At 64.0% G+C, this 55,856-nt stretch carries 55 protein-coding genes, 3 tRNA genes and 1 pseudogene (2 of these 59 cut by a window edge); 19 read left to right on the top strand and 40 right to left on the bottom strand.

Going from position 1 to position 55,856, the window contains the following annotated elements; all coding sequences use genetic code 11:
- The 22 genes from mtnK to ABIB78_RS15970 form a co-directional block, all read right to left on the bottom strand.
- A protein-coding gene (gene mtnK, locus ABIB78_RS15865) for an S-methyl-5-thioribose kinase (RefSeq protein WP_429026019.1) crosses the window boundary here: on the bottom strand, positions 1–1,092 show its 5' portion. It extends 213 nt beyond the left edge of the window; the window shows 1,092 of its 1,305 coding nt (coding positions 1–1,092); the start codon lies at positions 1,090–1,092; its stop codon lies beyond the left edge, outside the window.
- 76 nt (positions 1,093–1,168) lie between these two features.
- Entirely contained in the window at positions 1,169–1,468 is a 300-nt protein-coding gene (locus ABIB78_RS15870; RefSeq protein WP_429026020.1) for a DUF1467 family protein, read from the bottom strand.
- Between the two features lie 6 nt (positions 1,469–1,474).
- Positions 1,475–1,879: a methylmalonyl-CoA epimerase gene (gene mce, locus ABIB78_RS15875; protein WP_429026021.1), complete on the bottom strand. Its 405-nt coding sequence runs from the start codon at positions 1,877–1,879 to the stop codon at positions 1,475–1,477.
- Positions 1,880–1,921: 42 nt separating this feature from the next.
- Positions 1,922–3,592 (bottom strand): ribonuclease J, encoded by a 1,671-nt coding sequence (locus ABIB78_RS15880; RefSeq protein ID WP_429026024.1) that lies wholly within the window; start codon positions 3,590–3,592, stop codon positions 1,922–1,924.
- Positions 3,592–4,398, bottom strand: a complete 807-nt coding sequence (locus ABIB78_RS15885; protein WP_429026027.1) for a biotin--[acetyl-CoA-carboxylase] ligase — start codon at positions 4,396–4,398, stop codon at positions 3,592–3,594. Before ABIB78_RS15885 ends, ABIB78_RS15880 begins: the two co-directional genes overlap by 1 nt.
- A gap of 61 nt (positions 4,399–4,459) precedes the next feature.
- Complete coding sequence (gene nuoN, locus ABIB78_RS15890) at positions 4,460–5,896, bottom strand: NADH-quinone oxidoreductase subunit NuoN (RefSeq protein WP_429026029.1); 1,437 nt, start codon at positions 5,894–5,896, stop codon at positions 4,460–4,462.
- A gap of 10 nt (positions 5,897–5,906) precedes the next feature.
- Entirely contained in the window at positions 5,907–7,421 is a 1,515-nt protein-coding gene (locus ABIB78_RS15895; protein ID WP_429026030.1) for an NADH-quinone oxidoreductase subunit M, read from the bottom strand.
- On the bottom strand, positions 7,422–9,494 hold the full coding sequence (nuoL, locus tag ABIB78_RS15900; RefSeq protein ID WP_429026032.1) for an NADH-quinone oxidoreductase subunit L: 2,073 nt from the start codon (positions 9,492–9,494) through the stop codon (positions 7,422–7,424).
- Between the two features lie 65 nt (positions 9,495–9,559).
- Positions 9,560–9,868: an NADH-quinone oxidoreductase subunit NuoK gene (gene nuoK / locus ABIB78_RS15905; protein ID WP_016841823.1), complete on the bottom strand. Its 309-nt coding sequence runs from the start codon at positions 9,866–9,868 to the stop codon at positions 9,560–9,562.
- Positions 9,865–10,503, bottom strand: coding sequence for an NADH-quinone oxidoreductase subunit J (locus ABIB78_RS15910; RefSeq protein WP_429026034.1), 639 nt, complete (start codon positions 10,501–10,503; stop codon positions 9,865–9,867). The genes nuoK and ABIB78_RS15910 overlap by 4 nt, the downstream gene beginning before the upstream one ends.
- Positions 10,504–10,512: 9 nt before the next feature.
- Complete coding sequence (gene nuoI / locus ABIB78_RS15915; RefSeq protein ID WP_215606483.1) at positions 10,513–11,007, bottom strand: NADH-quinone oxidoreductase subunit NuoI; 495 nt, start codon at positions 11,005–11,007, stop codon at positions 10,513–10,515.
- A 7-nt stretch (positions 11,008–11,014) separates the two neighbouring features.
- Positions 11,015–12,085, bottom strand: coding sequence for an NADH-quinone oxidoreductase subunit NuoH (gene nuoH, locus ABIB78_RS15920; protein WP_429026037.1), 1,071 nt, complete (start codon positions 12,083–12,085; stop codon positions 11,015–11,017).
- 10 nt (positions 12,086–12,095) lie between these two features.
- Complete coding sequence (gene nuoG / locus ABIB78_RS15925; protein ID WP_429026038.1) at positions 12,096–14,171, bottom strand: NADH-quinone oxidoreductase subunit NuoG; 2,076 nt, start codon at positions 14,169–14,171, stop codon at positions 12,096–12,098.
- 7 nt (positions 14,172–14,178) lie between these two features.
- Positions 14,179–14,667 (bottom strand): hypothetical protein, encoded by a 489-nt coding sequence (locus tag ABIB78_RS15930; protein WP_429026041.1) that lies wholly within the window; start codon positions 14,665–14,667, stop codon positions 14,179–14,181.
- An 8-nt stretch (positions 14,668–14,675) separates the two neighbouring features.
- The gene (nuoF, locus tag ABIB78_RS15935; RefSeq protein WP_429026043.1) at positions 14,676–16,001 is read right to left on the bottom strand and encodes an NADH-quinone oxidoreductase subunit NuoF; all 1,326 of its coding nucleotides are present in this window, start codon (positions 15,999–16,001) and stop codon (positions 14,676–14,678) included.
- Between the two features lie 19 nt (positions 16,002–16,020).
- Entirely contained in the window at positions 16,021–16,233 is a 213-nt protein-coding gene (locus ABIB78_RS15940; RefSeq protein WP_429026046.1) for a hypothetical protein, read from the bottom strand.
- The gene (gene nuoE / locus ABIB78_RS15945) at positions 16,233–16,844 is read right to left on the bottom strand and encodes an NADH-quinone oxidoreductase subunit NuoE (protein ID WP_429026049.1); all 612 of its coding nucleotides are present in this window, start codon (positions 16,842–16,844) and stop codon (positions 16,233–16,235) included. The genes ABIB78_RS15940 and nuoE overlap by 1 nt, the downstream gene beginning before the upstream one ends.
- 41 nt (positions 16,845–16,885) lie before the next feature.
- Entirely contained in the window at positions 16,886–18,076 is a 1,191-nt protein-coding gene (locus ABIB78_RS15950) for an NADH-quinone oxidoreductase subunit D (RefSeq protein ID WP_429026052.1), read from the bottom strand.
- Between the two features lie 2 nt (positions 18,077–18,078).
- A complete protein-coding gene (locus ABIB78_RS15955; RefSeq protein WP_429026055.1) occupies positions 18,079–18,696 on the bottom strand; it encodes an NADH-quinone oxidoreductase subunit C in 618 nt (205 codons plus the stop codon).
- Positions 18,697–18,706: 10 nt separating this feature from the next.
- A complete protein-coding gene (locus tag ABIB78_RS15960; RefSeq protein WP_429026057.1) occupies positions 18,707–19,312 on the bottom strand; it encodes a NuoB/complex I 20 kDa subunit family protein in 606 nt (201 codons plus the stop codon).
- Complete coding sequence (locus tag ABIB78_RS15965) at positions 19,303–19,668, bottom strand: NADH-quinone oxidoreductase subunit A (RefSeq protein WP_018271860.1); 366 nt, start codon at positions 19,666–19,668, stop codon at positions 19,303–19,305. The genes ABIB78_RS15960 and ABIB78_RS15965 overlap by 10 nt, the downstream gene beginning before the upstream one ends.
- 215 nt (positions 19,669–19,883) lie before the next feature.
- The gene (locus ABIB78_RS15970; RefSeq protein WP_429026059.1) at positions 19,884–20,399 is read right to left on the bottom strand and encodes a MarR family winged helix-turn-helix transcriptional regulator; all 516 of its coding nucleotides are present in this window, start codon (positions 20,397–20,399) and stop codon (positions 19,884–19,886) included.
- A gap of 151 nt (positions 20,400–20,550) precedes the next feature.
- Between ABIB78_RS15970 and ABIB78_RS15975 the strand changes: the two are divergent.
- Positions 20,551–21,740: pseudogene (locus ABIB78_RS15975) on the top strand (Rieske 2Fe-2S domain-containing protein).
- Positions 21,741–21,794: 54 nt separating this feature from the next.
- Positions 21,795–23,081: a spinster family MFS transporter gene (locus tag ABIB78_RS15980; RefSeq protein ID WP_429026061.1), complete on the top strand. Its 1,287-nt coding sequence runs from the start codon at positions 21,795–21,797 to the stop codon at positions 23,079–23,081.
- On the opposite strand, the gene ABIB78_RS15985 is transcribed toward ABIB78_RS15980, so the two are convergent.
- Both ABIB78_RS15985 and ABIB78_RS15990 read right to left on the bottom strand, forming a co-directional pair.
- Entirely contained in the window at positions 23,078–23,896 is an 819-nt protein-coding gene (locus ABIB78_RS15985) for an alpha/beta fold hydrolase (RefSeq protein WP_429026064.1), read from the bottom strand. The two genes, ABIB78_RS15980 and ABIB78_RS15985, sit on opposite strands and share 4 nt — an antisense overlap.
- A 119-nt stretch (positions 23,897–24,015) precedes the next feature.
- Positions 24,016–24,972, bottom strand: a complete 957-nt coding sequence (locus ABIB78_RS15990; protein ID WP_429026163.1) for a TRAP transporter substrate-binding protein — start codon at positions 24,970–24,972, stop codon at positions 24,016–24,018.
- A gap of 256 nt (positions 24,973–25,228) precedes the next feature.
- Here ABIB78_RS15990 and ABIB78_RS15995 point away from each other — a divergent pair, with 256 nt between their 5' ends.
- The 7 genes from ABIB78_RS15995 to ABIB78_RS16025 all read left to right on the top strand — a co-directional run bounded on the left by ABIB78_RS15995 (position 25,229) and on the right by ABIB78_RS16025 (position 30,504).
- Positions 25,229–25,432 carry a hypothetical protein gene (locus ABIB78_RS15995; RefSeq protein ID WP_429026066.1) on the top strand — a complete coding sequence of 68 codons (204 nt, stop codon included), beginning with the start codon at positions 25,229–25,231 and terminating at the stop codon, positions 25,430–25,432.
- 260 nt (positions 25,433–25,692) lie between these two features.
- Positions 25,693–26,268: a hypothetical protein gene (locus ABIB78_RS16000; RefSeq protein ID WP_429026067.1), complete on the top strand. Its 576-nt coding sequence runs from the start codon at positions 25,693–25,695 to the stop codon at positions 26,266–26,268.
- 1 nt (position 26,269) lies between these two features.
- Positions 26,270–27,895: a hypothetical protein gene (locus ABIB78_RS16005; RefSeq protein WP_429026069.1), complete on the top strand. Its 1,626-nt coding sequence runs from the start codon at positions 26,270–26,272 to the stop codon at positions 27,893–27,895.
- Complete coding sequence (locus tag ABIB78_RS16010) at positions 27,888–28,532, top strand: hypothetical protein (RefSeq protein WP_429026071.1); 645 nt, start codon at positions 27,888–27,890, stop codon at positions 28,530–28,532. The genes ABIB78_RS16005 and ABIB78_RS16010 overlap by 8 nt, the downstream gene beginning before the upstream one ends.
- 98 nt (positions 28,533–28,630) lie before the next feature.
- Complete coding sequence (locus ABIB78_RS16015) at positions 28,631–28,831, top strand: hypothetical protein (RefSeq protein ID WP_429026074.1); 201 nt, start codon at positions 28,631–28,633, stop codon at positions 28,829–28,831.
- Between the two features lie 38 nt (positions 28,832–28,869).
- Positions 28,870–29,037, top strand: a complete 168-nt coding sequence (locus tag ABIB78_RS16020) for a hypothetical protein (RefSeq protein WP_429026076.1) — start codon at positions 28,870–28,872, stop codon at positions 29,035–29,037.
- A 165-nt stretch (positions 29,038–29,202) separates the two neighbouring features.
- On the top strand, positions 29,203–30,504 hold the full coding sequence (locus ABIB78_RS16025; protein ID WP_429026077.1) for a hypothetical protein: 1,302 nt from the start codon (positions 29,203–29,205) through the stop codon (positions 30,502–30,504).
- An 81-nt stretch (positions 30,505–30,585) separates the two neighbouring features.
- On the opposite strand, the gene ABIB78_RS16030 is transcribed toward ABIB78_RS16025, so the two are convergent.
- Positions 30,586–31,464 carry a class I SAM-dependent methyltransferase gene (locus ABIB78_RS16030; protein WP_429026080.1) on the bottom strand — a complete coding sequence of 293 codons (879 nt, stop codon included), beginning with the start codon at positions 31,462–31,464 and terminating at the stop codon, positions 30,586–30,588.
- Between the two features lie 584 nt (positions 31,465–32,048).
- A tRNA-Asp gene (locus tag ABIB78_RS16035) sits at positions 32,049–32,125 on the bottom strand.
- 306 nt (positions 32,126–32,431) lie between these two features.
- Between ABIB78_RS16035 and ABIB78_RS16040 the strand changes: the two genes are divergently transcribed.
- Complete coding sequence (locus ABIB78_RS16040; RefSeq protein WP_429026165.1) at positions 32,432–32,755, top strand: HU family DNA-binding protein; 324 nt, start codon at positions 32,432–32,434, stop codon at positions 32,753–32,755.
- A 159-nt stretch (positions 32,756–32,914) separates the two neighbouring features.
- Positions 32,915–34,171 (top strand): peptidase T, encoded by a 1,257-nt coding sequence (pepT, locus tag ABIB78_RS16045; protein WP_429026083.1) that lies wholly within the window; start codon positions 32,915–32,917, stop codon positions 34,169–34,171.
- Here pepT and ABIB78_RS16050 read toward each other — a convergent pair whose 3' ends face one another.
- The 3 genes from ABIB78_RS16050 to ABIB78_RS16060 form a co-directional block, all read right to left on the bottom strand.
- Positions 34,172–35,023 (bottom strand): methyltransferase domain-containing protein, encoded by an 852-nt coding sequence (locus tag ABIB78_RS16050; RefSeq protein WP_429026086.1) that lies wholly within the window; start codon positions 35,021–35,023, stop codon positions 34,172–34,174.
- 115 nt (positions 35,024–35,138) lie between these two features.
- A complete protein-coding gene (locus ABIB78_RS16055; protein WP_429026088.1) occupies positions 35,139–35,444 on the bottom strand; it encodes a YciI family protein in 306 nt (101 codons plus the stop codon).
- Positions 35,445–35,466: 22 nt separating this feature from the next.
- Positions 35,467–35,748, bottom strand: coding sequence for a hypothetical protein (locus ABIB78_RS16060; RefSeq protein ID WP_429026089.1), 282 nt, complete (start codon positions 35,746–35,748; stop codon positions 35,467–35,469).
- A 249-nt stretch (positions 35,749–35,997) separates the two neighbouring features.
- On the opposite strand from ABIB78_RS16060, the gene ABIB78_RS16065 reads away from it, so the two are divergent.
- A complete protein-coding gene (locus ABIB78_RS16065) occupies positions 35,998–36,246 on the top strand; it encodes a PRC-barrel domain containing protein (protein WP_429026090.1) in 249 nt (82 codons plus the stop codon).
- A gap of 101 nt (positions 36,247–36,347) precedes the next feature.
- Here the strand turns inward: ABIB78_RS16065 and ABIB78_RS16070 are convergent.
- A tRNA-Val gene (locus ABIB78_RS16070) sits at positions 36,348–36,424 on the bottom strand.
- Between the two features lie 57 nt (positions 36,425–36,481).
- Complete coding sequence (locus ABIB78_RS16075) at positions 36,482–36,886, bottom strand: GFA family protein (protein ID WP_429026091.1); 405 nt, start codon at positions 36,884–36,886, stop codon at positions 36,482–36,484.
- Positions 36,887–37,082: 196 nt separating this feature from the next.
- Here ABIB78_RS16075 and ABIB78_RS16080 point away from each other — a divergent pair, with 196 nt between their 5' ends.
- The gene (locus ABIB78_RS16080) at positions 37,083–37,751 is read left to right on the top strand and encodes a GntR family transcriptional regulator (protein ID WP_429026092.1); all 669 of its coding nucleotides are present in this window, start codon (positions 37,083–37,085) and stop codon (positions 37,749–37,751) included.
- Position 37,752: 1 nt separating this feature from the next.
- Positions 37,753–38,964 carry an MFS transporter gene (locus tag ABIB78_RS16085; RefSeq protein WP_429026095.1) on the top strand — a complete coding sequence of 404 codons (1,212 nt, stop codon included), beginning with the start codon at positions 37,753–37,755 and terminating at the stop codon, positions 38,962–38,964.
- Positions 38,965–39,055: 91 nt separating this feature from the next.
- Here the strand turns inward: ABIB78_RS16085 and lon are convergent, their stop codons facing one another.
- From lon to ABIB78_RS16110, 5 genes are all read right to left on the bottom strand, one after another.
- Positions 39,056–41,485, bottom strand: coding sequence for an endopeptidase La (gene lon, locus ABIB78_RS16090; protein ID WP_429026096.1), 2,430 nt, complete (start codon positions 41,483–41,485; stop codon positions 39,056–39,058).
- Positions 41,486–41,807: 322 nt separating this feature from the next.
- A complete protein-coding gene (gene clpX, locus ABIB78_RS16095) occupies positions 41,808–43,082 on the bottom strand; it encodes an ATP-dependent Clp protease ATP-binding subunit ClpX (protein ID WP_429026098.1) in 1,275 nt (424 codons plus the stop codon).
- A gap of 454 nt (positions 43,083–43,536) precedes the next feature.
- The gene (locus tag ABIB78_RS16100) at positions 43,537–44,172 is read right to left on the bottom strand and encodes an ATP-dependent Clp protease proteolytic subunit (RefSeq protein WP_429026099.1); all 636 of its coding nucleotides are present in this window, start codon (positions 44,170–44,172) and stop codon (positions 43,537–43,539) included.
- Between the two features lie 231 nt (positions 44,173–44,403).
- On the bottom strand, positions 44,404–45,765 hold the full coding sequence (gene tig, locus ABIB78_RS16105; protein WP_429026102.1) for a trigger factor: 1,362 nt from the start codon (positions 45,763–45,765) through the stop codon (positions 44,404–44,406).
- Positions 45,766–45,930: 165 nt separating this feature from the next.
- Positions 45,931–46,015, bottom strand: a tRNA-Leu gene (locus tag ABIB78_RS16110).
- 135 nt (positions 46,016–46,150) lie between these two features.
- Between ABIB78_RS16110 and ABIB78_RS16115 the strand changes: the two genes are divergently transcribed.
- From ABIB78_RS16115 to ABIB78_RS16125, 3 genes are all read left to right on the top strand, one after another.
- A complete protein-coding gene (locus ABIB78_RS16115) occupies positions 46,151–47,518 on the top strand; it encodes a multicopper oxidase family protein (protein WP_429026167.1) in 1,368 nt (455 codons plus the stop codon).
- Between the two features lie 26 nt (positions 47,519–47,544).
- Complete coding sequence (locus ABIB78_RS16120) at positions 47,545–48,630, top strand: enolase C-terminal domain-like protein (RefSeq protein ID WP_429026103.1); 1,086 nt, start codon at positions 47,545–47,547, stop codon at positions 48,628–48,630.
- 186 nt (positions 48,631–48,816) lie between these two features.
- A complete protein-coding gene (locus ABIB78_RS16125) occupies positions 48,817–49,527 on the top strand; it encodes a hypothetical protein (RefSeq protein ID WP_429026104.1) in 711 nt (236 codons plus the stop codon).
- Positions 49,528–49,554: 27 nt separating this feature from the next.
- On the opposite strand, the gene ABIB78_RS16130 is transcribed toward ABIB78_RS16125, so the two are convergent.
- The 4 genes from ABIB78_RS16130 to ABIB78_RS16145 all read right to left on the bottom strand — a co-directional run bounded on the left by ABIB78_RS16130 (position 49,555) and on the right by ABIB78_RS16145 (position 54,460).
- Positions 49,555–50,391 carry a tetratricopeptide repeat protein gene (locus tag ABIB78_RS16130; protein WP_429026106.1) on the bottom strand — a complete coding sequence of 279 codons (837 nt, stop codon included), beginning with the start codon at positions 50,389–50,391 and terminating at the stop codon, positions 49,555–49,557.
- Positions 50,392–50,755: 364 nt separating this feature from the next.
- Positions 50,756–52,351 carry a B12-binding domain-containing radical SAM protein gene (locus ABIB78_RS16135; protein ID WP_429026108.1) on the bottom strand — a complete coding sequence of 532 codons (1,596 nt, stop codon included), beginning with the start codon at positions 52,349–52,351 and terminating at the stop codon, positions 50,756–50,758.
- Positions 52,352–52,521: 170 nt separating this feature from the next.
- Positions 52,522–52,986 carry a GNAT family N-acetyltransferase gene (locus ABIB78_RS16140; protein WP_429026110.1) on the bottom strand — a complete coding sequence of 155 codons (465 nt, stop codon included), beginning with the start codon at positions 52,984–52,986 and terminating at the stop codon, positions 52,522–52,524.
- Positions 52,961–54,460: an NAD(P)H-hydrate dehydratase gene (locus tag ABIB78_RS16145; protein WP_429026112.1), complete on the bottom strand. Its 1,500-nt coding sequence runs from the start codon at positions 54,458–54,460 to the stop codon at positions 52,961–52,963. The genes ABIB78_RS16140 and ABIB78_RS16145 overlap by 26 nt, the downstream gene beginning before the upstream one ends.
- 354 nt (positions 54,461–54,814) lie before the next feature.
- On the opposite strand from ABIB78_RS16145, the gene ABIB78_RS16150 reads away from it, so the two are divergent.
- Both ABIB78_RS16150 and glnA read left to right on the top strand, forming a co-directional pair.
- The gene (locus tag ABIB78_RS16150) at positions 54,815–55,153 is read left to right on the top strand and encodes a P-II family nitrogen regulator (RefSeq protein WP_011441447.1); all 339 of its coding nucleotides are present in this window, start codon (positions 54,815–54,817) and stop codon (positions 55,151–55,153) included.
- 151 nt (positions 55,154–55,304) lie between these two features.
- Positions 55,305–55,856: the 5' end (the start) of a type I glutamate--ammonia ligase gene (glnA, locus tag ABIB78_RS16155; protein WP_429026118.1), read on the top strand. The gene runs 858 nt beyond the window's last position; the window shows 552 of its 1,410 coding nt (coding positions 1–552); it begins with the start codon at positions 55,305–55,307; its stop codon lies off the right edge, out of view.

A 55,856-nucleotide genomic window follows, 5' to 3' on the forward strand; every position in this document is an offset into this window, starting at 1 on the left:
AAAACCCACCGTGTCCCGAAACAGCCGTGCCATATAGGCCTGCCGTTCCGCCTCCAGCCGCGCCGCACCCGCCTCGCCCGTGAACAGCGATGCCGGATAACCATCGCCCCTCGCCTCGCTGCGCCACAGCGCGAGAAACTTGCGCGAGAACTCGGTCCAGACGCCCTCGATGGTTTCCAGCAACCAGCCCTCGAACGACGCGCGCTCGCCCGGCGTACGCTCGTGGCCGGCGGAGGCCAGATAGGCCATCAGGAGGTTGCCGATGACCGCGCCGATATCGAAGCCCATCGGGCCGTAGAAGGCGAATTCGGGGTCGATCACCTTGGTCTCGCGTTCGGTGACCATGATCGATCCGGTGTGCAGATCGCCGTGCAGCAGCGCCTCCGGGCACGCCATGAATTTCAGCTTGAGCCTGGAGATCGCGACATGGAGATCGAGGTCCTCGCGGAAGGCCGCCGCGGTGGCATCGAGAAACGGCGCGGTCCAGCGGTTCTGCTCGGCGATGCGGTAGGGATCGGTGAAGATCAGATCCTCGGTAATCTTGCAGAGCGCATGGTTGCCGGCGAAATCGGCGATCCCCTGCTTCTTCTCCGCGGCCGACAGCGCCAGATCGGACGTGAAGAACAACGTCTGTGCCAGGAAGGTCGAGATATCCTCGACAAAGCGCGGATAACGCGTGGCGCCGATCTGCCCCTTGCGCATGATGATGTGCGGCTCGAGCAACTCCATCGCGGTGAGCGCGAGCGGCTCGTCATGGTGCAGCACCGCCGGCACGAGCTTCGCGGCCAGCCGCGCCTGATGCACCAGCGCCAGATGCTCGTAATGTGCCCGCGACAGCGGCAGCGGCCAGCTCTCGCCGACCAGCCGAACATAGGGCAGCGCTTGCTTGACGGCGATGCCGCCGCTGCTGCCCTTGACGATGAAGACCAGGTTGAGATTGCCGTCGCCGACCTCGCTGATCGACCAGTCGGCCGGCATGCCGCCGAGTTGCGTGACGATGGCGGGAAGGCTCGTGAGATAGTCGCGCAGACCGGCTTCCCGCAGGATTCGATAAGCGCTCTGCCCAGAGGCTGGTTGTGCCTGCAGGTTCATTGTCGTCTCCTCCGTCTAGTCCCGAGGTGAGGTTGGTCCTCACTCCCGCCGTGGGCCGATTCCGGCCTCCTTTACGTCAATTGTGAAACTCCGGCATCCCCATCAGTTTCGACAGCCGCTCGACCGAGAGATAGCCGGCGTAGTAGGCCCACATCCCGATCGCGAAGATCACGGCGGACAGCAGCGTGGTCCACAGCAGCTTGCGGCCCATCCGCGCCAGGATCGGCGCACCGGGATCGGTGCCGGGCGCACCGACGCCGTCCTCATGCTGGCTGCGTATGCCGAACGGCAGCGTCAGGAACAGCACGAGCCACCAAAGCACGAAGTAGATCGCAAGCCCGGTGGAGATCTGGTACGCCGAGATCTGAAAGGTCATGTGGCCTCAGGCCTGTTCGATCTCGACCAAGGCGCCGGAAAAGTCCTTGGGGTGGAAGAACAGCACCGGCTTGCCATGCGCGCCGATCTTCGGCTGGCCATCGCCCAGCACCCGCGCGCCCTCGGCGATCATGCGGTCGCGGGCCGCGATGATGTCCGGCACGTCGTAGCAGACATGGTGGATGCCGCCGTCGGCATTGCGCTCCACGAATTTCGCGATCGGCGAGGCCTCGCTGAGCGGCTCGATGAACTCGATCTTGGTGTTCGGCAGCGTCACGAACACGGTGATGACGCCGTGGTCCGGCAGCGGCACGGCGTCGGAAATCTCGGCATTGAAGGCGGTGCCGTAGATCTTCGCGGCTTGCTTGGCGTCCTTGACCGCGATGGCGACGTGATTGAGCCGGCCCAGCATATCTCTCTCCCTTTGTCGTTGCGCACGCCTCGAAGGCGCGCGTCAAACCGTCAGAACGTGCACGACGCAGATCGGCTTCTTGCCCCATTGCTCGTTCAGCGCCGCCCGCACAGCGCGGCGCACCGATTCCGCCAGCGCGTCCGGATCGCGCCGCCGCGGCCGCGGCAGGCCCTCGATCGTCGATACCACCACATCGAACACGATGTCGTCGAGCAATTCGCCCGCTGCATTGTTCTCGGGCATGCCCACGAGATCAACCTCGGGCTCGTCGACCATTTCACCCTGCCCGGTCATGGCGATGGCGACGAAGGCGCAGCCGGCAAAGCCCATCCGCCGCCGCTCCACCACAGCGCGCGACTTGGAGTCCTCCAGGATGGTTCCGTCCTTGTAGAGCCGGCCCGCCGGCACTTCGCCGATGATGCCGGGCTCGCCGGGCCCGAGCTTGACGAGGTCGCCATTGCGGCAGGTCAGGACCTTGGGGACGCCCGCGGCGCGGGCCAGCTTGGCGTGCTCGGCGAGATGCAGCGCCTCGCCATGGACGGGGATCAGCAGCTGCGGCCGCACCCAGGAGATCATGTCGCGCAGCTCGTCGCGGCGCGGATGCCCGGAGACGTGCACCAGGTGCTCGCGGTCGGTGATGATTTCCACGCCCTGCGTCACCAGCCCGTTGATGATGCCGCCGACCGCCTTCTCGTTGCCGGGAATAGTGCGCGAGGAGAAGATCACGGTGTCGCCCTTGTTCAGGGTCACCTGTGGGTGGTCGTTATTGGCGATCCGCGCCAGCGCGGCGCGGGGTTCGCCCTGGCTGCCGGTGCATAATGCCAGCACCTTGTCGGCCGGGAAATGGCCGTAATAGTCGGTGCTGCGGAACTTGTGCGAGCCGTCGAGATAGCCACATTCGCGCGCGACCTGGACCACCCGCTCCATGGCACGGCCGACCACGACCACCTCGCGATCGGCGGCGTTCGCGGCGTCCGCCACCGCCCTCACGCGGGCGACATTGGAGGCGAAGGTCGTCACCGCGACCCGGCCCTTGGCCGCCTTGACCAGCTTCTTGATGGTGGCGGCGACCTCGGTTTCCGAGGGCGAACGGCCGTCGCGCACCGCGTTGGTGGAGTCGCCGACCAGCGCCAGCACGCCTTCGTCGCCGAGTTCGCGCAGCCGCCGCTCGTCGGTCGGCTGGCCGATGATCGGGGTCGGGTCAATCTTCCAGTCGCCGGTGTGCAGCACGGTGCCGACTTCAGTCTTAATCGCCAGCGCGTGCGATTCCGGAATCGAATGCGCGACCGGGATGAACTCGACATTGAACGGGCCGATATCGACCCGCCCGCCCGACGGGACCACCGTGATCGGGATCTTGGGCGGATTGCGCTCTGCGGCGCATTTGGCCTCGAACAGCGCCGCGCTGAACTGCGTCGCGTAGATCTTGCAGCCGAGCTTTGGCCAGAGGTCGATGATCGCGCCGAAATGGTCCTCATGGGCGTGCGTCAGCACAAGGCCCATCAGGTTGTTGCGCTCCTTCTCGAGGAAGCGGACATCCGGCATGATCAGGTCGATACCCGGCAGATGCTCCTCGTCGCCAAAGGAGACGCCGAGATCGACCGCGAGGAACGACCGCTGGTGGCGGTTGCCGAGTCCATAGACCGACAGGTTCATGCCGATCTCGCCGACGCCGCCGAGCGGTGCAAAGGTGAGTTCGTCCGGACGCGCCATCAGTTGGCCCTCACTGAGGCCGCGGTGCCGAAATAGACCTCGCCGGCCGTCACGGGCAGCCTCTCGCCGCTCGCGGAGCGGACGATCAGGCAGCCGGTGTCGTCGATGGTGTCGAAGGTGCCTTCAAGTGTCGCAGTCCCGGTCTGGACCGCAACCCTCTCGCCGAGCCCGGCCGCGCGCTCAAGCCACAACCTGCGGACCTCCGGAAAGCCGCGACCGTCGTCCCAGATGCCCCGGAACTCGACCCAGGCGTCCGACAACGCGGCAAACAGCTCCTCCGCACCGATCTGGATGCCAAGCGCAGCGAGCGATACCGCCGGCGTCGGCGTTCCCTCGGGCGCGGCGATGACGTTGGTGCCGATGCCGACGACAACCGCCAGCCGGTGACCGACCGACTCGGCCTCCAGCAGGATGCCCGAGAGCTTCTTGCCGTTGGCCAGCACGTCGTTCGGCCATTTCAGGGTGAATTTCGGGCTGTCCGGCCCGAGCCGCAGCGCCGCCTCGATGCTGACTTTCTGCAGCGCGGCTTCGAGCGACAGCCCGGCGGCAAAGCCGAGCGTCGCGGCGACCGCCGGCTGAACCTCCGTTACCTCGAGGATGCTGCTGGCGAGATTGCCGCGCGGCGCGACCCAGACCCGCTGCCGCCGCCCGCGGCCCGCGGTCTGCTCCGGCGTCACGAACCACATTGGCCCGCGCTCGCCCTCGCGGGCGCGCAGCATCGCCTCGGCATTGGTCGAGCCGATCTGATCGAAGGCGGCGAGCTTGTAGCCCGCCGACAGGGCCCGGGGTCCGAGCGCGAATGTCATTTTGAAGCTTTGCCCATGATCATCTCCGAAAACCGGTCTCCTCGTTTCGGGATCATGCGCATCAGAATAGCGATTTCGCCGCCGCCGTGGCCACACTCACCAGCGGGCCCGGATAGGCGAAGTAGAAGATGTTGAAGATGCCTGCGACCGCCAGCACGGTGCGCAGCTCGACGCGGACCGGATCGAGCTTGCCGAGCGGCTGGTCGAAATACATCACCTTGACGATCGACAGATAGTAGAACGCACCCACCACGCTGGTCAGCACACCGATCACCGCGAGCGTGAACAGGTTGGCCTTGATCGCGGCGACGAACACGTACCATTTGCCGAAGAACCCGGCCAACGGCGGCACGCCGGCCAGCGAGAACAGCAGCATCGCGAAGATGAAGGCGAGCAGCGGGTTGGTGCGGGACAGGCCGGCGAAATCGCTGATCTGCTCCAGCGCCTGGCCGTTCCGCTTCATGGCGAGGATGATCGAGAAGGAGCCGAGCGTCATCGCGACATAGATCGCGATGTAGATCAAGACGCCCTGCGCACCCTCAACGGTGCCGGAGGCAAGGCCGACCAGCGCAAAGCCCATGTGGCCGATCGAGGAATAGGCCATCAGCCGCTTGATATTGGTCTGGCCGATCGCGGCGAACGAGCCCAGCGCCATCGAGGCGATCGCCACGAACACCAGGATCTGCTGCCACTGGGTCATGATGCCCGGGAACGCGGTCAGCGTCGCGCGGGTGAACACGGCGAGCGCCGCGACCTTCGGGGCGGAGGCGAAGAACGCGGTCACCGGCGTCGGCGCGCCCTCATAGACGTCGGGCGTCCACATGTGGAACGGCACCGCCGAGACCTTGAAGCAGAGGCCGGCGAGCAGGAACACCTGGCCGAACACGATGCCGATGCTGCCCGTGGTCGCAGCCGCCGCGATGCCGGCGAAGCTGACTGTGCCGGTGAAGCCGTAGATCAGCGAGGCGCCGTAGAGCAGCATCCCCGACGACAGCGCGCCGAGCACGAAATACTTCAGGCCGGCTTCGCTCGACTTGGCATTGTCGCGCTGGCTGGCAGCGACGACATAGAGCGCAAGGCTCATCAGCTCGAGGCCGAGATAGAGCGAGATCAGGTCGCCGGCCGAGATCAGCACCATCATGCCGAGCGTCGACAACAGCACCAGGATCGAGAACTCGAAGTTACGGCTCGACGGCTGAGACAGGTACTCGGTCGACAGGATCAGCGTTGCCGCCGAGGCGATCAAGGCGAGGATCTTCAGGAAGCGGGCGAAATCATCGACGATGAAGCTGCCGCCGAAGGTCACAAGCTTGCCGGCCGGCAGCCAGAGCTCCATCACGCCGGTCAGGACCAGCAGACACACCGCGAGCGCCGTGATGAGCCGCGTCGTCCCCTGCCCGCGAAAAGCTCCGATCATCAACAGCACCATGGCGCCGACCGCGAGCACCAGCTCGGGCAGCACCGGCTGCAACTGATAACCTGCACTGGAGAAGCTCATGGCGGCGGCCTTACTGAACGGTCAGCGCGGCTGCCTTCACGGCAGTCACGGCGGTGTTGTAATTGTTGACGAGCTGCTGGACCGATGCTGCCGACATGTCGAGCACCGGCTTCGGATAGACACCGAACAGGATGGTCAGTGCAATCAGCGGGAACAGCGTCACGCATTCACGGAAGGTGAGATCCTTGATCGACATCAAGGACGGCTTGACCAGCGCGCCGAACACCACCTTGCGGTAGAGCCAGAGCGCGTAGCAGGCCGACAGGATCACGCCGGTCGTGGCGAAGAACGCCGTCGGCAGCGAGATCTTGAAGGTACCGAGCAGCGTCATGAATTCGCCGACGAAGCCGGAGGTGCCGGGCAGACCGACATTGGCCATGGTGAAGACCATGAAGGTCAGTGCATAGAGCGGCATCCGGTTCACGAGGCCGCCATAGGCCGCAATCTCGCGGGTGTGCATGCGGTCGTAGACGATGCCGACGCAAAGGAACAGCGCGCCGGACACGATGCCGTGCGAGATCATCTGGAACATGCCGCCGGCGACGCCCTGGGTGGTCACCGCGAAGATGCCCATGGTGACGAAGCCCATATGCGCGACCGACGAGTAAGCGATCAGCTTCTTCATGTCCTCCTGCATCATTGCCACCAGCGAGGTGTAGATGATGGCGATGACGGACAGCGTGAACACGAACGGCGCGAAGTCGTGCGAGGCCAGCGGGAACATCGGCAGCGAGAAGCGCAGGAAGCCGTAGCCGCCCATCTTCAGAAGGATCGCGGCCAGGATCACCGAGCCCGCCGTCGGCGCCTCGACGTGCGCGTCAGGCAGCCAGGTGTGCACCGGCCACATCGGCATCTTCACCGCGAACGAGGCGAAGAAGGCGAGCCACGCCCAGGTCTGCATCGAGCGCGGCACCGCGGTGTGCATCAGGGTCGGGATGTCGGTGGTGCCGGCGTTCCAGTACAGCGCCATGATGGCGAGCAGCATCAGGACCGAGCCGAGGAAGGTGTAGAGGAAGAACTTGAACGACGCGTAGACCCGGCGCGGTCCGCCCCAGACGCCGATGATCAGGAACATCGGGATCAGGCCGCCCTCGAAGAACAGGTAGAACAGCACGAGGTCGAGCGCCGAGAAGGTGCCGACCATCAGCGTTTCCAGGATCAGGAACGCCATCATGTATTCGCCGACGCGCTGCGTCACCGACTTCCAGCTCGCGATGATGCAGAGCGGCATGATCGCGGTGGTCAGGATGATCAGCGGCAGCGAGATGCCGTCGATGCCCATGTGATAGGTGATGCCGGTGGCGAGCCAGGACGTCTTCTCGACGAACTGGAAGTCGGTCTGCGCGGGATCGAAACGCGCCACCAGGATCAGCGAGATCGCGAAGGTGATCAGCGTGGTCCACAGCGCGATCCAGCGTGCCGTCCGGCTCGCGGCCTCGTCGCCGCCCCGCGCCAGCAGGTAGACCAGAATCGCGCCGACCGCCGGCAGGAAGGTCGTGACCGAAAGGATGGGCCAGGTTGTCATTTACTGGCCTCCCAAGCCGAACATGAACCAGGTGATCAATCCGGCCGCCCCGATCAGCATCGCGAAAGCGTAGTGATAGAGGTAGCCGGTCTGCAATTTCACGACGTTGCGGGTGATGTCGAGCACCCGGGCCGAAACGCCGTCGGGACCCAAGCCGTCGATGATGAAGCCGTCGCCCTTCTTCCACAGCGTAGTGCCGAGCCACTTCGCCGGCCGCACGAAGATCCAGTCGTACAGCTCGTCGAAGTACCATTTGTTGAGCAGGAACTGGTACAGCATCGGCTGCTGGTTCGCGAGCTCGACCGGCAGATACGGCCTGCGGATGTAGAACAGATAGGAGACGAACAGGCCGAGCGCCATCATCACGGTAGGCAGCGGCGCAAGCCAGCTTGGCATATGCTCCATGTCCTCGAGGATGTGCGGGTTCATCTTGACGGACTCGCGGAAAAATTCCTCGACGCCGTGCGGGCTGGCGAACACTTCCTTGAACGGCAGACCAGCGAGGATCGAGCCTGCGGCGAGCACGCCGATCGGCACCAGCATCCACACCGGGCTCTCATGCGCGTCTTCGTAGTGCTTCTGGTCGTGCGGCTCGCCGAAGAAGGTCTTGAAGATCAGACGCCAGGAGTAGAACGAGGTCAGGCCGGCAGCCAGGATCGTCAGCAGATAGGCGTAGGTCGCGAACGGATTATGCGCCGCATAGGCCGCCTCGATGATCGCGTCCTTGGAGAAGTAGCCGGCGAACAGCGGGAAGCCGGTCAGCGCCAGGGTGCCGATGCACATCACCGCAAAGGTGTACGGAATCTTGCGCCACAGGCCGCCCATGTTGCGGATGTCCTGCTCGTGATGCATCGCGTAGATCACCGAGCCTGAGCCCAAGAACAGCAGCGCCTTGAAGAAGGCGTGCGTGAACAGGTGGAACATGCCGACCGAATAGGCCCCCGCTCCCATCGCCACGAACATGTAGCCGAGCTGGGAACAGGTCGAATAGGCGACGATGCGCTTGATGTCGTTCTGCACCAGGCCGATCGTCGCGGCGAAGAACGCCGTGGTCGCGCCGAAGAACATCACCACCGCCTGCGCATTTGGTGATAGCTCGAACAGCGGCGACAGCCGCGCCACCATGAAGACGCCGGCGGTCACCATGGTCGCGGCGTGGATCAGCGCCGACACCGGGGTCGGGCCTTCCATCGCGTCCGGCAACCAAGTGTGCAGCAGGAACTGGGCCGACTTGCCCATCGCGCCCATGAACAGGAACAGACAGGTCAGCGTCAGCGCGTCGGGGTGCCAGCCGAAGAAGTCGATGGTCTTGCCGGTCAGCCCGGGCGCGGCATGGAAGATGGTCTCGAAATCGGTCGAGCCGACCAGCGCGAAGATCGCGAAGATGCCGAGCGCGAAGCCGAAGTCGCCGACGCGGTTGACCACGAAGGCCTTGATCGCCGCGGCGTTGGCCGACGGCTTCTGGTACCAGAACCCGATCAGCAGGTAGCTCGCGAGACCGACGCCCTCCCAGCCGAAGAACAGCTGCACGAGGTTGTCCGAGGTCACCAGCATCAGCATCGCGAAGGTGAACAGGCTGAGATAGCCGAAGAAGCGCGGCCGGTACGGATCCTCGTCCATGTAGCCGATGGAGTAGAGGTGGACCAGCGCGGACACGGTGTTGACCACGACCAGCATCACGGCCGTCAGCGTGTCGACCCGGAGCGTCCAGGCCACTTGCAGGTCGCCCGAATTGATCCAGGGCAGCAGCACGATGCGCGCGTCATGGTGCATGAAGCCGACATCGACCAGCGTGAACCACGACAGCGCCGCCGACACGAACAGCAGGCCCGTGGTGATCAGCTCGGCCAGCCGCGATCCCGCCGCCGCCGGCCCGGAGACGTGGTGGTCGTCATGGCCATGATCGTCGTGGCCGTGATCATCGTGAGCCGCCGATGCATGGGCGTCGCCATGCACGTCGTCATGATGATCGACGGCGTCGCCGCTCGGGCAGCGCGCATGCGCGCCGACCAGCGAGATGATGCCCGCGAGAATGGCTCCCAGCAGAGGCAGGAATACGATTGCCTGTATCATCGGAATCTCTCACTGCGCATGATCTCGCCGGAAAACCGGCATCCACTTTTCCGGATCATGCGCGCCTAGCCCTTCATCAGATTGACGTCTTCAACCGCGATCGAACCGCGGTTGCGGAAGTACACCACGAGCACGGCAAGGCCGATCGCGGCCTCGGCCGCCGCCACCGTCAGCACCAGCAGCGCAAATACCTGGCCGACGATGTCGCCGAGGAAGGTCGAGAACGCCACCAGATTGATGTTGACCGACAGCAGGATCAGCTCGATCGACATCAGGATGACGATGATGTTCTTGCGGTTGAGGAAGATGCCGAGGATCCCGAGCGTGAACAGGATCGCGGCGACCGCGAGATAGTGCCCGAGTCCGATCGTCATTTCACCCACTCCGCCGCGTCGGCATCCTGCAGGCCCTGCCCCGACGCCACCTTGCGCATCGACATCGCCATCTCGGGCGTGCGCGCGTTCTGCACGTTGATGTTCTGCCGCTTGACGTTCGCCTTGTGGCGCAGCGTCAGGACGATAGCGCCGATCATCGCGACCAGCAGCACCATGCCGGCGAGCTGGAAGTAGTGGATGTACTTCGTATAGAGCACGAGGCCGAGCGCCTCGGTGTTGCTGACATTGGTCGGGATCGCGGCGGTGATCGTCTTGGTGACCTGCGGGTTGATCACCCAGGCGCCGACCACGAGCAGCAGCTCGAACAGGAAAATGCCGCCGATCACGATGCCGATCGGCAGATACTGGATGAAGCCCTCGCGCAGTTCGACGAAGTCGACGTCGAGCATCATGATCACAAACAGGAACAGCACGGCGACCGCGCCGACATAGACGACAATCAGCATCATCCCGAGGAACTCGGCGCCCATCAGGATGAACAGCCCGGCCGCGTTGACGAACGCCAGGATCAGGAACAGCACGGAGTGCACGGGATTGCGCGAGACGATCACCATGACCGCCGAGGCCACGCAGACCGCGGCAAACAGATAGAAGAACAGCGCCGGAAGGATCATGCCCTCACCTCACCGGTACGGCGCGTCGAGTTCGATCGACTTCGCAATCTCGCGCTCCCAGCGGTCACCATTGGCGAGCAGTTTCGCCTTGTCATAATAGAGTTCCTCACGGGTCTCGGTCGCGAATTCGAAATTCGGTCCCTCGACGATGGCGTCCACCGGGCATGCCTCCTGGCACAGGCCGCAATAAATGCACTTCACCATGTCGATGTCGTAACGCACCGTGCGGCGGGTGCCGTCGTTGCGGCGCGGTCCGGCCTCGATCGTGATCGCCTGCGCCGGGCAGATCGCCTCGCACAGCTTGCAGGCGATGCAGCGTTCTTCGCCGTTCGGATAGCGGCGCAGCGCGTGCTCGCCACGGAAGCGCGGCGAGATCGGCCCTTTCTCGAAGGGATAGTTCAGCGTCGGCTTCGGCTGGAAGAAATAGCGCATCGCAAGGAAGAATGCCGAGACGAATTCCGACAGCAGAAGCGAGCGGGCTGTTGCGTTGACATTGACACTCATGACGGCCTCACTTCGGCGCGATGCCGGCGAACTGCAGCACTCCGGCCACGATCACCACCATCGCCAGCGACAGCGGCAGGAACACCTTCCAACCGAGCCGCATCAATTGATCGTAGCGGTAGCGCGGCACGATCGCCTTCGCCATCGCGAACATGAAGAACATGAAGAACACCTTCAGGGCGAACCAGATGATGCCCGGAATCCAGGTGAACGGCGGCAAATTGACCGGCGGCAGCCAGCCGCCCAGGAACATGATCGACGCCAGCGCGCACATCGTGGTGATCGCGACATACTCGCCGAGCATGAACAGCAGATACGGGGTCGAGCCGTATTCGGTCATGAAGCCCGCGACCAGCTCGGACTCGGCTTCCACGAGGTCGAACGGCGGACGGTTGGTTTCCGCCAGCGCCGAGACGTAGAATACCACGAACATCGGGAACAGCGGCCACACATACCAGTTCAGGATGGTGAGCCGCGGCAGGCCAATCAGGTGCGCGAGCCCGCGGGTGTTCTGCGCCTCGACCACGGCCGACAGGTTCAGCGAGCCGACGCAGAGCAGCACGGTGATGATGACGAAGCCGATCGAGACCTCATAGGACACCATCTGCGCCGCGGAGCGCAGCGCCGCCAGGAACGGATATTTCGAATTCGACGACCAACCGGCCATGATGATGCCGTAGATCGACAGCGACGAGATCGCGAAGATGTAGAGAACGCCGACATTGATGTCGGAAATCACCCAGCCGAGATTGAACGGGATCACGGCCCAGGCGGCCAGCGCCAGCACGCACGAGACCAGCGGCGCCAGCAGGAACACGCCCTTGTTGGATCCGGACGGAATGACCGGTTCCTTCAGCACGAATTTCAGGAGGTCGGCGAAGGATTGCAGTAATCCGAACGGGCCGACCACGTTGGGGCCGCGGCGGATCTGCACCGCCGCCCAGATCTTGCGGTCGGCGAGCAGGATGTAGGCGATCGCGATCAGGAGTACGACGAGCAGCAACAGGCTCTCCGCGACCATGATGATCAGCGGCCAGAGGAAGCCGGTCCAGAACGAGCTTGCGAAGAATTCAGCCATCAGGTCACGCTCACTCCGCCGCCGTCAGCATTCGGCCCGACGCCAGCCGCGAGCATTCCGCCATCACGGCAGAGGCCCGCGCAATCGGGTTGGTCAGATAGAAGTCCTCGACGGTCGGCTTGAATGCCGCCTTGTCGACGCTGCCGCCCTTGCCGGCCAGCGCCTTGACGTCGGAAGCTGTGCCGGCCTCGATCTGGTCGAGCCGCATCAGGTGCGGATAGGTCTTGAACATCGCCTGGCGCAGCGCCTGCAGCGAGTCGAACGGCAGCTTCTTGCCGATCACGTCGGACAGCGCGCGGATGATCGCCCAGTCCTCGCGGGCTTCGCCCGGCGGAAACGCGGCGCGGTTGGCGATCTGCACCCGGCCCTCGGTGTTGACGTAGATGCCGGACTTCTCGGTATAGGCCGCGCCCGGCAGGATGACATCGGCGCGATGCGCGCCCTGGTCGCCGTGGGTGCCGATATAGACCACGAAGGTGCCGTCCGGCGCCTTGATCTCGTCGGCGCCGAGCAGGAACAGCACGTCGAGCGTGCCGAAGGTCGTCATCTGCGCTGTGGTCAGGCCGCCGGCCGCGGGCGAGAAGCCGATATCGAGTGCGCCGGCGCGCGAGGCAGTATCCTGCAACACCGCAAAGCCGTTCCAGCCGTCCTTCACCGCGCCGACATCGACGGCGAGCCTGGCGGCCTGCGCCAGCACCGCCGCGCCGTCATGCCTGGTGTAGGCGCCGGCACCGACCAGGATGATTGGGTGCTGGGCCTTCTTCAGCACGTCGGCAAAGGAGTGCTTGCCGGCCACGACATCGGCGAGCGTGTCGGTGCCCGCACCGAGATATTCGAGGTCATAGGTGAAATCGGCCTTCGCGCCGATCATGCCGACCTTGAGGGCGCCGGTGCGCCAGCGCTTGCGGATCCGCGCGTTCAGCACCGCGGCTTCCTTGCGCGGGTGCGAACCGATGATCAGGATCGCGTCGGCCTGGTCGATGCCCGCAATCGTCGGATTGAAGATGTATGAGCCGCGGCCGGCCTTGGCGTCGAACGCGTCGCCGCCCTGCACCGCCAGATTGACCGAGCCGAACTTCGCGAGCAGCTCCTTCAATGCATACATTTCATCGACCGCAGCGAGATCACCCGCAATGGCGCCGATCCGCTTGCCGTCGCTGCGGCCGGCCCTGGCGGCGACGGCGGCGAAGGCTTCCTGCCAGGTCGCCGGCCCGAGCTGGCCGTTCTCGCGCACATAAGGACGGTCGAGGCGCTGCGTGCGCAGGCCATCGACGACGTGGCGGGTCTTGTCGGAGATCCACTCTTCGTTCACGGCCTCGTTGATGCGGGGCAGGATACGCATCACCTCACGACCGCGGGTGTCGACACGGATCGCAGAGCCAACGCCGTCCATGACGTCGACCGACTGCGTCTTGCCGAGTTCCCAGGGGCGTGCCGCGAATGCATAGGGCTTCGAGGTCAGTGCGCCGACCGGGCAGATGTCGACGAGATTGCCCTGCAGCTCCGAGCTCAGCGCCTGCTCCAGATAGGTGGTGATCTCCATGTCCTCGCCGCGCCCGGTCGCGCCCATTTCCGGCGCGCCGCAGACCTCGGCGGAAAAGCGGACGCAGCGCGTGCACTGGATGCAGCGGTTCATCGAGGTCTTGACCAGCGCGCCGAGATACTTGTCCTCGACCGCGCGCTTGTTCTCGGCGAAACGGCTGGTGTCGACGCCGTAGCCCATCGCCTGGTCCTGCAGGTCGCATTCGCCGCCCTGGTCGCAGATCGGGCAATCCAGCGGATGGTTGATCAGCAGGAACTCCATCACGCCTTCGCGCGCCTTCTTGACCATCGGCGAACGGGTCGAGATCTCCGGCGGCTCACCCTTCGGTCCCGGACGGCAATCGCGCACGGCCCACGCGCAGCTCGCGACCGGCTTCGGGCCGCCCTTCACCTCGACCAGGCACATCCGGCAATTGCCGGCGATCGACAGCCGCTCGTGATAGCAGAAGCGCGGAATCTCGGCGCCGGCCGCCTCGCACGCCTGCAGCAACGTGTACTCCGGCGGCACATCGATCTCTTTGCCATCGATGATGATCTTGCTCATGTCTGTCTCAAGTCTTTCCGAGCTTGCAGTCGGGCGGTGCGACGCCGGCGGTTTTCAGTGAGGTCTTCACCCATTGCTGGGTATCGGCGCCGTAGGTCGCGAGATATGCGGGCTGCGCCTGGTTCTTCTCGCAGAGGAACGGCAGATGCGGTTTCAGGTCGTAGTCACAGGACGCCTGCCATTCGCGCTTGTCTGCGAATGCGGCAATGGTCTCCTCGCAGGCGTAGAGGAAGTACGAGACAAAGCTCTCGTACTGAGACCGCTCTTCGCGGCTGCCGGCCTTGATGGCCTCATAATCGGGCTGAGCGAATTTGGGATTCTTGAACGCGAGATCGGTGTAGCCCAGAAACGCCGTCCGCGCGCTGGAGGCCCGGTTGGCGGTGCGGATTTCGTTGATCTGCAGCAGGATTGCAACAAAGCCGAGCAGCGCCACGGTCGCCTGCGCCATCTGCGCAAGCGTCCCGTATTTCTGCCACCATGCGGCCTGTTGCGTCATCGCAGTCATTACTCCGCGGCCACCATCTGCACGGGATCGCGAATGCCCTGATCGTCGAGATCGGCCCTGTGCGAATACTGATCGATCCGCTCTTCAATCTCGTGACGGAAATGCGCGATCAGGCCCTGGATCGGCCAGGCGGCGGCGTCGCCGAGCGCGCAGATCGTGTGTCCCTCGACCTGCTTGGTGACCTCGAGCAGCATGTCGATCTCGCGCTTGTGGGCGCGGCCGTCGGCCATGCGAGTCAACACGCGCCACATCCACCCCGTTCCCTCGCGGCACGGCGTGCACTGGCCGCAGCTCTCGTGCTTGTAGAAATACGAGATGCGCGCGATCGCCCGGATCAGATCGGTCGACTTGTCCATCACGATCACGGCCGCGGTGCCGAGGCCCGAGCGCAGCTTGCTCAAGCTGTCGAAATCCATCGGCGTGTCGATGATCTGGTCTGCCGGCACCATGCGCACCGACGAGCCGCCGGGGATCACAGCCTTCAGATTGTCCCAGCCGCCACGGATGCCGCCGCAATGCTTCTCGATCAACTCGCGGAACGGAATGCCCATCGCCTCTTCGACGTTGCAGGGCCGCTCGACGTGACCGGAGATGCAGAACAGCTTGGTGCCGACATTGTTCGGCCGGCCGATGGCGGCGAACCAGGCGGCGCCACGGCGCAGGATGTCGGGCGCGACCGCAATCGACTCGACGTTGTTGACGGTGGTCGGACACCCATAGAGGCCGACATTGGCCGGGAACGGCGGCTTCAGCCGCGGCTGGCCCTTCTTGCCCTCGAGGCTCTCGAGCAGCGCGGTTTCCTCGCCGCAGATATAGGCGCCGGCGCCGTGCGCGACATAGATGTCGAACGGCCAGCCATTGATATTGTCCTTGCCGACCAGCTTGGCCTCATAGGCCTGGTCGATCGCCGCCTGCAGCCGCTCGCGCTCACGGATGAACTCGCCGCGGATATAGACGTAGCAGGCATGCGCGCCCATCGCGAAGCTCGCGAGCAGGCAGCCCTCGACCAGCAGATGCGGATCGTGCCGCATGATCTCGCGGTCCTTGCAGGTGCCGGGCTCCGACTCGTCCGCATTGACGACGAGATAGCTCGGACGGCCATCCTTGGATTCCTTGGGCATGAACGACCACTTCATGCCGGTCGGGAAGCCCGCACCGCCGCGGCCGCGCAGGCCCGAAGCCTTCATCTCGTTGATGATCCAGTCGCGGCCCTTGTCGATGATCCCCTTGGTGCCATCCCAGGCGCCTCTGCGGCGCGCGCCCTCGAGACCCCAATCGTGCAGGCCATAGAGGTTCTTGAAGATGCGGTCCTTGTCGTCGAGCATGCTCAAAACTTTCCGAACATCACCGATTGGCTTGGGAATAAGCGAGCCCGGCAGCGCAGCCGCCGAACACGACGGTCCACAACAGGCTGGATTCCAGCGAGGCACTCAGGCCGTAGCGTTGCAGCAGGAACATGAAACCGGCCGCCACAGCGGTATGCAGGGCGATCGTGCGCCAGGCCTTCATCGCAGCGCCCTTTCCCGTCCCGTTTGCCTGCACTTGAAAGGGCCCCATCAAGTCGTTTCCTTCAGCGTCGTCGGCCCGCCTGCGGGCGCCGAGAACTGACGGTCGACCTGCGGGCCAGGCTTCGGCGGATTGCCCGCGGCAAAGCCGTCGAGCACCTTGCCGAAGCTTTCCTTGGTCAGGTCCTCATAAGTGTCCTTCCAGATCAGCACCATCGGTGCGTTCACGCAGGCGCCAAGGCACTCGACCTCTTCCCAGGAGAAGTTGCCGTCCTTCGATAGCTGGAAAGGATCGTGATGGATGCGATGCTGGCACACCTCGATCAGGTCGGCGGCGCCGCGCAGCCGGCACGGCGTGGTGCCGCACACCTGCACGTGCGCCTTCTTGCCGACCGGCGAGAGCTGGAACATCGTGTAGAAGGTCGCAATCTCCAGCATGCGGATATGCGGCATCTCGAGCAGGTCCGCGACGGCGCGGATCGCGGCTTCCGATACCCAGCCGTCATGCTGTTCCTGGACGCGCCACAGGATCGCGATCGCCGCCGAAGCCTGGCGTCCCGGCGGATATTTCTCGACCTGCTTCTTGGCCCAGGCGAGATTCTCGTCCGTGAACGTAAAGCTCGCGGGCTGCAATTCCTTCGGGGCAAGGCGGCGGACGGACATCGATCAAACTCTCATTGCGCGCGGCGCGGATGCGGACATCATCACCTGTCGACCTCGCCGAACACGATGTCCAGCGAGCCAAGGATGGCGGAAACGTCGGCCAGCAGATGGCCCTTGCAGATGTGATCCATCGCCTGCAGATGGGCGAACCCCGGCGCGCGGATCTTGCACTTGTAGGGCTTGTTGGTGCCGTCAGCGACGAGATAGACGCCGAACTCGCCCTTCGGCGCCTCGACCGCGGCGTAGACTTCGCCGGCCGGCACGTGCACACCTTCGGTGTAGAGCTTGAAGTGATGGATCAGCGCTTCCATCGAGCGCTTCATCTCGCCGCGGCGCGGCGGCGCGATCTTGTTGTCCTCGACGACGACCGGGCCCTGCCCGTCCGCGGCCTTCAGCTTCTGGATACACTGCTTCATGATGCGCACCGACTGGCGCATCTCTTCCATGCGGATCAGGTAGCGGTCGTAGCAGTCGCCGTTCTTGCCGATCGGAATGTCGAAATCCATCTCGGCGTAGCACTCGTAGGGCTGCGACTTGCGCAGATCCCAGGCCGCGCCCGAGCCGCGCACCATCACGCCGGAGAAGCCCCACTCCCAGGCTTCCTTCAGCGGCACCACGCCGATATCGACGTTGCGCTGCTTGAAGATGCGGTTGCCGGTCAGCAGCGTATCGAGATCGTCGACCACCTTGAGGAACGGATCGCACCACGCCTCGATGTCGTCGATCAGCTTCGGCGGCAGATCCTGGTGCACGCCGCCGACGCGGAAGAACGCCGCGTGCATGCGCGAGCCCGAGGCGCGCTCATAGAACACCATCAGCTTTTCGCGCTCTTCAAAACCCCACAGCGGCGGGGTCAGCGCACCGACGTCCATCGCCTGGGTGGTGACGTTGAGCAGATGCGACAGGATGCGGCCGATCTCGCAATAGAGCACGCGGATCAACTGGCCGCGGCGCGGCACTGATATGCCGAGCAGCTTTTCCGCCGCGAGGCAGAACGCATGCTCCTGGTTCATCGGCGCGACGTAGTCGAGCCGGTCGAAATAGGGAATCGCCTGCAGATAGGTCTTGTGCTCGATCAGCTTCTCGGTGCCGCGGTGGAGCAAGCCGATGTGCGGATCGACACGTTCAACAACCTCGCCGTCCAATTCGAGCACCAAACGGAGCACGCCGTGGGCGGCAGGATGCTGCGGACCAAAGTTGATGGTGAAGTTGCGAAGATTCTGTTCGTTCATGATCAGGCCTTCGGTTCCGCCTTCGCCTTTTCGTCACCCGGCAAGGGGTAGTCGGCCCCCTCCCACGGAGACAAGAAATCGAACTTGCGGAATTCCTGGTTGAGCCGGACCGGCTCGTACAGCACCCGCTTCTCCTGGTCGTCGTAGCGGACCTCGACGAAGCCGGTGAGCGGGAAATCCTTGCGCAGCGGATGGCCGTCGAAGCCGTAGTCCGTCAGCAGGCGGCGCATGTCGGGATGGCCCGTGAAGATCACGCCGTAGAGGTCGTACGTCTCGCGCTCGAACCAGTCGGCGCCCGGGAAGATGCCGATGATCGACGGCACCTGCGTGGTCTCGTCGGCCTGCCCGCGCAGCCGGATGCGCGCGTTCAGCGTCGGCGACAGCAAATGGTAGACGACGTCGAAGCGCTTCTCGCGGCTCGGATAGTCGACCGCGGTCACATCGGTGAAGCTGACGAAGCGGCAGTTGGGATCGTCGCGCAGAAAAGTGACGACGTCCACGATTCTGCCAATCTCGACGTCTATAGTGAGTTGATTGAACGCGACCGAGTGCGCGGTGGCGACGCCCGGAAGCGCGCTCACAATCGTCTGCCCAAGGGCGTCGAGCTTGCCGTCGTCCATGCCTGAAACCTTAGCGTTCGATGGTGCCGATACGGCGGATCTTCTTCTGCAGCAGCAGCACGCCGTAGAGCAGCGCCTCCGCGGTGGGCGGACAGCCCGGCACGTAGATGTCGATCGGCACGATGCGGTCGCAGCCACGCACCACCGAGTAGGAGTAGTGGTAATAGCCGCCGCCATTGGCGCAGGAGCCCATCGAGATGACGTAGCGCGGCTCCGGCATCTGGTCGTAGACCTTGCGCAGCGCGGGCGCCATCTTGTTGGTCAGCGTGCCCGCGACGATCATCACGTCGGACTGCCGCGGCGAAGCACGCGGCGCAAAGCCGAAGCGCTCGACGTCATAGCGCGGCATCGAGACCTGCATCATCTCGACCGCGCAGCAGGCGAGACCGAAGGTCATCCACATCAAGGAGCCGGTGCGCGCCCAGGTGATGAGGTCATCGGCCGCGGCGACGAAGAAACCCTTGTCGGACAGCTCGTGATTGACCTCGAGGAAAAACGGATCGTTGGCGCCGACCGGCTTGCCTGTCGACGGATCGAGAATGCCCTTCGGAGCCATCGCGGTCGCGGGTTTGGCGATCGCCGGTTGCGAGGATGCGGCGGTGGGGCTCAATCCCATTCGAGCGCGCCTTTCTTCCATTCATACGCGAACCCGACCGTCAGCACGGCCAGGAAAACCATCATCGACCAGAAGCCGGTTGCGCCCAGCTTTCCGAACGCCACGGCCCAGGGGAACAGGAACGCCACTTCGAGGTCGAAAATGATGAAGAGGATTGCCACCAGATAGAACCGGACGTCGAACTTCATCCGGGCGTCGTCAAAAGCGTTGAATCCGCATTCATAGGCGGACAGCTTTTCCGGATCCGGCGACTGGAACGCGACCAGGAACGGCGCGATCAGGAGCGCCAGACCGATCAGGCTCGCGACCCCGATAAAGACCACAAGTGGGAGATAATTCTGCAGGATGCCGGTCATCGGCGAGGCCTTCTTGCTGCGGTTTCGGACGTGCCGCAGATTCGTTGATTGGAATTGTTCTTGAGGCTTTAGCGCAGCGCAACAGAGGGCGCAAGACAAGCTATTTTGACGCTTTTGCCGTCCTTCCCGCGGGCTCTTGGCCTCCATCGGGCGGATGCGCTTGCCTCAACAAGCAACGCAGCGGCGGCCATCCAGTGCCCTGCGCTCTCCCCATATTAGCCCAGCTCCCGTTCGGCAGCCAGCATCTCGGCGGCCGTTGCGGTCAGCCGGTCGATGTGTCCGAGCAGCAGCTCAAGTTCCTGTGGATCAAGCTGTTCCAGCAGGCGCCGGTTTCGTTCTTGTGCGCCGGCCACGATGGCGTCGTGGGCCGCCAGGCCCGCCTTGGTCAGGGAGATCAGTGTCTCCCGGTTGTCATGTGGGTTGGACGCCTTGGACACCAGCTTGCGCTCCACGAGCACGGCGAGCGCCCGGCTGATCTGCCCCTTGTCCATGCCGACGGCGTCGGCCAGCCGCACCACGCTCATCGGCGGCCGCCGGCCGAGCGAGACGATCAGACCGAACTCCACCGAGGATAGTCCGGTCACGCGCTTGTAACGCAGCATCGCTCCGCGCCTCAGCAGGTTAGCCAGCACCATCAGCCGCGACGACATCATCGCGGTGACCGGCGCGAGCTCCGCGTCGGCAATCGCCTCCGGTGGCAAGGCCCTCTCAGTCCTGAGCTTCTCGGTCATCGGCAACCTCTGCCAACAAAGCCGGTCGCTGCCAAGCTAATCAATATCGTTGACATTGTCATCGATATATCGTTGACTTCGTCAACAACGTTGACCGCGGTCAACGATCGATCGGCCGCTGGCGCAAGACCGGCGGCAGGGAGGAAACGACATGACGATCACCCAGCGAAACCGCGACCTCGGCACGGCCTATGCGATGAAGCCGTCCACCACCCGGACCGAACTCACCTCGGTCGTCCGCGGCACGCCGATGGGCGAGCTGTTGCGCCGCTACTGGCACCCGGTTGGCCTTGCGGGCGACGCGACCGATATCCCCAGAAAAGTCCGCGCGTTGGCTGAGGACCTGATCCTGTTCCGCGACAGGCACGGCCGGGCCGGCCTGCTGCACGCGCGCTGCTGCCATCGCGGCACCACACTCTATTACGGCAAGGTCGAGGAAGACGGCATCCGCTGCTGCTATCATGGCTGGAAGTTCGACACCGAAGGCCGCTGCCTCGAACAACCATGCGAGCCCGAAGGCGGCCTGTTCAAGGACAAGGTGCGCCAGCCCTGGTATCCGGTGCAGGAACGCTACGGCCTGATCTTCGCCTATATGGGCCCGGCCGAGAAGAAGCCGGTGCTGCCGCGCTACGAGTGCCTGGAGATCATGGACGACGGCGAGTTCGTCGAGGCCGACGATTCCTCGATCGGCGGCGGCGGCCGGCTGTGATCCCCTGCAACTGGCTGCAGCATTTCGAGAACGTCGCCGACCCCTACCATGTGCCGGTGCTGCACGGCTCGTTCAGCGGGCCGCAATTCACCAACATGATGGCCTCGATGCCCGAGGTGAAGTTCGAGATGTCGCCGCGCGGCGTCGCCGTGCGCTCGATCCGCAGGCAGGATGACGGCAAGGTCTTTTACCGCGTCACCGAGGCCGCCCTCCCCACGCTTCGCGTCGTGCCCAATCCGCGGGTCGCGCAATTCGCCCGCGTCGAATCGATCGGCTGGACCTTGCCGATCGACGACACCTCGTTCCGCATCTATGTCGCCGGCCGGGTCAGGAATACAGGCGATATCGGCCGCATGCGCTCCAAGTTCAGCGGTAAGTTCTGGTGGGACATGACGGAGCAAGAGCACCAGCAATTCCCCGGCGACTACGAGGCCCAGGTCGGCCAGGGACCGGTGACGATCCATTCGGAAGAGCACTTCGGCCAGAGCGACCGCGGCGTCCTGACGATCCGCCGGATGCTCGGCGACCAACTCGAGGCGCTGGCGGCAGGCCGCGACCCGATCGGCGTGTCGTTCGACGCCGACGCCCGGCCGGTCGAATTCGAGGCAGGGAATTACATCCGCGAGGCCTAAGGCCCGCGCTCGAGCAAACAAGAAAAAGACAAAAGACAATTGGGGGAGGAAGTCATGGTCGATCTCGCACCGCAAGCGGCTGCGCAAGCTGCCGCCGCGCCCTCCGCGCGCCGCTACTACGTCCTCGCGCTGCTGACCATCATCTACGCCCTCAACTTCCTCGACCGCACGATCTTCAACGTGCTGATCGAGCCCATCAAGAAGGAGTTCGCGCCCAGCGACACCACGATGGGCCTGCTGGCCGGTTTCGGCTTCGTGCTGTTCTACTCGCTGCTCGGCATTCCCATTGCGCGGACGGCCGACCGCCTCAACCGCCGCAACATCGTCGCGCTCGCCTTCGCGTTCTGGAGCGCGATGACCTATCTCTGCGGCCTCGCCTCCAGCGTCACGACGCTGGCGCTGGCGCGGGTCGGCGTCGGCATCGGGGAATCCGCGGGCACGCCGGCCTCGCAATCGATGATCGCCGATCTCTTCGACAAGAACGAGCGTCCGCGCGCGCTCGGCATCTACGCCATCGGCACCTATCTCGGCGTGTTCCTCGGCTATTTCATCGGCGGCTATGTCAACCAGCACCATGGCTGGCGACTGGCCTTCTTCACCGCCGGCCTTCCGGGCATCGCGCTCGCCGCGGTCCTGTGGCTGACGATCTCCGAACCGCAGCGCGGCGCGATGGCCGAGACCTTCAAGGCCGAGCCGATCGGACCGACGCTGGGCTTCCTGATATCGCAACCGAGCTTCGTCATCGTGGTGGTCGGCTTTTGTCTTACGACCTACACCAACTACGCCACCGCGGTGTGGATCCCGCCGTTCCTGGCGCGCATCCATCACCTCACCAGCGCCGAGATCGGCACCTATGCCGGCACGTTCAAAGGTCTCGCCGGCATGGCGGGCACGCTGATCGGGGGCCTCGTGGTGGCGCAGATCGGCCGCCGCGACGATCGCTGGAAATTATGGTCGCCCGCCATCATGTCCGGCCTCGCCGGCCCGGTGTTCGCCGTGTGCATGCTCACCCCGAGCTTCACGCTGATGGTCGCAACGCTGGCGCTGACCTCGTTCATGGTCGGCTTCCATCTCGGCCCGATCTTCGCGATCGCCCAGACGGTGGCAAAGCCCAGCATGCGCGCGCTGGCATCGGCGATCGTGCTGCTCACCGCCACCTGCTTCGGGCAGGGCATCGGCCCCCTCGCCGTCGGCATGATCAACGACGCCCTGGAGGGCGCGTATGGCGCCGATGCGGTTCGCTACTCGCTGCTGTCGGCCGCGGTGACGACGACGCTCGGCGCGCTGCTGTTCGTCTGGGCGGCGCGCTCGATCCGCGCCGATATCGCGCGAGCCAGCTAGGCGTCCATGAAAGCCAGCAGGTCAGCCATCAGACGCGCGCTGTGCGTCAGCGGCAGTGCGTGCGGCGCGCCTTCATAGACGGAAAGCCTGCTTCCCCTGATCAACGCCGCCGTCTTCGCGCCGGTCAGCGCGAGCGGTGCGCTGGCATCCCTGTCGCCGTGCACGATCAGCGTCGGCCGATCGATCCTCTTGGCCGCCGCGCGCAGATCGGCAAAGGAGATGGTCATGCGGCAGGCCAGCGCCACCGGCAGCGGCACGCTCAGCATCATCTCCCTGATCCAGGCCCGCGTGGCCTCGGGTGTGTCGGGCATGAAGAACGGCGCCTCGTTTTCGCCCATCCACTTCGGGAAGTCCTGCGCGATCGCGGCATTCTGGGCCTCGACCGCGACCCTCGGCACCGCGTCCGGATTGTCCTCGGCCTGGACGAGAAAAGGCGTGGTCGGCGCCACCAGCACCAGCCGAGCGATACGGTCGGCGCCGTGACGCGCCAGATAGTTCACCGCCTCGATCGATCCCATCGAATGCGCCACGATCGTGACGTCGTGAAGATCGTGCTGCTCGATCACGGCAGCGACGTCATCGGTCAAGGTGTCGAGATCGTATCCCGTCATCGGCATGTCGGAGCGGCCATGGCCGCGCCTATCCGGCGCGACGCAACGATAGCCCTTCGCATTGAGCGCCACGATGTGACTGCCCCAGACGTTGGAGTTGAATGTCCAGGCGGCGAGGAACAGCAACGGCCGGCCTGCACCCCAATCCTGCACGAACAGTTTTGTGCCGTCCCTGGCGGTCGCATAATGTGGTCGGCTAGCCATGGTGTATTCCCCTTTGCGGATCGATCGGCAGCATCTGCGTCGATGCACCGACCATCGCAAAGGGAGATCGCGCGCGCGATTACGCGTCAGGTAATCGCGTGTCTGATGCCAGGCTGCGTTCACGTCAGCTTGCCGGTGTATTTCTCCAGCGCCGCCCAGGCGTCCGCGCCATAGGTCTTCTGCCACTGCGTGTAGAAGCCGGCCTTGACCAAGGCTGCCCTGAACTGCACGGGATCGGGCTTGTTGAAGGTCATGCCCTTTTCGGTCAGCTCGGCCTGCAATGAGCGATCCATCTCGACCAGATCGGCGCGCTCCTCTATCGCCGCCGCGTCGAACGCGGCATTGATGATCTCAACGAGATCAGGCGGCAGGCCCGCCATCGCGCGCCGGTTCCCGAGGATCCAGTAGCCGCTCCAGCAATGGTTCGACAGCGCGCAGTATTTCTGCACCTCGTAGAGCTTTCCGGTCGAAACCTGCGCCAGCGGATTCTCCTGCCCTTCGACGATGTGGGTCTGCAGCGCCGAATAGAGCTCACTGTAGGAGATGCTCGACGGCAATGCGCCGAGACCGGAGAACAGCGAGGTCAAGAGCGCGGTCACCGGCACGCGGATCTTGAACCCCTTGAGATCGTCGACGCTGTTGAGCTGTCGGCTCGACGACGAGGTGATCTGGCGAAAGCCGTTGTCCCAGACCTTCTTCAGCGGCACGACGCCGGTCTTGGCGATCGCCTCGCGCACGATGTCGCCGACGCCGCCATCCATCGCCGCCCAGACCTGGTCGTAGGACTGGAACGCGAAACCGATGCTGGGCAGCCCCGACAGCGGCACCAGCGTCGACAGCGTCATGCTGGGCGCAGCCAACAGCTCGATTCCGCCGGCCCGGACCTGCGAGAGCATCTCCGGATCGCCGCCGAGTTGGCTGTTGGCGAACACCGTGATGTTGACCCGGCCAGACGACTGCGCGCCGACCGCCCTGGCTGCCTTGGCCAGACGGATTGTTAGCGGATGGGTTTCCGGAGTGTTGACGCCGAGCTTGAAGTCGAACTCGGCTGCGGCAAGGACCGGCTTACCAAACAGCGTGGCCGCGAGCGCCGCAGAGCCGGTTCCCAGCACCCGACGGCGGGTCACTTTCTTTGTTTTCATTATTGTTTTTCTCCCAAGCGCGTTCCGCGCCTGCGGTCAGTTTTAGCCCGCCGCCGGTGTGACGCAAGGCACGGTAAAACCAATCCGCCGGTGGCACGAAACCATTTCCGGGAACTCACGAAACGATCCGGAAACAGATGAGGCTTACCAGTACCTGCCATAGACGGCGCATAGACGCCCGGAGGCGACCATGAACCACTCGATCCATTCAGCTGATCGCGCGACCCACCTCAAGATCGTGGTGGTTGCCCTTGTTGCAGCGATCGGGATTGCGGCTTTCGGCATTTCGGCCCGGAACAACGCGGATTTCACCCAGACCGCCCAGACCAATCAGGTCGTCAAGGCCGGCAAGCCGGTGGTGATCACCTCCTCGGGCGCCTCGACCGTCCGCTAAGACAACTTCAGGCTTCTGCAGACAAAACGGCCGCCCTCGGGGCGGCTTTTTGTTGCGCGGCATCGAACCGAAACAGCTGTCCCATTCCAGCGCAGACCGCGAGAGGGCCGATCACCGCAACTGAACGGCAGCACCAGCCTGACCGAGCCAGGTTGCCGCTCGAGCAAGCCGGATACCGCACCAAGTCCGTCCTCCGCTACCAGCGTTAACCGCGTTGCAGACCAGTCGCCTCGATCGGCGGCCACTCGTCGGGCCGCGGCATGATCGCCGCCCCTTCCAAGGCGTGTTTCGTCGCCCGCGCACCGATGCGGGACAGGCAGAGTTTGGAGGAATGCGATGTCCGTCAGGGCTGGTTCGCGGTGGTGCCGAGCATCGCGCCGCCGGTATCGATCCTGCTGGCCTACTGGTTCGGCGGCGCCTTCCTGATGGCCGCCAAGCGGGTCTCCGAGCATCGCGCGATCGTCGAGGCCGGCGGCACCGCCAACCTTGCCGCCTACCGGCCGTCCTTCGCGGTCTATACCCACTCGAGCCTGGTCACGAGCTGCCTGGTCTATGCCCAGGGTTTTGCCTTCACGATGGCGATCTTCCTCCTGAAGTATCGCATCGAGTATCTCGTCGTGGTGCCGATGCTGATCGCGCTGTTCGCGTCCTACATGCGGCTGGCGCTGACGCCGGATTCCGCTGCGGCACGGCCGGAGGAGCTGATGCGGCAGCCGGCGATGCTGATCGCAGCCGCGGTCACCATGGCGCTGTTCGGCATTCTGACCTTCGTCGACCTGCCCGGGCTCAACAGCCTCACCAGCTCCGATCTGATCCGTCTCGGCGGGATCCGCTAGAATGTCGATCGCAACTCCGTTCGAGACGCCGAAGGCGAATTTCGGTGTCGTCGCCATGACGTTACTGTTCGCCGCGCTGCTGGTACTGCTGGATGGTCCGATCTGGCTGGTGAAACTGGTGCCGACCCAGGACGGGCCGGTGCATCTGGCGCAGGCCGACCTGATCGCCCGCTTCGGCTGGGGCGACACGCTGCAGGAGCCGGCGGCGTCGTTCTACCAGTGGAATCCGCGGATCGAGCCGAACTCGGCAATCTACCTGCTGCTCGCCGCGCTGATCCGTCTGACCGGCGATGCGCTTTTCGCCAACAGCCTGCTCCTCAGCCTCTACGGCCTCGTCTGGATCGTTGCGGCCTTCGCGGCGAGCCGCGCGGAGACCGAGCGGCCGTTGCTGCCGGCGCTGCTGTTGCTTCCGATCGCCTTCGGCGTCTTCATTCATTGGGGCTTCTACAATTTCGCGCTCGGCATCCCGCTGTTCCTGCTATTCGCACGCTTCTGGCGCGGCCTCGATGGGCGCCGCGATGCGCTGTCCTTTGTCGCGACCGCGCTGTTCCTCGCCGCACTCTATCTCACTCACATCACCTCGGTCGTCGCGGCCTGTCTGCTGCTCGCCGCCGACGGCATCGCGCGGGCTGTTGCGACCTTCGAGCGGGAGGGCGCCAAGGTCGCAGCCCAGCGATTGCTGCGCGATGGCGCGTGGGCCGCCGCGGCGGCACTGCCGGTCCTGCTTCTGATCGCAAGCTTCCTGCTCGCCTACCAGAACATTGCCGGCGAGACCGCCAGCACCGAGGGCGGCATCGCCCAGATTATCCGCCGCATCGTGGCTGCGACCTATCTCTTCACCTTCACCTGGTGGGAGGTGATCGCACTCGCCCCGGTGCTCGGCGCGATCGTGCTGGCGGGTTTCGTCGCGCTGCGGCGCTTCCGTTCCGGCGACCTGCTGTGGCCGATCTTTTTCACGCTCGTGGTGGCGCTGTCGCTGCTCAATCTCAAGACCGGTTCGGCGCTGCTGTCGGAGCGCCTTGCACCCTATAGCGGGATCGCGATCGTGCTCGCGATCGCAAGCCGCCCGCCCGCTCCGGCGCTGGCGCGCGTGCTCTGCATGGCCGCGCTGTCCGGCCTGATCGGACAGACCGCTGTCCGCGCCGTCGCCTACAAGAGCTGGGCGCCGACGCTGGAGAGCGAGCTCGCCGCCGGCCGCGACAATCCCGGCCAGAGCTTTGCCAATACCGACCTGATCACCCAGCGCGACAGCCATTTGTTCGCCTGGCGCATCCGCCCGACCCTGCATGCCGCACAGACCGCAGCCCTTGCAGGCCACGGCGTCGGCCTGTCCTCGCCGCTGCCCTCGACGCGCTATTTCGGCTACTTCCCGCTGCAATATGTCGAGGCGCGCGATTTCATGCGTGTCATGGCGGATTGGCAGGATGCACCCGACGTCGCGTCGATCGCAAAATTCCGCGCCGCCAATCATGGCGCGCCGCAGGTCTTGATCGTCTCAAGCATTGACCAGCGTGGTGTGGCGTTTGCCGCCAAGTTCGGCTACGCCGATTGCAGGACCACCGAGACCGGGGCGCGCGAGATCGACGTGTGCAAGGTCGCAACCCGGCTGAGCGCCGCGAATGACTGAGCCTCGCCTTGCCGCCTGCAACTTAGCGAAGCCGCAGGACCCTTCCCAGTCCGGCGGGTCGCCCACTCTGCTCGGGCTGCCAACATCGCTGCCACTGGTGCTCGACCTCGACGGTACGCTGATCAAGGGCGACCTGCTCTATCTGAGCTTCCTCTCGATCTTGCGCCGCAATCCGCTGATTGTCGTGTCATGCGCCGCATGGCTGACGCGCGGTCGTGCGGCGCTGAAGCGCCAGCTCGCGCTGCGCCAGCGCATCGACTGGAGCCGGATCGAACTCCACCACGACGTCGTCTCGCTGGCCGAGCGCGAGAAAGTTGCCGGCCGCCGCATCGTGCTGGCGACCGCGGCCGACGCGCTGCTCGCGGACAGGCTGGCATCGCTTCTGCCATGGATCGACCAGGTGTTCGCCTCCGACGGCGAACACAATCTCAAGGGCGCGAACAAGGCCGAGCTGTTGCGGAAGAGCTTTCCCGGGGGCTTCATTTACGCCGGCGACAGCGCCTCCGACCTCGCGGTCTGGGCCCTCGCTGCCGGTGTCATCACCGTCAACGCCCGCGAGGCCGTGCGCGCTGCGGCAGCCAAGCTCGGCCGGCCAACGCTGCATCTGCCGGGCCGCGCGGCGCCGGCAAATTCTTAACCGCATCCTAACGCGGTCGTTCGATTGCAATCCGCTCCGCGACCCCCGTCTTAAAAAATGTTCCGTAAGGTCGACGTCAACAGAGGCGCAGGCCCACAATGAATTTGCAGCAGCAAGTAATTTCGACCGGCTTCAAGATCATCTGCACGGACTGCGGCAGCCTGGCGATCAAGATCGCCGATCCCGCGCACGCGTCCGGCGACACCATCATCGAATGCCGCCGTTGCAACGCGGTGCGTGGCACGGTGGCGGACCTGCACACCCTGGCGCGACGCGGCCGCGACCTGTTCGAATTCTGACCCCCGGCACCGCGATGCTGTCAGACCCGCAAGCGACCATGCAGAGCGACATTCCCTTGGATACGGTCTGGTCGATCCTCGAGGCCGCGAACGAACTGGGCGATACCCACACGGTCGACGCCTGCCGCCGCATCATCGACGCGAATTTGCGCGGCGACGCTCCGGGACAGTCCGACCTGAACTCGGTTGCCGCATTCTTTGCCTGATCAAGGCAGCCTGTTTCCGTTTGTGAACTCAATACGGCGCCGCGGTGACAGATCGTCCGGCGGAAACACAACAACACAGACCGAGACATCGCTTAACGTTGCTTAACTTGCTTCGTCCGAGGCCGGCTGGCTAGCTGCCATGCAGCTTTCGATTCGGACGGGCCGATGAAATTGACGCGCGATGACCTGATTGTCGGGGTCACGATCCCGGGGTTCTTCGTCCTCAGCGTCGCCTCGATGATCGCCTGCGGGCAGGCGTTCCCGGCGATGCACTTCTGGCGATCCGACACGACGGCACAGGCCGTCCTTGGCACCGCCATCATGGTCGTCTTCATCCCGGCATTCGTCGCGGGACGATTCAGCTTCGGTTATCTGGTCGGCTTCTCGCTGCTGTCAGCAGTGTTCGGCTTCGTCTGGCTCAGCTTCTTCAGCGCATTCGATTATCCGCGCGCCATCGCGCGCTGGGCCATGATCGCCGCGCTGGCCGCAGCGATGCTCCCCCTGATGTTCCAGAACATCTCCCTTTGGCGGCCCGCCGTGTCTGAAGCGGCCATCAAGCGCATCGCCGTGCTGCTGCTGGCGTCGTCCTTCGCCGTGCTGGTCGCCGACATCTCCTACGGGGCAAGTATCGGCAATCCCTATGAGACCGCCCGCAATGCCGTCGTGCGGCCGGCGCTGTTAAACTATCTCACCGGAATCATGATCGGCGCGGTTCTGCCCTATCTGTTCACGCATTTTGCATCGCGCAGGCGATGGACGCCCGCGGCCGGTGTGTTGCTGTTTGCGCTCGGCTTCTATCCGGTCGTCAACAACAAGACTGTCTTGCTGCTGCCGATCTGGCTGCCGTTTCTGTTCTGGCTGTTCAGCCGGTTCAACCCGCGGCCGGCCACGATACTCGCATTTCTCGTGCCGATGATCGTCGGTCTTTTGGCCTTCGTCGTTCTCGGCGCCGACAGGAATTACGTCGTGTTCAGCGCCATCAATCTGCGCTTCCTCGCGATCCCGTCACTCGCGCTTGATCAATACGCGGACTTCTTCGCGCACCGCGAGCTCACCCGGTTCTGCCAGATAACCGTCCTGCGACACCTGAGCGCCTGCCCGTATGGCGAGCTCGGCCCCACGCTTGGAGCGATCTACCGGGACGGCAATTTCAACGCCTCCTTCCTCGCCACCGAGGGCATCGCATCGGTCGGTCTCGCGCTCGCCCCGGTGTCGGCCTTCGTGTGCGGCCTGGTGCTGTCGGTCGGCTCGATGGTCTCACGGCACCTGTCGCCGCGCTTCATCGCGGTGTCGTCCGGCATCGCCGTTCAGGCGATCATGAACGTGCCGCTGACGACAGGCATGCTCTCGAACGGGATCGCGCTGCTGTTCCTGCTGTGGTGGCTGACGCCCGAACGGCAGGCAGAAGCTTCGCATCATCAGCAACAGTCAGCGCAGCCCGTCAATGTCGTCGGTGTCGCGGCCTGAGTTCTCGCGCCCTGCCGCGGCACCACATCGCTCGACGGATCGGCAACCATCACGAAGCAGCGCCGATACGCCCCTGCGGCCTCACCTCTTTCGGAGCACGATAATGCTCTGATACGGCGAAATCCCGTTCATGCCGACGTCGACGAGATCGAACCGCTCGGTCCAGTGCTCCTCGATGTACCGCTTGGTGATGATCGTCTCGCCGTATGTCATTTCGCCATCGACCGGATAGCTTTGGGGATAGAAGTAAAATCCATCTCGCGCCACGGTCTCGGCGATTTTTTGCTGATCCCAGCCAGGCAATTTGGAAATCGGCTCATAGAATGCGTATGCCGGCGGTCGAACGGTCAGAAGAAAGAGACCACGGTTCTCCAGAGAATCGTGGACCGCGGCCAGGCATGTGTCGCTCGCAACAGGCGAGAGGTGCGTCCAGATCGACAGGGCGTACGCGACATCGAATTTCTGGTTGAACGGCAGACGTCTCGGCAGGCTGTCCGACAACACGATATCGGCGTGCGGGTTGGAGCGTTGCGCGACCTGGATGATGCCCTTGTGCGGATCACACCCGTGCAAATTCCGCAGCGGCACATCCTTCATGAAGTATCGGAGCACACTGCCCCAGCCGCAGCCATAGTCCAGCACCGCGCATTCATCGAATGGCTTATCCAGATGACGCCTGAGTTTATCGTGCAAGAGGCGATAGGTTTCGATGACGGCGGCGCCCAATTCCATCCCGGAACGACCGCTCCAGTTCTTCTGGGTGCCGGCGTCTGGCGGATCGGGAATGGCGGCCTTGATGGCCTTGAAGCCATCATATTCCTTCCAGAGCAGCACATTCCACAGATAGGGATCGTCGATCCATTTGAGTGCGTCGTAGACCGACTCTCCCCGTCGGCATGCGGCATCCGCTCTTTCCAGTTCGTCGTTGTAGTATTCGTTCAGCCACGAACTCCAATTCATCGACACACCTCCGTGTTACGCTTGCTTCGTCAGCCCTCGCCCGCGCCAGCGTCCTTTGTATTGTTTCCGAAACTGTCTTTGATTTCTCCGGCAACTTTAAGACGCATCGAAAGCGTGAGTTCGGGAAACAGTGGAACCGCGAACACGGTCCTTATTCCGAGTACCTCACCAAGTGTGATGCCGACAGATAACTACCTGAAGTATTTGATCCGTTCCGTCAGCTTCAGTGCCAAGATGCTCTGGATCAAGCCAACGCTTCGAGTCCCGAACTTCGCGCCGGCGACATCGACTGCAGTGCGGTCACGTCGGATCACGCGCAGTAACGAGCTGATAACCGCGGTCGAGCTGACACCGGCGGCACCACTGTTGAGGATTAATTCAACAAGATGGCAAACACGGTCGACAGCAATGTGAAGCTGCACACGGCGGACGGGCCGGTGAATGTCGTGAGCGCCCGCCGCTTCGGTCGGGCGCGCGTCATCGGGCTAAGCTGCTTGAGGAACAATAAGGGGCAAAACGTATTTCGGCGACGTCCCAAGAACCATTCTTGGGAACCGACATTTCTGCTAAGTCATTGAAATAAATGGCGCGAGAGACGGGACTCGAACCCGCGGCCTCCGCCGTGACAGGGCGGCGCTCTAACCAACTGAGCTACTCCCGCGGATGCCGGTCATCGGATTGATCCGCGCAGGATCGAGGGCATAAAGGCCCGCATCCCGATAGTCAAGCACGTTGCGGATCCCTGCACTGCGCCGCCGTTTTTGCGCTGTGGGCACGAGTTGTCGGCTGTTTTCAGGGGAAACGGCGTAGTCAGCAAAGCCCCGAATCAAATAAGGCCTGATACGTCCGGGTTTCCTGTGGCCGGCCTGGCGCTGCCCGTTCCCAGAACCGGCGGTTTATGGACTTTTCCGGACGCATTTTTCCGACGCGAACGGCGCACCATTCGCGTGAAAGCAGCAATCCAGCCATTGAGCAACGAGGAGGGCCACACATGGCGAAGAAAGCAGCGACCCCGGCGACGATCACGCTGAAGCACCTGGCGGCGGCCATCGCCGAAGAGCAGGAGCTGTCCAAGAAGCAGGCCGAGGCGATCCTGACCGACATGGTCACCCGGATCACCAAGCACCTCAAGAAGGGCGAGCGCATCAGGATCGTCGGCCTCGGCATCCTCCAGGTCCGCAAGCGCGCCGCCCGCATGGGCCGCAACCCGGCGACCGGCGAGCAGATCCACATCAAGGCGAGCAAGAAGGTCGCCTTCCGCGCCGCCAAAGAGCTGAAGGAAGCCGTCTAGGGCTTTCTTTCTCCGTTAAGACAAAGCGCCATTCCGGTTCGTGACGCGGCCCCGGAATGGCGCTTTTCTGTTATAGAGCTGTCTCTTGATGCGTTTTGCTTGCGCGAACCAACTTCGCCTGAGCGCCTTATTCCTGTTCTCCATCCCTGCGCGGTCTTCATGCTGGCTCCGGCTCTCGACTTCAAGCACACGGTCACCGAGCGCTTCCTGCGCTATGTCGTGATCGACACCCAGTCCGACCCGGATTCACCCACCACGCCCTCCACCGAGAAGCAGAAGAACCTCGGCCGCCTGCTGGTCGCCGAGCTGCAGGCGATGGGCTTATCCGACGCGCATCTCGATCCGCACGGATACGTCTATGCGACGATCCCGGCCAACACCGACAAGACGGTGCCGGTGATCTGCTTCTGCTCGCACATGGATACCTCGCCCGACTGCTCCGGCAAGAACGTCAAGCCGCAGGTCGTGAAGAACTACCGCGGCGGCGATATCGTGCTGCCCGCTGACGCCTCGCAAGTGATCCGCGCCGCGGAGCACGAGGCGCTGGCCGACCAGATCGGCAACGACATCATCACCACGGACGGCACCACCCTGCTCGGCGCCGACAACAAGGCCGGCCTCGCCGAGATCATGGATGCCGCGCATTTCCTGGTCACCAATCCGCAGGTCAAGCACGGCACCATCAAGATCCTGTTCACGCCCGACGAGGAGATCGGCCGTGGCGTCGACAAGGTCGACATCAAGAAGCTCGGCGCCGATTTCGGCTACACCATGGACGGCGAGACCGCGGGCCACATCGAGGACGAGACCTTCTCCGCCGATGGCGCCAGCATCATTATCGAAGGCGTCGCGACCCATCCGGGCTTCGCCAAGGGCAAGATGGAGCACGCGATCAAGATCGCAGCCGCGATCGTCGATCGCCTGCCGAAAGACACCTGTTCGCCCGAGACCACCGAAGGCAAGGAAGGCTTCCTGCATCCGGTCGCGATCTCGGGCGCGCTGGAGAATGCGCGGATCGACTTCATCGTGCGCGACTTCGCCGAAGCGGGTCTGAAGCAGAAGGAAGCGCTGCTCGAAGCGATCGCGAAGGATGTCATGAAGGGATATCCGCGCTCGACCTACCGCATGGAGGTCAAGCAGCAATACCGCAACATGAAAGAGGTGATCGATCGCCACCCCCAGATCGTCACTTACGCGATCGAGGCGATCGAGCGCGCCGGGCTATCGCCGGTGCAGACCTCGATCCGCGGCGGCACCGACGGTTCGCGCCTGTCCTTCATGGGCCTGCCCTGCCCGAACATCTTCGCCGGCGAGCACGCGTTCCATTCGCGGCTCGAATGGGTCAGCCGGCAGGACATGGAAAAGGCCGTCCAGACCATCGTGCACCTCGCGATAATCTGGGAAGAACGGGCCTGATCAGGCCCGCGCCGTCACGATCCAGATCGCGCCGGGCAGCGGCACGGAATCGCCCTTAACGAAGGGCGCCAGCGCGTCGCGCATCGAGGCGATCGCGGCGGAGCGCACCTCATCCGGATGCCCTTCCAGCGCGCGGCTGGCCGGCCCGATCTCGAGCGCGCCCTGGATCGCCGCATCGATGCCGCGGCCGGTCGCGACATCGAGATCGACCTTGCACGGCTCCATGGCAATGCCGGAGAATCCGGCTTCGCCCAGGATCCGCTTCACGCGGGCCTCGGATGCGAACGCGAACGGGCCGGGATCCTCGGGGCCAAGCGGCGGCAGCTTCGGCACGTGCTTGTAGACCGCCTGCAGCGGCGTCATGAAGAAGGGATTTTCGCGTGGCTCCTGCCAGCAGGCGAAAGCAAGACGGCCCGCCGGCTTCATCGCCTTGTGCAAATTGGTGAACGACGACACGGGATCGGCAAAGAACATCACGCCGAAGCGCGAGGCCAATAGATCAAAGCTCTTGGGAGCAAACGGATAGACCGTCGCATCGGCAAGCGCGAACTCGACCGGCAATCCCTGAAGCGCGCTCTGCCGCGCTCGCGTCAGCATCGGCTCCGAGACGTCGACGCCAAACACATACCCATCGGCCGCGACCTTCGCGGCCAGCGCGAAGCTCGAGGCCCCGCTGCCGCATCCGACATCGACGACGCGCTCGCCGGCCTTCGGCGCCGCGCGATCGATCAGGAGGTCGAGGACCGGCTGCAGCACGATGTCCTGCGCAGCCTGTCGTGCGGCCCAGCGCTGACCGCCCGGCCCGTTCCAATATGCGATCTGATCGGCGTTTTGCGGGTGACCTGCGTTCATGCGATCAAAACCTCGTTTGAGAAAGGTCCGTAGTTTCACGTTCGAGCATAATCTCCGCGCAAACGCTTGGGTTTGTCGCGAGGGAAAACCGCTCCGCAGTTTTCCGGAGCATGCTTTAGCAGCTCTCGCGCGTCGCGGCGCGCAGCATCGGCATGAGCTGATAGGTGAATCCGGCATCGGCCTTGGTCACGGGATCGTTGGCAACGATCTCCTGCGGATCGGCATCGTCGGACAGTTGCAGCACGCCCAGTCCCCAGACGCCGGCGGGATCGGCGACCGGTCCGAACACCAGCGCTTTGCCGGCACGCAGCAACTCGCCGCAATAGGCGACGTGCGCCTGCATGATTGCGGCTTCCTGCGGCGTCATGTCCTGCGGAAAGGTCGGGCGCGGTCCGGTCAATTTGCAAACGTAGTATTTCATCGACCTGGTCCGCGCTCGGGGATTATTTGGCGGCTGCGTTCGTGGGCTTTGCCGGCTTCGTCTTGGCGGCATTCTTGGGGGAGCCCTGCCCGTCATTGCTGCGCGCGATGCCCCACGGGTCGGTCGGCTTCTGGTCCGGCACGCCGCTGAGCGCGCGCTGATAGGCGCGCTGCTGACGCTGCTCGTTGGCGGTATCTGCCGGCGACTTCTCGACCTCTTCGCGATAGCGCTGAACGTGGTCCGCCTGCGCGAATGCAGGTCCGGTAATCATGGTGAGGAGAAGAATCGCGGCGAGTTTGCGCATGCATCAAGTTCCCGGTTAGGCCGAGACAATAGCATTGCAGCAGCGTCGGCGCCAAACCTGAGCGGCATCGCGCCGGCAGGAACCGATCCCGGCCCCGCGACGAAAGCGTGACCTTCGGCACCTTTCGCGCCATCGGGTATCGAACGACATTTGGCACGCCAGCGCGGAGCAAGCGCGGTCCCGGCCATCCCATAGACTACCCCACGGCCGGGATCGCGCCCTCTCCGCGCGCTCACGGAGAGCCGAGCCATGGCCTCACTACGTCGGGCCCACCAACCAGCGGCCGCTTTACAGCTCGTGAAACACCGCGCCACCGTCATCCTGCGCGAGCATGTGCAAGTGGAGGCCGAACTTGTCGGAAGGGCTGCGGTTCTCACCGATGGGACGGCAGGGACCATCGAGGGCGTGTCTCTGGACGAGTCGCATGGGTTGCGCATCTCGATCAAGGGGCACATCGGTAAGTGGCCGATCTCGACAATCAGAATGCTTCAACCATAGGGCCGGATCCCATCGGGGGAAGCACGCCCGGCACCGAACAAGCGGATAAGTTCATCCGCAAAGGCTGGCTTGCCCAGCCGCAGCCCGCGAGTAGCGAAGGCTGGTAGGCGGCGAGAGATTCGAACTCCCGACCCTCTCGGTGTAAACGAGATGCTCTAACCAGCTGAGCTAGCCGCCCTTGACCGTCGCGCCTCTTTAGCCTCGCCTGCCCCCGAGGCGCAAGATCGCAAACGCCTCAATCCATCGGCCGTTCCGGCAATCCCTTGAGATCGTTGATCCATGGCGCGGCGGAGCGGCACCAGACCTGGCGTCGCGGGGTCAATTGGCCGCGCTGGCGAATGCTGCCCCAGCGGACGCCCCAGTCGTCGGGACCACCGTCCTCGCCGCTGGTGAACAGGGGGGAACCGCAATCGCCGCAGAAATGCTGGAAGCGGATCCGGCCATTATCGCCGCGCTTGCCGTACACTTTCGGCGCATGCCCGGTCAGCCGCACCTGGTCGGCGGCGCAGATCACGGTGACGCGATAGGGCGATCCGGTCAGCGCCTGGCAGTCCGTGCAATGGCAGATCGATACCCGCTCGGGGTCGATCTCGGCCTGATAGGTGACGGCCCCGCAATGGCATTGCCCGTCGATGTGCATGCTAGTTTCTCCTAATTTCATCGAACAAAGCAGCCCCGAGGGCGCCGTTCCATCGTCCGCGGCGCGACTCTACGCCCGCCCTGCCGGTACAACTCTGGTATCCCGGATCTGCCTTGTTTGGGATACCAATTTGGGATATGTCAATCGCCACAACTCAATTCCGTTCACCCGCCGGGGACGGCGCAAGGACGGCCCCATGTCACAGATGCTTCAGATCCACGGCCAGCTCAGAGAGATGATCCTCTCCCTCGACCTCGGCCCCGGCGAGCGGCTGACTGAGCGTTGGCTGGAGAGCCGGTTCGAGGGGTCGCGCACGCCGATCCGCGCCGCGCTGGTGAGGCTCGAAGGCGAGGAGCTGGTGCGCCGCGACGGCCGCAACTGGATTGTCGCGCCGATCGACCTCGGTGAGCTGGAGGCGCTGGCCGAGTTCCGGATTCCGCTGGAGACGACTGCCGTCCGCCTCGCCTGCGCGCGGGCCAGCGAGGCCGACATCGCCGGCGTCGACGGGATGCTCGATGCTTGCCAGTCCGGCGCGCCGCGCGAGGAATGGCACCGTGTCGGCACGGATTTCCATATCGAGATCGCCCGCCTCTCCGGCAACCCCTTTATCGTCAAGGCGATCGCCGGCGCCATGACCCGGCTGTCGCGGGCGCGCTGGCTTGAAGTGTGGACCGAACCTTCGCGCGAACAGGCCTGGCGCGAGCACCGGCGTATTCTCGGCTTCATCAAGGCCAACGATCCGGATTCTGCAGCGCGCGAGGCCGCCGATCACATCACGGATACCCGCGATCGGCTGCTCCATTCGCTGAATGAGGACCGCCGCGGCCTGCGGGCGCGCGGCTTCGCCGTCATCGGGCTGCGCTGACATGAACATCGAAATCGATCGAGACACGGCCCTCGACGCGGGCCCCTGGAAGCGCAACCTCATCGTCTGCCTGTTCGGCTCCTTCACCACGATCGTGGGGATGACGCTGCTGCTGCCGTTCCTGCCGCTCTATGTCGAGCAGCTCGGCGTGACGGACCACGCCGCCGTCGTGCAGTGGTCGGGCGTGGCCTATGGCGCAACCTTTTTCAGTGCGGCGCTGACCGCGCCGCTGTGGGGACGGCTCGCGGACCGCTACGGCCGCAAGCTGATGCTGATCCGCGCCAGCCTCGGCATGGCGATCGCGATGTCGCTGATCGGCATGGCGCACAACGTCTATGAGTTGGTCGGCCTGCGGCTGCTGACCGGCCTGCTCGGCGGCTACGCCTCGGGCTCGACCGTGCTGGTCGCGGCGCAGACGCCGAAAGCGCAATCCGGCTGGGCGATCGGCGTGCTGTCGGCCGGCATCATGGCCGGCAGCCTGGTCGGCCCCTTGATCGGCGGCGTCCTGCCCGGGCTGATCGGCATCCGCGCGACCTTCGTCCTGATCGGCGGCGTCATCTTCTTCACCTTCCTCGGCACGACTTTCCTGATCCGCGAGGAGGCGCGTCCGAAGGCGGCGAAGGGCAGCAAATCGCGTGGCGGCTGGTCGCTCGTCCCGGACAAGCGCCCGGTGATCGCGATGTGGGGAACCGGCCTGCTGCTGCTGATCGCCAACATGTCGATCGAGCCGATCATCACGGTCTACGTCGCGCAGCTGCTCGAGGCACCGCAGGTGACGTTCGTGGCCGGCCTCGTGATGTCGGCGGCGGCCTTCGGCAGCCTGTTGTCGTCGTCGCATCTGGGCAAGCTGGCCGATCGTGTCGGCCACTGGCGGATCATCAACGTTTGCCTCGCAGTCTCGGCAGTGCTGCTGATCCCGCAGGCCTTCGTGGTCAGCGGCTGGCAACTGATCCTGCTCCGCTTCCTGATGGGGCTCGCGCTTGGCGGTCTGTTGCCCTGCATCGCAAGCGTGATCCGGCACAACGTGCCCGACGCCGTCACCGGCAGCATGCTCGGCTATTCGATTTCGGCACAATATGCCGGCCAGGTGATCGGCCCGCTCGCCGGCGGATTCATCGGCGGCCATATCGGCATGCGCGCGGTGTTCCTCGGCACCAGCGTGCTGATGGCGCTCGGGGCGATCGGCAATTTCGTCGTCGAGAAGAAAGAGTAATCCGGGCAACGCAGGAACGCAGACGCACGAACCGCCAAGAACAAAAACGGCGCCCGAAGGCGCCGTTTGATTTTTCAGATCGGGGTTTCGTTCAGTGCGCCGTCAGTCCGCCGGACGCCTCATCGGAAGCATCGGGCTTGACGTCGACCTTGCTTGTCTCCTCTTCCCAGACGATCGGCGTAGGCACGCGGACCAGCGCCTTGGCGACGACCTCATCCAGCCGCGAGACCGGAATGATCTCCATGCCGCCCTTGATCGCATCGGAGATTTCCGTGAGATCCTTGGCGTTGTCCTCTGGGATCAGCACCGTCTTGATGCCGCCGCGCGCGGCAGCCAAGAGCTTCTCCTTCAGACCGCCGATCGGCAGCACGCGACCACGCAGCGTGATCTCGCCGGTCATTGCGACATCGTGGCGGACCGGAATGCCGGTCATGACCGAGATGATCGCGCTGGCCATCGCCACACCGGCGGACGGACCGTCCTTCGGGGTTGCGCCCTCCGGCACGTGAACGTGGATGTCACGGCGATCGAACAGCGGCGGCTCGATGCCGTAGACGATCGCGCGCGAACGGACGTAAGACGCCGCCGCCGAGATCGACTCCTTCATCACGTCGCGCAGATTGCCCGTGACGGTCATCTTGCCCTTGCCGGGCATCATGACGCCTTCAATGGTCAACAGCTCTCCGCCGACATCGGTCCAGGCCAGGCCAGTGACGATACCGACCTGATCCTCGTCGTCGATCTCGCCGAAGCGATACTTCGGCACGCCGAGGAACTCTTCGATGTTGGCCTCGGTGACCTTCACCGACTTCTTCTTGGAGATCATCAGCTCCTTCACCGCCTTGCGGGCGAGTGTGGAGAGCTCACGCTCCAAATTACGCACGCCCGCTTCGCGGGTATAGCGGCGGATCATCAGCAGCAACGCCGCGTCGTCGATTGACCATTCCTTGGAGTCCAGGCCGTGCTTGGAGAGCGCGCTCGGGATCAGGTGCTTGCGCGCGATCTCGACCTTCTCGTTCTCCGTGTAACCGGCGATCCGGATGATCTCCATGCGGTCCATCAGCGGTCCCGGAATATTGAGCGTATTCGCGGTCGTGATGAACATGACGTTGGACAGGTCGTAATCGACCTCCAAATAGTGGTCGTTGAAGGTCGAGTTCTGCTCGGGGTCCAGGACCTCAAGCAGCGCCGACGACGGATCGCCGCGGAAATCGGCGCCCATCTTGTCGATCTCGTCCAGCAGGAACAGCGGGTTCGAGGTCTTCGCCTTCCGCATCGACTGGATGATCTTGCCGGGCATCGAGCCGATATAGGTGCGGCGGTGACCGCGAATCTCGGCTTCGTCACGCACGCCGCCGAGCGACACGCGCACGAACTCGCGCCCCGTGGCCTTCGCGATCGACTTGCCGAGCGAGGTCTTGCCGACGCCGGGAGGCCCGACCAGGCACAGGATCGGTCCGGTCAGCTTGTTGGCGCGCGACTGCACCGCGAGATACTCGACGATACGGTCCTTGACCTTCTCGAGCCCGTAGTGATCGGAGTCCAGCACCGCCTGCGCGGCCTCGAGGTCCTTCTTGACCTTGGACTTCTTGCCCCACGGAATCGACAGCAGCCAATCCAGATAGTTGCGCACAACGGTCGCTTCCGCGGACATCGGCGACATCTGGCGCAGCTTCTTGAGCTCGTGCTGTGCCTTCTCGCGCGCTTCCTTGGAAAGCTTGGTCTTGGAGATCTTCTCCTCCAGATCGGCCAGCTCGTCGCGACCTTCGTCGTCGCCGAGTTCCTTCTGGATCGCCTTCATCTGCTCGTTCAGGTAATACTCGCGCTGGGTCTTCTCCATCTGGCGCTTGACGCGCGAGCGGATGCGCTTCTCGACCTGCAACACCGAGATCTCGCTCTCCATCAGGCCGAGCACCTTCTCCAGGCGCTGCGTGACGGACAACGTCTCCAGGATCGCCTGCCGATCGGCAATCTTGACCGCGAGATGCGAGGCAACGGTGTCGCCGAGCTTGGCGAAATCGGTAATCGCCTGAACCACGCCGACGACTTCGGCGGAGATCTTCTTGTTCAGCTTCACATAGCTCTCGAAGTCGGATACGACCGAGCGCGACAGCGCCTCAGCCTCGACCGAGTTAGCATCAGTGTCGGCGAGCGCGACCGCGGTCGCCTCGTAATACTCGCTGCGGTCGGAATACTTCTCGACGCGCGCGCGCTCGAGGCCCTCGACCAACACCTTCACGGTGCCGTCGGGCAGTTTCAGGAGCTGCAGGACGCTGGCGAGCGTACCGGTCTCGTAAATTGAATCGGGTGCCGGATCGTCGTCGGACGCGTTCTTCTGCGTCGCGAGCATGATCAGCGCGTCGTTCTTCATCACCTCTTCGAGCGCGCGGATCGATTTCTCACGGCCGACAAACAGCGGCACGATCATGTGCGGGAAGACGACGATGTCGCGGAGCGGCAGCACCGGATAGGAGTGGCTTTCGCCGTGGACGATCGTTGGCCGGGGTTTCGAGGTCGTCATGGCCTTATCCTTTTGTTTTGCCCCCTTGCACGCAGTCCACCTGCTTGCGCAACCGCCACAAGGTGCCTTGGTGATCCGGAATGAGATTGCCGTCAGCAGCCGCTTATTCCGCATCGAAAAGCGACGAATCTCAACGCATGAGATCCCTCACTGACAGCATTAGGTGGCTATCAGGCGGGGGGGTGTCAAGTCTGAGAAGTGCCCGGAAATTCAGGCTAAACAGGCATTTACTGCGATGCCAAAATGGTTGCTGCTGCTGCGCCACAGCGGCCGCCGGATCGCCCGGCAGCCGTGCATTTTTGGCGGGTCGAAACGAGCGCTGTCAGGCGCTCGCGCTGCTCTCGACGGCGCGGTCGGAACGATCCGCGTAGATGTAGAGCGGACGCGCCGTTCCCTCCACAACTTCGCGCGAGATCACGACTTCCTCGACGCCTTCCAGGCCCGGGAGGTCGAACATGGTCTCGAGCAGGATGCTCTCCAGGATCGACCGCAGGCCGCGAGCGCCGGTTTTGCGCTCGATCGCCTTGCGGGCGACCGCGCCGAGCGCCTCGTCGGCGAAGGTCAGCTCGATGTTCTCCATCTCGAACAGCCGCTGGTACTGTTTCACCAGCGCGTTCTTCGGATCGGTCAGGATCTTCTTCAGCGAGGCCTCGTCGAGGTCTTCCAGCGTCGCGACGACAGGCAGACGGCCGACGAATTCCGGGATCAGGCCATACTTCAGCAGATCTTCCGGCTCGACGTGGCGGAAGATCTCGCCGGTGCGGCGATCCTCCGGCGCGAGCACCTGCGCCGCGAAGCCGATCGAGGTCGAGCGGCCACGCGCGGAGATGATCTTCTCGAGGCCCGAGAATGCACCACCGCAGATGAACAGGATGTTGGTGGTATCCACCTGCAGGAACTCCTGCTGCGGATGCTTGCGGCCGCCCTGCGGCGGGACCGACGCCACGGTGCCTTCCATGATCTTCAGCAACGCCTGCTGGACGCCCTCGCCCGACACATCGCGGGTGATCGAGGGATTGTCCGACTTGCGGCTGATCTTGTCGATTTCGTCGATATAGACGATGCCGCGCTGCGCACGCTCGACGTTGTAGTCGGCCGACTGCAGCAGCTTCAGGATGATGTTCTCGACGTCCTCGCCGACATAGCCGGCTTCGGTCAGCGTTGTCGCGTCAGCCATGGTAAACGGAACATCGAGGATGCGGGCCAGCGTCTGCGCGAGCAGCGTCTTGCCCGAACCGGTCGGACCGATCAGCAGGATATTCGACTTCGCCAGCTCGACGTCGTTGTGTTTGGTCTGATGGTTAAGCCGCTTGTAGTGATTGTGGACGGCAACCGAAAGCACCTTCTTGGCATGGCTCTGGCCGATCACGTAGTCGTCCAGAACCTTGCAGATTTCCTTCGGTGTCGGGATGCCGTCGCGCGACTTCACCAGCGAGGACTTGTTCTCCTCGCGGATGATGTCCATGCAGAGTTCGACACACTCGTCGCAAATGAAGACAGTCGGTCCGGCAATCAGCTTGCGAACTTCATGCTGGCTCTTGCCGCAGAACGAGCAATATAGCGTGTTCTTGGCGTCGCTCGTGCCGACCTTACTCATTCATTATCTCCGTCCGCCGTTCGACCTTGTTTGCCAGATCGACCCAATCCGGTACACGACCGGCGTATTGGGTAGATAGAGCAAATTCCGTACCAAAAAAGACCCTACGCAATACTGACCGTGCCAATCACGGTTTATTCGAATCTCCGCGATCTTGGCCGATGCATTACAGCCAACCATGCTGGCACCCGACTATCAAGAATTCGCTAATCGGATGGCCGGCTCAAGACCGTGACAATACCGTGATTTTCTACGACCGCACGTGGAATACGCGTCGAAATCCACGGAACGTTGCGGGATTACCACGCCGGCCAGTGAGCACGAAAGCGGAACTTTCCGCCCATGCGTATGCACTTGCGGGGTACTCCGCCGTCCTGCTTTTGCCGGTTATGTGAGGCGTCAATGTGGAGATCACAGGACGCCTGGAGCTGCCTGCCCGGATCAGGCGGCTTTGTCAGGCAGCCTTCGCCGCCGACGGATCTTCCGGACGCCTGTCGATGACCTTGTCGACGAGGCCGAACGCCTTGGCATCCTCGGCGGTAAGGAACTTATCGCGCTCGAGCGCGTCCTCGATCGCCTTGTAGGTTTGGCCGGTGTGCTTCACGTAGATCTCGTTGAGGCGCTTCTTGAGATTCAGGATCTCCTGCGCGTGCAGCATGATGTCGGTGGCCTGGCCCTGGAAGCCGCCGGAGGGCTGATGCACCATGATGCGGGAATTCGGCAGCGTGAAGCGCATGTCCTTCTCGCCGGCTGCAAGCAGCAGCGAGCCCATCGAGGCCGCCTGCCCCGTGCACAGCGTCGACACCGGCGGACGGATGAACTGCATCGTGTCGTAGATCGCAAGGCCCGACGTCACCACGCCGCCCGGCGAGTTGATGTACATCGAGATTTCCTTCTTCGGGTTCTCGGCCTCGAGGAACAGGAGCTGCGCGACGATCAGCGTCGACATGCCGTCTTCCACCGGACCGGTGACGAAGATGATGCGCTCTTTCAGCAGGCGCGAGAAAATGTCGTAGGCGCGTTCGCCGCGATTGGTCTGCTCGACGACCATCGGCACGAGGTTCATGTAGGTTTCAACGGGATCGCGCATGAAAGAACCCAAGGGGTTAGGGGTGATGCAGAACTTTGCTTAAGCCTACTTGGCTTAAGGCCACTGGCTCAAGGCTTAAAGCAGATATGGGCCAATTTCCGGCCGACAAGACCGGCACTAGCCATCTGGGCAGGTCACGGAAGTTCAAGCTGATTCGCGGCGGCGCGCCCAGCGACGGGGATCCTGGCCAGGCGCGCTTTCGCGGTTCGTCCTTAACGCGAGGTGCCGGAATTAGGCGGCAGTTTTCTCGGCGTCTTCATCCTTGAACAGCTCATCCTTGGTGACCTTCTTCTCGGTCACATTGGCGAGCTCCAGGACGAAGTCGACGACCTTGTCCTCGTAGATCGGGGCACGGAGCTGCGCCAGCGCCTGGGCGTTGCTGCGGTAGTAGTCCCAGACCTCCTTCTCGCGGCCGGGAACCTGGCGCGCACGCTCGATCACGGCGCGCGACACCTCGTCGTCGGTGACCGTGATCTTGTTCTTCTCGCCGATCTCCGACAGCACGAGGCCCAGTCGGACACGGCGGTCGGCGATCTTGTGGTACTCTTCCTTGGCCGCATCCTCGGTGGTGTTCTCGTCGGCGAAGGTCTTGCCGGACGAGTCCATCTCGGCCTTGATCGAGTTCCACATCAGGTTGAATTCTTCGGCGACAAGCGACGGCGGCGCTTCGAATTTGTGGCTCTCGTCGAGCCGGTCGAGCAGCGCGCGCTTGACCTTCTGGCGGGTCGCGCCGGCGAACTCGGCCGTCAGGCGCTCGCGGGCCGCTTCCTTCAGCTTGTCGAGCGACTCGAGGCCAAGCGTCTTGGCGAACTCGTCGTCGATCGTCGTCTCGCCGGGCGCCTCGATCAGCGTGGCGGTGGTCTCGAACTCGGCCGGCTGGCCGGCGAGCTTCTCGTTCAGGTAGTTCTTCGGGAAGCCGACCTTCAGCGTGCGGGTCTCGCCCGAGCCGATGCCGACCAGCTGGTCCTCGAAGCCCGGGATGAACTGGCTGGCGCCGATCACGACCTGAATGCCCTCACCGGTGCCGCCGTCGAAGGCTTCACCGTTGATGGTACCCTTGAAGCTGATGGTGACGCGGTCGCCCTTGTCCGCCTTCGCACCCTCGGCCTTGGCGTTGTACGGGCGGCTGCCTTCGGCGATGCGCTTGATGGCATCGTCGACGTCGGCGTCGGAGACATCGACCACCGGCTTCTCGACCGAGAACGACTTGAAATCGGCGAGCTGGATCTGCGGCACGACTTCGATCGCGACCGTGTAGGTCAGATCGGTCTTGCCCGACAGCAATTCCTCGACCCGGTCCTTCTCGGTCGGCATCGTGATCTTCGGCTCGCCGGCGAGGCGGAAGCCGCGATCCTCGAAAATCTGCCGGTTGGTGTCGCTGATGGTCTGGTCGATGGTCTCGGCCATCACCGAGCGGCCATAGATCTTCTTCAGATGCGCCACCGGCACCTTGCCGGGACGGAAGCCGTTGAGACGGACCTTGTCCTTGAGGTCGACGAGCTTGGCGTCCGCCTTGGCATCGAGATCGGATGCCGGAACGCTGATCTGGAATTCGTGCTTCAGTCCCTCGTTGAGGGTCTCGGTGACCTGCATGGTATCAATCTTCTTCCGCTTTTGCCGCGGCCCGAGCGGCCGTGGCAGTGTTCAATCTGTTCGACGGTGAGCCTTGCGGCCTAACGTCTGTGGGTTCGGCGAACCCTCGTCCCCTTCGGGGCCCAAGGTTCTCCAAGGAATCGTCATGCAAACGCTGTAAGCGCTTGGTGCGGGCGGAGGGACTCGAACCCCCACAACTTTCGTCACTGGAACCTAAATCCAGCGCGTCTACCAGTTCCGCCACGCCCGCGCGAAAAGCATCCAGTCCGGCCGCGATGCCGCGGGCGGCCGGGCTTATAACATGCGCCCATCGGTTCGCAGCAAAAAAATGGCCGCTGGAGAGCCCGCCCTGCGACCGATCGCGACTGGACAGGTACAGTTGAAAATGGTCCGCATCGGCTGGATGGCAAGTCCTGTAGCAAGTCCCGAATTTTTCCTCACCCGGCGCGGCCTGATGGCCGCCCTCGGCGCCGCGGCGCTTTGCCCCGCTCTGCCCGTCCCGGTCCCGGCGCAGGGCCGGGCGGCAGTCGCGCTGCAGGCCAAAGCCGATCGCATCTTGCTTCGTCCGGGTAGCCCGGGTCCTGGCGGACCTGGTCCTGACGGACCGGAGACACCGGTCTGGACGCTTGGCAGTGGCGACCTCCGCTTCAAGCGCGGCGAGGTCCTCGACGTGACCTTTGGCAACGAGCTGCCGGTTGCGGCCGCGCTCGATTGCCGCGGGCTCGATGGTGTCGCGGCCGCGGAGCCATTGGCCTCCCGGGCGCCCCTTGCCGCCGGGGCCAAGGATACCTTCCAGCTCCCACTTCGGCATGCCGGTACCTTCCTCTGCGAGCCGCTGTTCACCGACGGCGGCACGACGGTGCCGGCACGGCCGCGGCCGCTGATCGTCACCGGTACCTCGCCGGTCGCGGTCGACCGCGATGAAGTCTTGCTGATCGAGGAGTGGCGCCTACGGGCAGACGGAACCGCGATCGCGCCCGGAAGCGATCCAAAGGATTCGACGCAGATTCATACGATTAACGGCAAAACCTCATACGACGTCTCGGCACCGGCCAACACCCGCCTCAGACTCCGCTTCATCAATGGCAGCCAACGCAGCGTACTGGCGATCAAGCTGGAGAATCTCGACGTCCGGGTGATGGCCATCGACGGCCAGCCGGCCGAACCGTTTCCGGCCCGCAACGGCGCGTTGGTACTGGCTCCGGGAAGCCGCACCGACGTCTTCGTCGACGCCGCCGGTCCCGCCGGAACCAGCTTCCCGATCCTGTTGCACGACGGCAAAGAGGCCCGCCCGGTCGGCAAGGTGATCGTCTCGAACGAACCGCCGATCCGAGCGGCGCCGTTCCCGCCGGCGCCGCCGCTTCCGGGCAACGACATGCCGGCCCAGCTCGATCTCAGAAGCGCCGCGAGGTTCGATCTGGTGCTCGGCACGCCGACCGAATGGTTCCGCCCGGCGGATTTCAAGCCGTCAATCGCCCCGGCCTTTCAGGCCAAAGTCGGCCGGCCGGTCGTGCTGGCGCTCACCAACCGCGGCGCGACCGCCAGCGTCTTTCATCTGCACGGGCATCACTTCCGTCTGCTCGACCGGCTCGACGACGGCTGGAAGCCGTTCTGGCTCGACACGCTCGCGGTCGAACCGGGCCAGACCCAGCGCATCGCCTTCCTCGCCGAATATCCGGGGCGCTATCTGATCGAGCAGGTCGCGACCGACTGGGCCGCGCCCCGGCTCGTCCGATGGTACAGTGTCCAATAACAAAATAACAAGAAGAGGAAACATCCATGAGCCCGACAGTTGCAGCGATCCGCGGAGTTAAGGCGCGAAGCGTCGTGGTGCCGCTCAAGCGCCCTGTGAAGAACGCCTTCGGCGTGATCGATTCCGGTCCGCTGGTCCTGATCGATGTAGAAACCGATCAAGGCGTTACCGGCCGCACCTACATCTTCGCCTACAGCAGGCTGACGCTTAAACCTCTGGTCTATCTGATCGAGGAGATCGGCCGCGAGCTCGTCGGCAAGCCGGTCGCGCCGTTCGACCTGATGAAGGCGATGGACGCCAGGTTTCGGTTGCTCGGCTGGCAGGGCCTGGTCGGCATGGCCGTATCAGGTCTCGACATGGCCTGTTGGGACGTGCTCGGGCAGCTCGCCGGCCGCCCGCTGGTCGAATTGCTCGGTGGCTCTGCAAAGCCGATCAGGGCCTATGACAGCTACGGCGTGGTCGATCCTGATGCCGATGAGCGCGCGCTGCGGCGTTCGCTCGACCAGGGCTTCCGCGGCATCAAGATCAAGGGTGGCGACGGCGATGCCGCCAACGACGAGCGTGTCGTGAAAGGTGTGCGCGCCCTGCTCGGCCCCGACGTCGCACTGATGATCGATTTCAACCAGTCGCTCGATCCGGCCGAGGCAACCCGCCGCATCAACCGGCTTGCGCCCTACGACCTGCACTGGATCGAGGAGCCGGTGCCGCAGGAAAGTCTCTCCGGCCACGCCAAGGTCCGCGAGACCTCGCCGACGCCGATCCAGGCCGGCGAGAACTGGTGGTTTCCGCGCGGCTTCGCGGAGGCGATCGCGGCCGGCGCATCCGACTTCATCATGCCCGACGTCATGAAGGTCGGCGGCGTCACCGGCTGGATGCAGGTCGCGGGACAAGCCGACGCGGCCTCGATCCCGATGTCGAGTCATCTGTTTGCGGAGGTCAGCGCGCATCTGCTCGCGGTGACGCCGACCGCGCACTGGCTCGAATTCCTCGACTTCGCCGGCGCGATCCTCGCAAGGCCCGCCGAGATCGCAGACGGCGCGGTGACCGCCCGCGGTCCCGGGCTCGGGATCGAATGGAACGAGCCGGCGATCACAAAGTATCTGGTCAGCTAGTGGCGGACCGAAGACCGCAGGATGCGGTGCGACACCCATTAATCATCTCCGGGCGGCTAGATCATGGGTATCGCCGCTCCACCCTTCACATGAGTTCGACAGCGTGGTGGCTGCCCATCATCGACCGATCGTGAGCTTCACCTTTGCGACGTATTCATGTAGTTCGTCAGGACATCGGAGCGCCCAATGTCCACCAATAACAAGCTGACGCTCAAATTTCGCTGTCCGACGGAGCTTGAGGGACGGATTCCGCCCCCCATACCTGCGGCCCAGGGCGTTCCCGACTGGCTCAAGGCAATGCCGGCGACGGCCTTCAGCTCGATCAACCTGCACGACGAAGACACGATCAAGCGCTGCCCGCCATTCGTGGATGCAATGACCTGCGGGTTCTTGCTGCCGCTGGTCTGCGATCTCAAAGTCGAGAACGGCGAGATCACCTGGGACCAGGACCTGCCGCCGGGCGGCACGCCCGAATTTCCACGTTCGCCGATCGGATTTCACGACCCGGGTCAGGTCACCGGCACCCCGCTGTTCGAAGAAGGCCGCTTCTTTCTCAAATTCCACAATTTGTGGACCGTCGAAGCCCCGGAAGGATACGCAGTCTACTTCACGCATCCCGTCAACCGCTTCGACCTGCCATTCACCACATTGAGCGGCCTCGTCAACTCTGACCTCTATTCCGACAATTGGGTGCACTTTCCGGCGTACTGGCACGACAGGAATTTCAGAGGTGTCCTCCCCATGGGGACGCCGATCGCACAATGTATCCCCGTCAAGCGAGACGACTGGACCGCGCAGGCATCGCCCTTCACCGCGGAAGAAGCCACGCGCGTCGGCGAATTCCGCGGCGAGCTCAAGCGAGAGCCCAACCTCTATCGGAGAAACTTCAGGGCTTGAGGCGCGACGAGGTTGCGTCCGCTGCGCTCAACCTGACGACTCCCCGCCGAGGAACTTCGCAACGTCGCGCTGCGAGAAGAAGAAGCGGCCACGCGATCCCGCGGCCATGACGACTGCCGCGCGCCCCAGCAGCCGGGGCTGACCACGAATGACGGCGCGCAGCGCCGCCTCGGCAGCGTCGCGCTCCCCCTGTTCGAAGAGGGATGTGGCGAGATAGGCGCGGGTCGAACGATCGTCCGGATACAGCCCGAGCACGCGGCGGAAAGCATCCGCGGCTGCGGCGTAGTCGCCACGAAGGATCAGGACCCGTCCGAGCTGCTTGAGAACATCGGGACGTCCCGGCGCAGCATCGCGTGCAGCCGTCAGGACGCTCGCAGCCCGCGCGATTTGATTGGTCTCATGCAACAGGTGCCCGAGATCGAGCTTCAGATCGACACTGTCGGGAGCCAGAGCGAGGCCGGCCTCGATCGTGCTGATCGCCTCGTCGTGTTGACCGGCCTTGGCGAGTTGCCCGGCGAGTTCCTGAAAGGACGGGAAATATGGCGGGCGGCGCGCCGCCGTGCGCCGAAGCTGCGCGATGCCGTCCGCGACGCGCCCGGCGCCGCACAGCAACGCGCCGAGCAAGGTTTCAACCTCTCCATCGTCGCCGCGGCGTGCAACCCGCTCGAGCGGTGCAATCGCCTCGCCTCCCCGGCTCTGCCCCATCAGGGCATGCGCCAAGAGAAGCGCCGCATGTCTGTCCGTGCGGTTTGATTTCAGGATGTTTGTCGCGATCTGCTCAGCCTGAGCAAACTGCTGCGACCGCAACGCCGATGCGCCTTGTTGCAGCGCCTGAGCGAGGAAATTGTTCTGCCTGCCACTCACGAGCGAGATTCACGGGATGCAAGGGAATGTCCTGCGCGTTTAGCCCGCATCTCCCGACGCGTCCACCAAAAGTATCGCGAGGCAGATATCGCCGGGATCCCGCCCGGATGTCCGCATGGGTGGATCACGCGGACATCTTCCGGGATTGCGAATGTGCCCTTGCACAGCAACTACTCGCCGCCGGCGGCGAATCCCTCCGGCGCTCGGTTGCAGCTTGCCGCGCGCCGGCGCGGGCGACGCCTGGCCATCCATGACCTCCGGCCGCAACGCCTCCAGCGGGCGCTTGCGAGTCTCGATGCCGAGCACCGCGACCGCGATCGCCTGCAGCGAACTTTACCCCCATCAAACTGCATCCTTGATGAACTCACGGCACAAGCGCCGTGGCCCTCACCGGAGGCGGACCATCCAACTCGGCAATCCGGCGGTCAATCTCACCGATCACGTGCTTCGAGAACGGCCCGAAGTGCAAGTACAGCGCCATCAGCATCACGATGTAGCGTAGCGCGCCTGGATTGGACTTGGCGACCTCGACGAAGGTCTTCCAGAACGGCTCGCGAACCTCCGGCAGGGCACACATGATCTTGTGCACGCTGTCGATGCCGCCAAGCCTCTTGCGCATGTCGCCATCCGGCAGGTCGCGGCGCCGGTCGGACCGGTCGAGCATGGCGGCAAGCCGCGACAGCCGTCCTGCGTATGCCGTCGGGCTGTACACGTGCCCGAGCACAGCCTTGTAATCCGTAAGGATGTCACGAAGCGGACGCTTGGTGTCGAAATTACAGCCGAGCGTGCATTGGTCGCCCGCCTGCTCGACCTTCATGAGATCATGGCCTTTGTGCAGGCGGCCTTCCTTGGCTAGCCGCCGCGTCAGCTGCGTGCCAGGCAGCGCATAGAGCAGTCCAACCATGCAGACTGGAATGCCCGCCTCCTCGATGAAGTCGATCATCGCCTGCGCCATCGAGACTTTCTCGGTATCGAACCCGACGATGAAACCCGCAGTGACGAACATGCCATAGTCGTAAATCTTGTGAACGCTCTCGGCGATGTTGCGCCTGGTGTTCTGCTTTTTCTTCATCTGCACGAGGGTCTCCGGATCCGGGCTCTCAATGCCGACGAAAATTCCGAAGAAGTTCGCGTCCTTCATTGCCTGCAACAGCTCGCTGTCGTCAGCGATATTGATCGAGGCTTCGGTCGAGAACTCGAACGGATAGTCTCGCTCTTCCAGCCAGGCTTTGAGCCGCGGCAGTAAGATGCGGAGATTTTTCTTGTTGCCGATGAAATTGTCGTCGACGAAATCGACATGCCCACGATAACCATGATCGTAGAGCGCTTGCAGCTCGGCGAGAATCTGATCGGGGGTCTTGGTACGCGGCACGCGCCCATACAGCTCAATAATATCGCAGAACTCGCAGGTGAACGGGCAGCCACGCGAATATTGCACGCCAATAAAGAGATACTGATCGAACTTGATCAGATCGTAGCGGGGCATCGGGCTTAGCGTGACGTCGATCTTGAATTTCTCGGCGATGAACACGCCCTTGCGCTCGCCGCTTTCCCAAGCGGCGACGAATTCCTCGATGATATGTTCGGCCTCGCCGATCACCTGGAAGTCCGCATCCGCGTAAAGGTGCGGGCTGGAGGAGACGTCAGGCCCACCGACGCATACTGGCTTGCCGTGCCGGTGGGCGAGATCGATCAGGTGGAGAAAATCAGGCTGCTGGTTGAGCATGCCGCCGATCATGACGAGATCGGCCCAGTCAAGGTCCGCGTCGGTCGAAGGCTCGGTGTTACGGTTGACGAGACGAATCTCCCAATGCTTCGGCAGCATGGCGGCGACGGTGATCAGTCCGAGTGGCGCCGCCGGATACTTCGCGCCGACGAGTTCGCAAGCTTCCGTATAGTTCCAGAACGAGTCGGGAACGAACTTCGGATAGATCATTAGGACGCGGCAGGGACTCGTCATGTTGCTCCGGTCCGTACCGCGCAGCTTCGAGGCTCAAGGGTACATTTGCTCGTCGTCGATACAGGCACTAAGTGCTCAAATGGTGGCCGATTGTCAGACGATCTTTCGCCTCGCCGTGAGCCCCGTCCTGTCCCCGGGTCCGCCTGCGGTCAGTTAGTCCGATCAATATGTCATCCGCCGGTCACGCGTGTCCAGAGATAGCGCAGGTCCGGCTCCTTCTCCTCGTTGCGGCTGCCGTCGGTTCCCTCAACCGCGGCAAAACCGCGCGCCTCGTAGAAGCGGCGCGCCCGCGCATTGCGCTGGAAGGTCCAGAGTTGCAGCCGGTCCGCGCGCTGCTTCGCGATCGCGAGCAGCGCGCTGCCGATGCCGCGGCCCTGCGCAGCCGACAGCACGTAGAGCTGCGCGATCCAGTCGTCGTGGAACGCGATCACGCCGCTCATCGCCTCGCCGTCGAACGCGCCCCACAACGCGCAGGCCGCGAACGTCCGCTCGCGGTAGAACCAGCGGTCTTCATCGGGGGTGCGCAGGCCGGCGAGCCAGGGCAGCGCATCGTCGAACGCAGCACGATGCACGCGCGCGGCGGCGTCCATGTCGGCGAGCGCGAGCCGCCTAATACTCAATCCCGAACTCGTCATAGAGCCGGCGGAACACGGCCGGCAGCACTTCAGTGAGATCTTCGGCGATCAGTCCGGGCCCCGCCTCGCTGGCGGCCTCGCCGTGCAGCCAGACGCCGATGCTGGCGGCCTCGAAAGCCGCGACGCCCTGCGCCAGGAAGCCGGCGATGATGCCTGACAGCACGTCGCCGGCGCCGGCGGTGGCGAGCCAGGGCGGCGCGTTGGCGGCGATGGTGGCGCGGCCGTCGGGAGACGCGATCACCGTATCGGCGCCCTTCAGCAGCACCACCGCGCCGGAGCGCTCGGCAGCCGCGCGCACGCGCTCGAGCTTCGAGCGGCCGGGATGCTTGTTGGAGATATCGCTGAACAGCCGCGGAAACTCGCCCTCATGCGGGGTGAGCACCACCTGCTGGTCATCGGACGCCTTGATCGCCTCGAACAGCCGGTCCGGCGAACCGGCAAAGCTGGTCAGCGCGTCGGCATCGAGCACCAGATGCCGCTGCGCCGACAGCGCGGTGTGAACGAAGTCGCGGGTGCGCGCGCTGATGCCGGCGCCCGGACCGATCACGCAGCCATTGAGCCGCTTATCGTCGAGCAGTTCGGCGAACTGGATCGGGTTGTCAACCGCGCGCACCATCACCGCGGTCAGTGCCGCCGCGTTGACGGCAAGCGCATCGCGCGGCGAGGCCAGCGTCACGAGGCCTGCGCCTGCGCGCAGCGCCGCGCGTGCGGCGAGCCGCGCCGCTCCGGTCGAGGCGAGATCGCCGGAAACCACGACGGCATGCCCCCTTGCATATTTGTGGCCATCGATCCGCGGCACCGGAAACGACCATCGCCAGGCCTGCGGCACGTTCTCCGCAGTCAGTGGCTTGATCTCGTCGAGCACCTGCGCGGCGATGCCGATATCGGCGACGCGCACGCGGCCGCAATACATCCGGCCCGGCAGCAACAGATGTGCGGGCTTCTTGCGGAAGAAGGTGACGGTCTCGGTCGCCTGCACGGCCGCCCCCATGACCGCGCCCGACGTGCCGTTGATGCCGCTCGGCAGGTCAACCGCCAGCACCAGCGTACCGTTGGCGTTGATGGCCGCGATCATCTCCAGCGGATCGCCCTTCACCGGGCGATTGAGCCCGGCGCCGAACAGCGCGTCGATGATCAGCGCCGGCCTGCCGAGCGCCTGCGGGTTGAACGGCAGCACCGGATATTTCCAGCCCTTCGCCGCCAGCGCCGCGTCGCCCTGCAGACTGTCGCGCTCGCAGAGCAGGATCACCGAGACCTCGCGGCCCCGCGCGGCAAGCTCGGCGGCGGCGACAAAGCCGTCACCGCCATTGTTGCCGCGGCCGGCAACCACAACGATCGGCCCCTTTTCGACCAGGTCCATCGCCGCTTCAGCGACCGCCTGGCCGGCGCTCATCATCAACGCAAAGCCCGGCGTGCCGGCGGCGATGGTCAGCCGATCGGCGCGCTCCATCTCGATGGTGGTCAGAACGTCCATGCCGAATCCTCAATCGCTTCGCCTTTTCGAGAGGCAATTCCTGTGACGTTGGCGTGGTTTCTACTGGCCGACTGCATACGAATTGATCTATTTGCCTATTTGTTGGGCTTGGATATCATGGCCCATGTGGTTCGATATCAGCCGATTGCCTGTTAAAAGGCTGATAACATTCCGAAATTGGGGACCTTAACAACTTGGCATAGACCCTGCTTTTGAGGAAGCCGCACACAATGCCGCTCCATGCGACCATTGCGCGTGTTTCCGGCCACCCGCCGGAAGGCTTAAGACCAACCAGACTGCGCCCCACGCGCATCGAACTCGATCCTGCAATCTGCAATGCCCGGGAGGCGCTCAGTGAAGAAGATTGAAGCCATCATCAAGCCCTTCAAGCTCGACGAGGTGAAAGAAGCGCTCCAGGAAGTCGGACTGCAAGGCATCACCGTCACCGAGGCCAAAGGATTTGGCCGCCAGAAGGGCCATGCCGAGCTTTATCGCGGTGCGGAATACATCGTCGATTTCCTGCCCAAGGTGAAGATCGAGATCGTGATCGGCGACGACCTGGTCGAGAAGGCGATCGACGCGATCCGCCGCGCGGCCCAGACCGGACGGATCGGCGACGGCAAGATCTTCGTCTCCAACATCGAGGAAGCCATCCGCATCCGGACCGGCGAATCCGGGCTGGACGCTATTTGAGGGCGGTGCTATCCGGATTTTCTGACGGCAAAAGAGAAGAAAGGCTGCTTCGGCAGCCTGATTTCGTTTGAGCAGTCACACGAACTCGCCAAAAGCGGGAATAACGTCGCTCACCGCTGGAAACCGACCCGCACATCCATAAGGGGTATTCATGAAGACCGCCAAAGACGTCCTGAAATCGATCAAGGACAACGACGTCAAATACGTCGACCTGCGCTTCACCGATCCGCGCGGCAAGTGGCAGCACGTGACATTCGACGTCGGCATGATCGAAGAGGACACCTTTTCCGAAGGCCAGATGTTCGACGGCTCCTCGATCGCCGGCTGGAAGGCGATCAATGAATCCGACATGTGCCTGATGCCCGATCCGGTCACCGCGACGATCGACCCGTTCTTCGCCGAGACCACAATGGTCATTACCTGCGACGTGCTCGAGCCGACCACCGGCGAACCCTACAACCGCGACCCCCGCGGCATCGCCAAGAAGGCCGAGGCGATGGTGAAGTCGATGGGCGTGGGCGACACCGTGTTCGTCGGCCCCGAGGCCGAGTTCTTCGTGTTCGACGACGTGCGCTATTCGGCCGACCCCTACAACACCGGCTTCCGCCTCGATTCCTCCGAGTTGCCGATCAACTCGGCCACCGAATATGAGGGCGGCAACCTCGGCCACCGCATCCGCACCAAGGCCGGCTACTTCCCGGTG

The sequence above is a fragment of the Bradyrhizobium sp. I1.14.4 genome (assembly GCF_050435825.1).
Taxonomy (GTDB): Bacteria; Pseudomonadota; Alphaproteobacteria; order Rhizobiales; family Xanthobacteraceae; genus Bradyrhizobium.

What these genes read in the sequence shown, in the direction of transcription:
- ABIB78_RS16060 (WP_429026089.1), bottom strand. Translation starts at nt 35,748, where the DNA reads ATGCGCAAACTCGCCGCGATTCTTCTCCTCACCATGATTACCGGACCT.
- tig (WP_429026102.1), bottom strand. Translation starts at nt 45,765, where the DNA reads ATGCAGGTCACCGAGACCCTCAACGAGGGACTGAAGCACGAATTCCAG.
- ABIB78_RS16055 (WP_429026088.1), bottom strand. Translation starts at nt 35,444, where the DNA reads ATGAAATACTACGTTTGCAAATTGACCGGACCGCGCCCGACCTTTCCG.
- ABIB78_RS15980 (WP_429026061.1), top strand. Translation starts at nt 21,795, where the DNA reads ATGGTCGATCTCGCACCGCAAGCGGCTGCGCAAGCTGCCGCCGCGCCC.
- ABIB78_RS15870 (WP_429026020.1), bottom strand. Translation starts at nt 1,468, where the DNA reads ATGACCTTTCAGATCTCGGCGTACCAGATCTCCACCGGGCTTGCGATC.
- ABIB78_RS16025 (WP_429026077.1), top strand. Translation starts at nt 29,203, where the DNA reads ATGAAATTGACGCGCGATGACCTGATTGTCGGGGTCACGATCCCGGGG.
- nuoI (WP_215606483.1), bottom strand. Translation starts at nt 11,007, where the DNA reads ATGAGTGTCAATGTCAACGCAACAGCCCGCTCGCTTCTGCTGTCGGAA.
- ABIB78_RS15970 (WP_429026059.1), bottom strand. Translation starts at nt 20,399, where the DNA reads ATGACCGAGAAGCTCAGGACTGAGAGGGCCTTGCCACCGGAGGCGATT.
- ABIB78_RS15985 (WP_429026064.1), bottom strand. Translation starts at nt 23,896, where the DNA reads ATGGCTAGCCGACCACATTATGCGACCGCCAGGGACGGCACAAAACTG.
- ABIB78_RS15995 (WP_429026066.1), top strand. Translation starts at nt 25,229, where the DNA reads ATGAACCACTCGATCCATTCAGCTGATCGCGCGACCCACCTCAAGATC.
- nuoH (WP_429026037.1), bottom strand. Translation starts at nt 12,085, where the DNA reads ATGGCTGAATTCTTCGCAAGCTCGTTCTGGACCGGCTTCCTCTGGCCG.
- ABIB78_RS16050 (WP_429026086.1), bottom strand. Translation starts at nt 35,023, where the DNA reads ATGAACGCAGGTCACCCGCAAAACGCCGATCAGATCGCATATTGGAAC.
- ABIB78_RS16115 (WP_429026167.1), top strand. Translation starts at nt 46,151, where the DNA reads ATGGTCCGCATCGGCTGGATGGCAAGTCCTGTAGCAAGTCCCGAATTT.
- ABIB78_RS16075 (WP_429026091.1), bottom strand. Translation starts at nt 36,886, where the DNA reads ATGCACATCGACGGGCAATGCCATTGCGGGGCCGTCACCTATCAGGCC.
- ABIB78_RS16140 (WP_429026110.1), bottom strand. Translation starts at nt 52,986, where the DNA reads ATGACGAGTTCGGGATTGAGTATTAGGCGGCTCGCGCTCGCCGACATG.
- ABIB78_RS16000 (WP_429026067.1), top strand. Translation starts at nt 25,693, where the DNA reads ATGATCGCCGCCCCTTCCAAGGCGTGTTTCGTCGCCCGCGCACCGATG.
- ABIB78_RS15965 (WP_018271860.1), bottom strand. Translation starts at nt 19,668, where the DNA reads ATGACCGGCATCCTGCAGAATTATCTCCCACTTGTGGTCTTTATCGGG.
- ABIB78_RS15930 (WP_429026041.1), bottom strand. Translation starts at nt 14,667, where the DNA reads ATGACGCAACAGGCCGCATGGTGGCAGAAATACGGGACGCTTGCGCAG.
- ABIB78_RS16085 (WP_429026095.1), top strand. Translation starts at nt 37,753, where the DNA reads ATGAACATCGAAATCGATCGAGACACGGCCCTCGACGCGGGCCCCTGG.
- ABIB78_RS15885 (WP_429026027.1), bottom strand. Translation starts at nt 4,398, where the DNA reads ATGACATTCGCGCTCGGACCCCGGGCCCTGTCGGCGGGCTACAAGCTC.
- ABIB78_RS16080 (WP_429026092.1), top strand. Translation starts at nt 37,083, where the DNA reads ATGTCACAGATGCTTCAGATCCACGGCCAGCTCAGAGAGATGATCCTC.
- ABIB78_RS16145 (WP_429026112.1), bottom strand. Translation starts at nt 54,460, where the DNA reads ATGGACGTTCTGACCACCATCGAGATGGAGCGCGCCGATCGGCTGACC.
- ABIB78_RS15940 (WP_429026046.1), bottom strand. Translation starts at nt 16,233, where the DNA reads ATGGGGCCCTTTCAAGTGCAGGCAAACGGGACGGGAAAGGGCGCTGCG.
- ABIB78_RS16020 (WP_429026076.1), top strand. Translation starts at nt 28,870, where the DNA reads ATGCAGAGCGACATTCCCTTGGATACGGTCTGGTCGATCCTCGAGGCC.
- ABIB78_RS15880 (WP_429026024.1), bottom strand. Translation starts at nt 3,592, where the DNA reads ATGGCGCGTCCGGACGAACTCACCTTTGCACCGCTCGGCGGCGTCGGC.
- nuoL (WP_429026032.1), bottom strand. Translation starts at nt 9,494, where the DNA reads ATGATACAGGCAATCGTATTCCTGCCTCTGCTGGGAGCCATTCTCGCG.
- ABIB78_RS16030 (WP_429026080.1), bottom strand. Translation starts at nt 31,464, where the DNA reads ATGAATTGGAGTTCGTGGCTGAACGAATACTACAACGACGAACTGGAA.
- ABIB78_RS15950 (WP_429026052.1), bottom strand. Translation starts at nt 18,076, where the DNA reads ATGAACGAACAGAATCTTCGCAACTTCACCATCAACTTTGGTCCGCAG.
- ABIB78_RS15960 (WP_429026057.1), bottom strand. Translation starts at nt 19,312, where the DNA reads ATGGGATTGAGCCCCACCGCCGCATCCTCGCAACCGGCGATCGCCAAA.
- ABIB78_RS16010 (WP_429026071.1), top strand. Translation starts at nt 27,888, where the DNA reads ATGACTGAGCCTCGCCTTGCCGCCTGCAACTTAGCGAAGCCGCAGGAC.
- ABIB78_RS16120 (WP_429026103.1), top strand. Translation starts at nt 47,545, where the DNA reads ATGAGCCCGACAGTTGCAGCGATCCGCGGAGTTAAGGCGCGAAGCGTC.
- nuoE (WP_429026049.1), bottom strand. Translation starts at nt 16,844, where the DNA reads ATGTCCGTCCGCCGCCTTGCCCCGAAGGAATTGCAGCCCGCGAGCTTT.
- ABIB78_RS15910 (WP_429026034.1), bottom strand. Translation starts at nt 10,503, where the DNA reads ATGATCCTTCCGGCGCTGTTCTTCTATCTGTTTGCCGCGGTCTGCGTG.
- nuoN (WP_429026029.1), bottom strand. Translation starts at nt 5,896, where the DNA reads ATGAGCTTCTCCAGTGCAGGTTATCAGTTGCAGCCGGTGCTGCCCGAG.
- nuoG (WP_429026038.1), bottom strand. Translation starts at nt 14,171, where the DNA reads ATGAGCAAGATCATCATCGATGGCAAAGAGATCGATGTGCCGCCGGAG.
- nuoF (WP_429026043.1), bottom strand. Translation starts at nt 16,001, where the DNA reads ATGCTCGACGACAAGGACCGCATCTTCAAGAACCTCTATGGCCTGCAC.
- clpX (WP_429026098.1), bottom strand. Translation starts at nt 43,082, where the DNA reads ATGAGTAAGGTCGGCACGAGCGACGCCAAGAACACGCTATATTGCTCG.
- ABIB78_RS16125 (WP_429026104.1), top strand. Translation starts at nt 48,817, where the DNA reads ATGTCCACCAATAACAAGCTGACGCTCAAATTTCGCTGTCCGACGGAG.
- ABIB78_RS16135 (WP_429026108.1), bottom strand. Translation starts at nt 52,351, where the DNA reads ATGACGAGTCCCTGCCGCGTCCTAATGATCTATCCGAAGTTCGTTCCC.
- ABIB78_RS15895 (WP_429026030.1), bottom strand. Translation starts at nt 7,421, where the DNA reads ATGACAACCTGGCCCATCCTTTCGGTCACGACCTTCCTGCCGGCGGTC.
- nuoK (WP_016841823.1), bottom strand. Translation starts at nt 9,868, where the DNA reads ATGACGATCGGACTCGGGCACTATCTCGCGGTCGCCGCGATCCTGTTC.
- pepT (WP_429026083.1), top strand. Translation starts at nt 32,915, where the DNA reads ATGCTGGCTCCGGCTCTCGACTTCAAGCACACGGTCACCGAGCGCTTC.
- ABIB78_RS16005 (WP_429026069.1), top strand. Translation starts at nt 26,270, where the DNA reads ATGTCGATCGCAACTCCGTTCGAGACGCCGAAGGCGAATTTCGGTGTC.
- ABIB78_RS16065 (WP_429026090.1), top strand. Translation starts at nt 35,998, where the DNA reads ATGGCCTCACTACGTCGGGCCCACCAACCAGCGGCCGCTTTACAGCTC.
- ABIB78_RS16100 (WP_429026099.1), bottom strand. Translation starts at nt 44,172, where the DNA reads ATGCGCGATCCCGTTGAAACCTACATGAACCTCGTGCCGATGGTCGTC.
- lon (WP_429026096.1), bottom strand. Translation starts at nt 41,485, where the DNA reads ATGACGACCTCGAAACCCCGGCCAACGATCGTCCACGGCGAAAGCCAC.
- ABIB78_RS16015 (WP_429026074.1), top strand. Translation starts at nt 28,631, where the DNA reads ATGAATTTGCAGCAGCAAGTAATTTCGACCGGCTTCAAGATCATCTGC.
- mce (WP_429026021.1), bottom strand. Translation starts at nt 1,879, where the DNA reads ATGCTGGGCCGGCTCAATCACGTCGCCATCGCGGTCAAGGACGCCAAG.
- ABIB78_RS15955 (WP_429026055.1), bottom strand. Translation starts at nt 18,696, where the DNA reads ATGGACGACGGCAAGCTCGACGCCCTTGGGCAGACGATTGTGAGCGCG.